This is a genomic window from Stenotrophomonas sp. NPDC078853 (genome assembly GCF_044901215.1).
Taxonomy (GTDB): domain Bacteria; phylum Pseudomonadota; class Gammaproteobacteria; order Xanthomonadales; family Xanthomonadaceae; genus Stenotrophomonas; species Stenotrophomonas lacuserhaii.
This window is the reverse complement of sequence record NZ_JBJDOQ010000009.1, coordinates 112,848-157,572: the sequence shown is the minus strand read 5'-3', so window position 1 is coordinate 157,572 and position 44,725 is coordinate 112,848. Positions and strand designations below refer to the sequence as shown.

The window sequence follows — 44,725 nt, the reverse complement described above, 5'->3', positions numbered from 1 at the left end:
CCTGGGACAGGACGGAGGCAGTGACCGCACCGCCGCTCAGGGCGTCGCCGATCTTGATGCCATCGCTGTCGCCGAGCAGCAGGATGTTGTCGAACTTTATCTCTCTGCCGACTTCGACTTCGAGCTTTTCCACGCGGAGCTTTTCGCCCTGCGCGACGCGGTATTGCTTACCGCCGGTGACCAGTACTGCGTACATGACCAGACTTCCTTTGTAGTTATTGTGGTCTATTGACTGCTGCCATCGAGGGCAGACAGGAGCGGAATTGTACCGGCACACCCGGTCCCGGTCAACCCTTCCCCACACCCCGCAAACCCAGGCGCGACAAGGCCTTCATCACCCTGTACGTCAGTCTCATGTGCTGCGACAGGCGGCTGGCATTGTCGCCCATTGCCCCCATCTGGTCTGCTCGGTAGGCTGCTTGATTGCCCTCCCCGACGCCCTTCCTGCTGGCCGGGCCCCAGCCCAAGCCCCCAACACCGGATCCCCCATGGCGATGGATTTCATCCGCATCCGCGGCGCGCGGACGCACAATCTCAAGAACATCGATCTCGATCTGCCGCGTGACAAGCTGATCGTGATCACCGGCCTGTCCGGCTCGGGCAAGTCCTCGCTGGCCTTCGACACCATCTACGCCGAGGGCCAACGCCGTTACGTGGAATCGCTGTCGGCCTATGCCCGCCAGTTCCTCAGCGTGATGGAAAAGCCGGACCTGGACCACATCGAAGGCCTGTCCCCGGCCATCTCGATCGAGCAGAAGTCGACCTCGCACAATCCGCGGTCGACCGTCGGCACCATCACTGAAATCTACGACTACCTGCGCCTGCTGTACGCGCGCGTGGGCACCCCGCGCTGCCCCGACCACGGCTATCCGCTGGAAGCGCAGACCGTCAGCCAGATGGTCGACCACGTGCTGACCCTGGACCCGGAACAGCGCTACATGCTGCTGGCACCGGTGATCCGCGACCGCAAGGGCGAACATGCGCAGGTGTTCGACCAGATGCGCGCGCAGGGTTATGTGCGCGTGCGCGTGGATGGCGTGCTGTATGAAATCGATGAGGTGCCGCCGCTGGCGCTTCGCCAGAAGCACACCATCGAAGCAGTCATCGACCGCTTCCGCCCGCGCGAGGACATCAAGCAGCGCTTGGCCGAGAGTTTCGAAACCGCGCTGAAGCTGGGCGATGGCATGGTCTCGGTGCAGTCGCTGGACAACCCGGAAACGGCGCCTGCGCTGTTCTCCTCCAAGTACTCCTGCCCGGTCTGCGATTACTCGCTGCCGGAACTGGAACCGCGCCTGTTCTCGTTCAATGCGCCGATGGGCGCCTGCCCCGGCTGCGATGGCTTGGGCATGGCTGAGTTCTTCGATCCCTCGCGCGTGGTCGTGCATCCCGAGCTGCCGCTGTCGGCCGGTGCGGTGCGCGGCTGGGACCGTCGCAATGCCTATTATTTCCAGCTGATCGCCTCGCTGGCCAAGCACTACAAGTTCGACGTGGACGCAGCCTGGAACACGCTCCCGGCGAGCGTACAGAAGGCCGTGCTGTACGGCAGCGGCGATGAAACCATCAGCTTCACCTACTTCACCGAAGCCGGTGGCCGCACCCAGCGCAAGCACCGCTTCGAAGGCATCATTCCCAACCTGGAACGCCGCTACAAGGAAACCGAATCGGCGGCGGTGCAGGAAGAACTGGGCAAGTACATCAGCGAGCAGAGCTGCCCGGAGTGCAAGGGCGCGCGCCTGAACCGTGCCGCGCGCAACGTGTTCGTGGCCGACCGTCCACTGCCGGACCTGGTGGTGATGCCGATCGACGAAGCACTGAAGTTCTTCAGCACGCTGAGCCTGCCCGGCTGGCGTGGCGAGATCGCCAGCAAGATCGTCAAGGAAATCGGCGAGCGGCTGGGCTTCCTGGTCGACGTGGGCCTGGATTACCTCAGCCTGGAGCGCAAGGCCGATACGCTGTCCGGCGGCGAAGCCCAGCGCATCCGCCTGGCATCGCAGATCGGCGCCGGCCTGGTCGGCGTGATGTACGTGCTGGATGAGCCGTCCATCGGCCTGCACCAACGCGACAACGAGCGCCTGCTTGGCACCCTCACCCGCCTGCGCGACCTCGGCAACACGGTGATCGTGGTGGAGCATGACGAAGATGCGATCCGCCTGGCCGACTACGTGCTGGATATTGGTCCGGGCGCAGGCGTGCATGGCGGTGAGATCGTCGGCCAGGGCAGCCTGCAGGACATCCTGGACGCGCCGCGTTCGCTGACCGGCCAGTACCTCTCGGGCAAGCGTGCGATCGAGATCCCGGCACGCCGGCACAAGCCGAACCCGAAGATGACCCTGCACCTGCGCGGGGCCAGCGGCAACAACCTGAAGAACGTCGACCTGGCCATTCCGGCGGGGCTGATGACCTGCATCACCGGCGTGTCCGGTTCGGGCAAGTCGACGCTGATCAACGACACGCTGTTCTCGCTGGCCGCCAACGAGATCAACGGCGCATCGCACGATATCGCCCCGTACAAGGAAATCGACGGGCTGGACCTGTTCGACAAGGTGGTGGACATCGACCAGTCGCCGATCGGTCGTACCCCGCGTTCGAACCCGGCCACCTACACCGGCCTGTTCACTCCCCTGCGCGAGCTGTACGCCCAGGTGCCCGAAGCACGTGCGCGCGGCTATTCGCCGGGCCGCTTCAGCTTCAACGTGCGCGGAGGCCGCTGCGAAGCCTGCCAGGGCGATGGCCTGATCAAGGTGGAGATGCACTTCCTGCCGGATGTGTACGTGCCCTGCGATGTCTGCCACGGCAAGCGCTACAACCGCGAAACGCTGGAGATCCTGTACAAGGGTTACAACATCAACGACGTGCTGCAGATGACCGTCGAAGATGCACTGAAGCTGTTCGAGCCGGTGCCGAGCATCGCGCGCAAGCTGGAAACGCTGGTCGACGTGGGCCTGAGCTACATCAAGCTGGGACAGAGCGCGACCACCCTGTCCGGCGGTGAAGCGCAGCGCGTGAAGCTGTCCAAGGAACTGTCGCGCCGCGATACCGGGCGCACGCTGTACATCCTGGACGAGCCGACCACCGGCCTGCATTTCCATGACATCGAAGCGCTGCTGGGCGTGCTGCACAAACTGCGCGACGAAGGCAACACGGTGGTGGTGATCGAGCACAACCTGGATGTCATCAAGACCGCCGACTGGATCGTCGACCTCGGTCCGGAAGGCGGCCATCGTGGTGGCACCATCCTGGTCACCGGCACTCCGGAAGACGTGGCGGCCTGCCCGACCTCGTACACCGGCCAGTTCCTGGCCAAGATGCTGCCCTCGGTCAGCGCGCGCCCTGACAAGCCGGCGGCGGTGGCCAACAAGCCCGATGCGCGCCCGCCGCGCAAGGTGAAGCCGGAGCCGAAGAAGAAGGCCGCCGCGGCCAAGAGCACCGCCGCCCCCAGCAAGTCCACCGCGACCAAGACCACCGCTACGCGCAAGAAGAAGGACGCCTGATGAGCACCGAGCACAAGATCCTCGCCCGCATCCCGATCAGCGTGCGCTGGCGCGACATGGACAGCATGGGCCACGTCAACAACGCCAAGTACATTTCCTATCTGGAAGAAGCGCGCGTGCGCTGGATGCTGGGCGTGGAAGGTGTGGCGATGACCGACCGCATCGCACCGGTGGTGGCGGCCACCAACGTCAATTACCGGCTGCCGATCGTGTGGCCCAACGACATCCTGGTGGAACTGTTCGTGGAACGGCTGGGCAACAGCAGCGTCACCATCGGCCACCGGATCGTCGACCAGCAGGACGAATCGCGCCTGTATTCGGACGGCAACGTAGTGGTGGTGTGGATGGACACCCAGACCGGCAGGAGCGCCCCCCTTCCCGACGCCGTACGCAACGCCTCCACCTGAGGTGACGATGGCCGCCCCTGGTGGGTGGCGACTGCCATGGTGGGTGACGACTGCCACGGTGGGTGACGACCGTTGGTCGTCACGCTTCTGTATGGGCCAGCAATCAAGAGCGTGACGACCAACGGTCGTCACCCACCGGAGCAGAAGCATCAGCGCGCGGCTTTGCGTACCTGCAGCGTCGCGGCCGCTTCACCACCGCCTTCCAGCTGCAGCACCAGCGGCACCGCCTGCCCTTCCTTCAGCGCGGCCTTGCCCTGCATCAGCATCAGGTGCTTGCCACCCGGCTTCAGCTCTACCGTCGCGCCGGCCGGCAGCACCAGATGGTGCAGGTGCTGCATGCGGCTGACGTCGCCCTGCAACGTGGTTTCATGCAGCGACACATCGCCGAACACCGCGCTGCGCGCGCCGATGATCGTCACTGCGGTGGCACAGGTGTTGTGGATCGTTCCGTAGCCGGCGGTCATCTTCATCGCCGCGCTCGGCGGCAACCGCGCCCATCCGTCTTTCAATTGCAGGCACTCCACCGGCGCGGCCAGCGCCACTCCCGATGCTGCCACTGCACACAACGCGAACAGTACGCCAACGCATGGTTTGGTTATCATCGGACCACGTTCCCTCCCGGCAAGAGATCGCAGCATGACCACGCTCATCGAGGTGTACAACCATGGACCGATCCGCGAACTGCGCTTGGCGCGGCCGCCGGTCAATGCGCTTGACACCGACCTCTGCCGGCAGTTGATCCACGCCGTCGAACAGGCCATGGCCGAAGACGTGCACGGACTGGTGCTGTCAGGCAACGAACGGGTATTCACCGGCGGCATGGACGTGCCCCACCTGCTGTCGCATGGCGACGATCAGCACGCCCTGCTGGACAGCTGGAACGCCTTCTTCGGCGCGGTACGCACGCTGGCCGAAAGCCGCATCCCGGTGGTGGCCGCACTGACCGGGCACGCCCCGGCCGGTGGCTGCGTGCTGGCGCTGTGTTGCGACTACCGGGTGATGGCGCGCAGCACCGATCCGGCGCAGCCGTTCGCCATCGGCCTGAATGAAGTGCAGGTGGGGCTGGTGGCACCGGAAGGCATCCAGCGCCTGCTGCGCCGTGCCGTGGGCATGCACCGCGCCGGGATCCTGCTGACCACCGCCGCCATGGTGCCGGCCGAGCAGGCCCTGCAGATCGGCCTGGTCGACGAGCTGGCCGACGGCGACCTGGTCGTGGCGCGCGCAGTGGCCTGGCTGCAGCGGCTGCTGAAGATGCCACGCCAGCCGATGCTGTTGACCCGCGCGATCGCCCGCCAGGACCTGCATGAAGCCCTGCACCCGGACCTGATCCGCCTGGATCGCTTCGTCGAGGCCTGGTATGCGCCGGATGCGCAGCAGGCACTGCAGGCGCTGGTGGCCCGGCTCGGCAAGGGCTGAGCACCGGGCAACCGCCGACGGCACCTGCCGGGGGCTGCTGCACGGCCGCCCGGCTATAATCACGGCCTGTCCCGACACCGGCTGTCCCCCCTTGAACGACACGCACGAACCCGTCGTCTCCGAATTGATCGACCTGCTCACCCTGGAGCGGCTGGAAGACAACCTGTTCCGTGGCCAGAGCCGCGACATCGGCACCAAGTACGTGTTCGGCGGGCAGGTGCTCGGCCAGGCGCTGGCTGCGGCCCAGGCCACGGTGGAAAACGGGCGCCACGTGCACTCGCTGCACGCTTATTTCCTGCGGGCGGGCAATATCGACCACCCCATCGTCTACGACGTGGACCGCACCCGCGATGGCGGCAGTTTCTCGGTACGCCGGGTGACCGCGATCCAGCACGGCAAGGTGATCTTCTTCTGCGCGGCCTCTTTCCAGCAGGAAGAAAGCGGCGCCGAGCACCAGCACAAGATGCCCGAAGTACCTCAGCCGGAAGACCTGGAACCCAACCGTCCGCTGCCGCAGGACGTGCTGGACCGGTTGCCGATCAAGGTGCAGCGCTGGCTGTCGCGGGGCGGCCCGTTCGAGTTCCGCCACGTCTATCCGCGCGATGAGCTCAACCCGCCCAAACGCCCGCCTTACCACCAGGTCTGGTTCCGCCTGACCGAACCGGTCGGCGATGCACCGGAACTGCACCAGGCGCTGTTGGCCTACGCCTCGGATTTCCATCTGCTGGGCACGGCGACCTTCCCGCACGGCATCAGCTACTACCAGCCGCACGTGCAGATGGCATCGCTGGACCACGCGATCTGGTTCCACCGTCCGTTCCGTGCCGACGACTGGCTGCTGTATGCGCTGGACAGCCCGAGCGCCCAGGATTCGCGTGGCCTGGCACGTGGACAGTTCTTCGACCGCCACGGTCGCCTGGTGGCCAGCACCGCGCAGGAAGGCTTGATCCGCGTGGTGCCTGACAGCGCCGCCGCTGCTGCCGTGCCGGCCAAGGACTGAGGAACGCGCCATGAGACAGATTTTCAGCAGCCAGCGCGTGGAAACCGTGGAAGGCGTGGCCGAACTGCTGCGCAGCCACGACATCGAAGTGCGCGTGACCGATGGGCGCACGTACCACACCAAGCGGCGCGGGCAGTTCAGCTATCTCGACCAGAGCAAGAACATCCGCCACCCCACGGTATGGGTGGTGCGTGCGGACGACCAGCCTCGTGCGCGCGAGATCCTGCGTGATGCGCGGCTGCTCGACACCACCCGCCGCGACCACCCGACCGCCGAGTTCGCCTTCCGCGAAACCGAGGCACCGCCCACGGGCCGCGGCTGGGCCTGGCGCATCCGCATCGCCTTGCTGGTGGTGATCGCCGGCGTGGCGTTGTTCATCGGGATGGGCCATCGCGGCGCAAAGCAGCCGGCCGCTCCTGCTCCGCAACAGCAGCCCGCCGCACCGGCCGCGCCGGTTGAGGAAGAAGAAGTCCGCGTGCGCATCCAGCCCTCCACGCCGCAACCCTGAGCCGGTACTGACGGCCGCTGGCCGTCCGGTGCCTGCGCCTGCTCCGGTGGGTGACGACCGCCTGCTCCGGTGGGTGACGACCGCCTGCCCCGGTGGGTGACGACCGTTGGTCGTCACGCTGTTGCAGTGGTCTCCAGAGCCGTGACGACCAACGGTCGTCACCCACCAGTTGGTTGCGGTCGTCGCCCACCAGTTGGTTGCGGTCGTCACGACCACCGGTCACATACTGCGCGGCGCTCCGTCTTGGGACACAATCCCCGCAGGAGCGCCGCCCATGACCGCAACAGCCGCCAGCCTCGATGACACCCTGCACCGCGAGCTGCCTGCCGCGGCCGATGGCTGCCAGCATGCATACGGGCGCATCGTGGTGGCCTGCCAGAACACGGTGACCGCCATCGCCCTGGCCATCACCCGCGACCGCCACGCCAGCGAAGACATCGCGCAGGAAGCGTTCGTGCGCGCATGGCAGCAGCTGCGCCAGCTGCGCAATCCCTCCAGCTTCATGCCGTGGCTGCGCCAGATCACCCGCAACCTGGCCCGCGACTGGCTGCGCAGCCAGCGCGGTCGGCCGCTTTCGGGCGAAGCAGCGGAGCTGGCGATCAACATGGCTGCCGATCCCGCCCCTGGCGCGGCCGACCGCCTGCTGCGCATCGAAGAAGAAGTCGCCGCCGAGGACATCATCTCCGCGCTGCCCGAAGAGAGCCGCGAAGTGCTGCTGCTGTACTACCGCGAAGGCCAGCGTTCCCAGCACGTCGCCAGCCTGCTCGGGCTCAGCGATGCGGCCGTGCGCAAGCGCCTTTCCCGCGCCCGTGGCATGGTGCGCGAAGGCCTTCTGCAGCGTTTCGGCGAGTTCGCGCGCAGCAGCGCGCCCGGTGCAGCGTTCGCCACCACGGTGGTGTCGATGCTGATGGTGGCCGCTCCGGGAACTGCCAGCGCGGCGATCGTGGCCTTGGGCACCGGCGTGGGCGTCGGCGGCAGCAAGCTCGGCCTGGGCGGTGCCAGTGCCTCGGCGGGAACGGCGATGGGGTCGCTGACCGCCGCGGCGGGCCAGTTTCCGGGCTTCGTCGACCACGTCAACGTGGGCGCGATGATCGGCGCGGTGGTCGGCGGGACGGTCTTCAGCTACCTGGGCGGCCGCTACCTGATGTCGTTCGCGGAATCGCCGCAGGAACGCGCGCGGATCCGGCGCTTCGTGCACCTCAACACCTTCACCGCGCTGGTGGTCTGCGTAACGGTACTGGTGCTGTCACTGCTGGCGCTGCCGACGTGGGTGGGCCTGTTCGCCCTGTCCGTGGGCCTGTCGCTGGTCTGCTGGCAGTGCCTGGTGCCGCTGCGGCGGATCATGCAGCCGCTGATCGACCGCGATGCCGAGCGGCGCGGCCTGCAGGGTCAACGCAACTGGAAATACGAAGCGCTGTACGGCAAGCACGGCATGATCGGCGCGGCCTTGGCGGCAATGCTCATGGTGGGCTGGCTGTTGTGGAGAAACGGCGCGCTGTAATCCAAAGCGGTGACGACCAGAGGCCGTCACCGCACTCGAAACCCGGTAGTGACGGCCGCTGGCCGTCAATCTTCCATGGGCCGCTGGCCGTCAGTCCTGCGACGGCCGCGCCGGACCCTGCGGCCCGTGGCCCCCATGGCGCGGGCCACGCATCGGGCCCTTGGCCGCATCGAACTCGGCCTTGCTCAGCTGGCCATCCTTGTTGCTGTCCGCCGCGGTGAACCAGGCATCACGATGCTGCTTCATGCGCAGCTCGCGGTCGGCCTTGTCCAGGTAGCCGTCCTTGTTGATGTCCATCTGGTCGAAGCGTCCGGCCAGCCGCGGATCGGCAGCGGCCTCCTGGCGGCTGATGCGACCGTCCTTGTTGCTGTCCAGCCGGGCCAGCTGCTCGGCATGGCCACGCCCCGGACCGCGATGCCCGTGCTTGCCGCGCGGCCGTTCTTCGCCGGACAGCTTGCCGTCCTTGTTGGTGTCCATCTGGTCGAAGCGTGCGGCCAGGCGCGGCGCGGCGGCGGCTTCAGTGCGATCGATGAAACCATCGTTGTTGGTGTCCAGCTTGACCGGGCGCTGCGGCGACCGCGGCGCGTCGGCAGCCAGAGCGATACCGGTGGCGGAGGTGCTCAGCAGCAGGGCCAGCAGCAGGGGGGTACGCAGGGTCATGGGGTCACTCCAGTAGAAGGGGACGGGGTGTTTTTCAATCACCCTCGAAGGACAACAACGCGTGGACGCGGCCACGGTTGACGTCGGCCCCGCCCGTGTTCATTTGGCAGACAGTCGCGGCCACTGCGACAGCCGGACGCTATGCTGTGGACATGGCGATACACGGCGACCGCGACGACGACCTGAGGCTGTTCCAGACCGGCGAGCACCCCTGCGGCTACTGGCCGGAGCGGACCGCGCGCGATCTGGTGCTGGACCCGCATGACCGCCGCCTGGGCGGCCTGTACCCGATGGCGCTCAGCTGGGGCTTCCGCCGCAGCGGCGACCTGGTCTACCGCCCGCATTGCGCCCAATGCCACGCCTGCGTGGCGGTGCGCATACCCGTGCAGCGCTTCGCCCCGGACCGCAGCCAGCGCCGCAGCGTGGCGCGCAACGCCGACCTGGAAGTGCGCATCACCGCCGCTGCCCCGCGTGAGGAACTGTTCGCGCTGTACCACCGTTACCTGGCCCATCGGCATGCCAACGGCGGCATGGACACCCACGGGCCGCACGAGTTCGAGCAGTTCCTGATCGGCAGCTGGTCGCGCACGCGTTTCCTGGAAATCCGCCTGCCGCCGCCGCAGGGTGGGCCAGGCGAACTGATCGGCGTGGCGGTGACCGACGTGACCGAGCAGGGCCTGTCGGCGGTCTACACCTTCTTCGATCCGGACCATGCACAGCGCGGGCTGGGCACCTTCGCCATCCTGCAGCAGGTGGCCTGGGCGCAGCGCGAATCCCTGCCCCACCTGTATCTGGGCTACTGGATCCGCGACCACCTGAAGATGGATTACAAGCGCCGGTTCCGCCCGCTGGAAGCCTACGACGGCCGCCGCTGGAACGAATTCGATGGCGAACTGGCCGGACGCTGACAAGCCGCTGACACAGGCGCCGGTGCACAATACCGGCCATGAAAATTCCAGCCTTCAGCCTCCCCGCCCTGACCGTCGCCGTGGCCCTGCTGTGCAGCGCCTGCGCCCAGACCCCCGAGCGTGCCGCCGCGATGCCTGATGCCTCCACCGCTCTGCGCCTGGCCACCTACAACACCTCCCTCTACTCCGACCAGGCCGGCGGGCTGATCGCCGAACTGGAAGGCGACAGCGCGCATGCGCGCAAGATCGCCGCGGTGCTGCAGCAGGTGCGCCCGGACCTGGTGCTGCTCAACGAATTCGACTACGACGACGCGCACCGCGCCGCTGATCTGTTCCAGCAGCGTTACCTGGCCGTGGCCCAGCCCGGTGGCGGCGAGCCGCTGAACTTCGCCTACCGCTATCTCGCCCCGGTCAACACCGGCGTGCAAAGCGGGCTGGACCTGGACAACAACGGCGAAGTAGGCGGCGAGGGCCGCGCCCGTGGCAACGACGCGTGGGGCTACGGTCTGCACCCGGGCCAGTACGGCATGCTGGTGCTGTCGCGCTATCCGATCGACGAAGCCCAGGTGCGCAGCTTCCAGCTGCTGAAGTGGAACACCCTGCCCGGCGCGATCCGCCCGATCGACCCGCGCACCGGCAAGAGCTTCTATTCCGATGCGGTGTGGTCGCAGCTGCGGTTGTCGTCCAAGTCGCACTGGGACGTGCCGGTGCGCACGCCGTCGGGGGTGGTGCACGCGCTGGTATCCCACCCTACCCCGCCGGTGTTCGACGGCCCGGAAAAGCGCAACGCCGCGCGCAACCACGACGAACTGAAGCTGTGGCAGGAGTATCTGTCAGCCGGTGAAAAGCCTTGGCTGTGCGACGACAAGCAGCGCTGTGGCGGTCTGGCGCAGGACGCCCGCTTCGTGATCCTGGGCGACCTCAACAATGACCCGGTGGATGGCGATGGCCGCCACGAAGGCATCCTGGAACTGATCGAAAACCCGCGCGTGCTGCGCCATGCCACCCCGTCCAGCATCGGCGGCGAGCAGACCGGCCTGGCCTACGCCGCCAAGGGCATCACCCGTCGCGGCGCCCCGCAGCACGCCACCGGCGATTTCGGCCCGAAATCCGGCACGATGCGGCTGGACTACGTGCTGCCCTCGGTCGGCTTCGCCTACGCCGGCGGCGGCGTGTTCTGGCCGGCCGAAGGCACGGACGAGGCGAAGATCGCCGACGGCAGCGACCACCACCTGGTCTGGGCCGACGTGAAGTAAGTCAGGGCTTCAGGGTGACGCCGATGGCGGCGGCGGCATCACGGGCGATCGCGCGGGCCTGGTCGGTGCTGTCGGCCCGCGCCAAGGTAACGCCAACGCGACGGTGGCCGTGCACGCTGGGCTTGCCGAACAGGCGCACGGCGGTGTCCGGGACCTGTAGCGCGGCGGCGACATCGGTGAAGTACGGCACGCCTTCGCCGTGGGCCAGCAGCGCGCACGATGCACTCGCTCCGCCCTGGCGGATCACCGGGATCGGCAGGCCGAGGATCGCGCGCGCATGCAGTGCGAACTCGCTCAGTTCCTGCGATACCAGGGTCACCAGGCCGGTGTCATGCGGGCGCGGCGAGACTTCGCTGAACCACACCTCGTCGCCCTTCACGAACAACTCCACGCCGAACAGTCCCCAGCCGCCGAGGTCATCGGTGATGGCCCGGGAAATCTCCTCGGCGCGCGCCAGCGCCGCGGCGGACATCGCCTGTGGCTGCCAGCTTTCGCGGTAATCGCCGTCCTTCTGCAGGTGGCCGATCGGCGCGCAGAACGACGTACCGCCCGCATGCCGCACGGTCAGCAGGGTGATTTCGTAATCGAAATCGATGAAGCCCTCGACGATGCAGCGTCCAGCACCAGCGCGTCCCCCGGTCTGCGCATACGCCCAGGCCGGGGCGATGTCAGCTTCGCTGCGCAGCGTGCTCTGGCCCTTGCCCGAAGAAGACATCACCGGCTTGACCACGCACGGCAGGCCGATCGCCTGCACGGCGGCGGTGTACTCCGCTTCGGTGTCCACGAAACGATACGGCGAGGTCGGCAGGCCCAGCGTTTCCGCCGCCAGCCGGCGGATGCCTTCGCGGTCCATGGTCAGCCGCGCAGCGCGCGCGGTGGGCACCACGCGCAGCCCCTGTTCCTGCTCCAGCTGGACCAGCGTCTCGGTGTGGATGGCCTCGATCTCCGGCACCACCAGGTGCGGTTTTTCCAACGCGATCAGCTCGCGCAGGGCCATCGCATCCAGCATGTCGATCACGTGCGCGCGGTGCGCCACCTGCATCGCCGGCGCGTCGGCGTAACGGTCGGCGGCGATCACTTCCACGCCCAGGCGCTGCAGTTCGATGGCCACTTCCTTGCCAAGTTCGCCCGATCCCAACAGCAGGACGCGGGTGGCAGAGGGGGACAACGGGGTTCCAAATGCGGACATGGCGGCGTTCCAGCGTGGAGGTGAAGGCGGGTGGGCATTCTAGCCGGTCGCCCCCTGCCTGCCGACGGACGGCACTTGCAGACTGATATCAATTTGATATCTTTCGGTCCAGACCCTCAAGGAAGTGCCGTCATGAAAGAGAAGCCGCTCCGTTCCATCAACGGCCTGGCCGTGCTGGCCGCCGTCGTCATCGTTGCTGGCATCGCCGGCACCGTGTTCCTGGCCGGCGCCAGCGGCGCCAACGGGATGCGCCCCAGCCCGATGCTGCTGCTGGGCTGCGTTCTGGTGATGCTTCTGGCCCTGCTGTCATTGGCCGGCCTGTACACCGTGCAACCCAACCAGGCCGCGGTGCTGAGCCTGTTCGGCAAGTACGTCGGCACGGTCAAGGACAACGGCCTGCGCTGGAACAACCCGTTCTTTTCCAAGCGCCGGGTCAGCCAGCGCGTGCGCAATTTCGAAAGCGGCAAGCTGAAGGTCAACGAGCTGGATGGCAGCCCGATCGAGATCGCCGCGGTGATCGTGTGGCAGGTGGTGGACGCCTCCGAGGCGGTCTACAACGTGGATGACTACGAGAGCTTCGTGCATATCCAGTCCGAGTCCGCGCTGCGTGCGATGGCCACCAGCTATCCGTATGACCAGCACGAAGAAGGCCAGCTGGCCCTGCGCAGCCATGCCAGCGAGATTTCGCTGCACCTGAGGAACGAACTGGCCGAACGCCTGGCCGATGCCGGCGTGCAGATCATCGACGCGCGCATCAGCCACCTCGCCTACGCTGCGGAAATCGCCCAGGCCATGCTGCAGCGCCAGCAGGCCAATGCGGTGATCGCCGCCCGCACGCGGATCGTCGCCGGCGCGGTGGGCATGGTGGAAATGGCGCTGGCCGAACTGCAGAAGAACGGCGTGGTGCAGCTGGACGAAGAGCGCAAGGCGCACATGGTGAGCAACCTGCTGACCGTGCTGTGTTCCGACCGCGGCACGCAGCCGGTGGTCAACGCCGGCTCCTTGTACTGAGCCGGCATGACGGTGTCCTGCCGGCCGCGGGCCGCAACCAGCCGTTGATCCAGGAGTATCCATGAGCGAGAAGAAAGCCTATCCACTGCGCATCAACGCCGATGTCCTGGCCGCGACGCAGCGCTGGGCCGACGACGAGCTGCGCAGCCTCAACGCCCAGATCGAATACATGCTGCGCGATGCATTGCGCAAGGCCGGACGGCTGCCGAAACCCACCCCCTCGCAGGAGAGCAAGGAATGAACAGGAACCTGGGCAGGCGCGCGCCGCGCATGATGGTTGCCACCACGCTTTCGCTGCTGGCCGGGATCGCCAGCGCCGCCGAACCGGCGCAGGTGGCCACGCAATTGCTGGACCACCTTCAGGCCGGCCGCGTGCAGGACACCGCCGCCATGCTGACCCCGGCGATGGCCGCTGCCGCCCCGGCTGATCGTCTGCAGGTTCTGTGGAATTCATTGGGCGAGCTGCAGCAGCGCGGCCAGCCGACGGTGAGCGAGCAGCAGGGCATGCATCTGGTGGAGGTGCCGTTGCGCTTTGCCGCCGCGGCGGTCAACGCGCAGGTCGCAGTGGATGCACAGGACCGGGTCGCCGGCCTGCTGCTGCGCCCGGCAGCGGTCGAAAAGGCGGCTCCGCCATCGGCCGATGCGAACTACCGCGAGCTGGATTTCAGCGTGCCGCAGGCACGCGGCGCGTTGCCGGGCACGCTGGCCCTGCCCAACGGCAAGGGCCCGTTCCCGGCCGTGGTGCTGGTGCACGGATCCGGCCCGCAGGATCGCGATGAAACCATCGGCGCGAACCGGCCGTTCCTGGACATCGCGCGGGGCTTGGCCGCGCATGGCATTGCCGTACTGCGTTATGACAAGCGCAGCAAGGCGCGGCCGCAGGATTTCCAGCAGCCGTTCGATGTGGACCACGAAACCACCGACGATGCAGTCGCCGCGTTGACCGCACTCGCTGCGGATCCGCGCATCGATGGCCAGCGTGTGTTCGTGCTTGGACACAGCCAAGGCGGCATGCTCGCGCCCCGCATCGCCACGCGCTGGCCGCAGGCACGCGGGGCGATCCTGTGGTCCGCACCCGCGCGCACCCTGCTGGACCTGCTGCCCGAACAGAACCGCTACCTGTTGAACCTGGATGGCAGCATCAGCGCGGCGGAACAGGCGTTCCTGGACACCCTCGATACGCAGATCGCCGCGGCGCGCAGCGCCACACCGGCCGCCGCCAGCGCGCTGCCGTTGGGGGTGCCGCAGCACTTCTGGAAGAGCATTGAAGCGGTGGACGCACGTGCCGATGCCAAGGCCCTGCGCAAGCCGCTACTGATGCTGCACGGCGGCCGCGATTTCCAGATACCCGACACCGACTGGACGCTCTGGCAGGCGGCACTGCAGGGGCGCAGCGATGTGCAGTGGAAGCGCTACCCGTCGTTGAACCATATCGGGATCGCCGGCAGCGGCCCCGGTTCGCTGAAGGAGTACACCCAGCCCGGGCAGGTCGATCCGCAGCTGATCGACGACGCCGCACGCTGGATAGAGGCGCAGCGATGAGCGGCGGCAGTGATCCCCGCCGCTTCGCGGTCAGTGATGGCTCGCCACTGCGGCTGCTGTGGATCATCGCGCCGCTGCTGCTGTTCGTCGGCCTCACCTTCTATCCGCTGCGGCAGCCTGCCGAAGCCGGCGCGATGCCGTTCGCGGTCACGCTTACCCCGCCCTACTTCACCCTGCACGGCAGCGCGGCGTGGAGCCTGGCCATCGCCGCGCTGCTGACCGTGCTGCTGTGCTGGCTGTTCTACCGGCGCCGGGTGGAGCTGGATGGCAACACGCTGAGCGTCCATTCCACGTTCTACCGAAAGCGCACCCCGGTGCAGCAGATGGACCTGCCGAACGCCGCCGTGGTCGACCTCAAACAGGACCAGCGGCATGGCCTGCGCCACAAGATCAACGCCTACGGCATGCCGGGCTTCCACTCCGGCCACTATCGCCTGCACGGCGGCGGCAAGGGTTTTGCGCTGGTGACCGACGTGCACCGCGTGCTGGTGATTCCGGTGCGCGACGGACCGACCCTGTTGCTGAGCCTGGCCGAACCGCAATCGCTGTTGGACGCGCTGCGCCGGGCCGCCACGCCTCCGGGCCGACCGCGCTAAGCTGGGCGCATGTCCAGATCCCTGCCCCTGCTGCTCAATACCGACGCCATCGAAGCGTGGCCGGCCGCGCTGCTGCGCGCCCGTGGCAACGCCGATGCTCGCCTGCTGGCACGTGCCCGTTGGGTGCTGCGACGCAAGCGCGATGGCCGCTACCTGGCTGCCATCTTCGACCACGGCGTGCACTCGCTGATTCCACACCTGCCACAGGAACCCGGTGCCGCCGAGGCACTGGACGCGCTGTCCTGGCTGAACCCGCAACGCGGCAGCGGGCCGCTGGAGCAGCGGCTGCTCTCCCCCCACGGCCTGCATGAGCGCCTGCAGCAGCTGGGACTGGACGCCGATGCGTATGCCGCCGACACCGGCCTGGCACTGGAAGCCGAGCCGGTGCTGCTGCATTTTGCCGGGCGCGACCGCTTCGGCCGGCCGCTGTGGCTGCGTCGCGGTGCAGCGCAGGCGTGGCGGCGCATGCGCCTGCAGGCGGCACGTGAAGGCATCACGCTGGACGCGATTTCCGGTTACCGCAGCCACGATTACCAGCTGGGAATCTTCGAGCGGAAGCTGGCCCGCGGGCAGCGCGTGGCGGAGATCCTGAAGGTCAATGCCGCGCCCGGTTTCAGCGAGCACCATAGCGGAATGGCGCTGGACATCGGCACGCCCGGCGATCCGCCGGCCGAGGCGTCGTTTGAAGAGACCAGAGCGTTCGCGTGGCTGCAGGAACACGCTGGGGGGCATGGGTTCCGGATGAGTTATCCGCGCGGGAATCCGCATGGGATCGTGCATGAGCCGTGGCATTGGCGTTGGTGCGGGAGCTGAAGAGCGTGACGACCAACGGTCGTCACCCACCAACGGCTAAGAGCGTGACGACTGCGGTCGTCACCCACCAAGGGCTAAGAGCGTGACTACCAACGCCCGTCACTACGGGGTTGGTCAGTCCTGGGAGCGGTTGGTCTTGATGGCCGGGCCTTCGGTGAAATCGGCGATGCGCCACAGGTACAGGCTGGCGTAGGTGCGGTAAGGCGCCCACTTTTCACCGCGCAGGGCGAGCGCCTTCGGCGTTGGCATCAGTTCGGCCTTGTCCACGCGCTGGGCGCCCTTGCGGATGCCCAGGTCATCCAGCGGCAGGATGTCCGGGCGGCCCAGCCGGAACATCAGCATCATCTCCACCGTCCAGCGGCCGATGCCACGCACCGGCACCAGCGCCTGGATGATCGCCTCGTGTTCCATCACCGCCATCCGCCGCAGGCTGGGAATATCCCCGGCCGCTTCGCGCAGCGCCAGGTCCCGCAGCGCCAGTGTCTTGTTGCCCGATACCCCGCATGCACGCAGCGCGACGTCGTCGATACGGCCCAGCGTGTCCGCATGCAGCCGGGTACTGCCGATGGCCGCCTCCACCCGCCCCACGATCGTCGAGGCGGCCTTGCCGCTGAGCTGCTGGAAAAGGATCGCCCGTGCCAGCGCATCGACGGGATCAAACGGTTTGCGCCACCCCTGCGGCGTCGGCAACGGACCGAGGCGGCGCATCCACGCCGCCAGCCGGCGGTCACGTCGGGCGAGCCAGTCGTGCGCCTGCCCCACGTCGAAACCACGCGCGAAGCGGGGCATGGCTCAGCGCCTCAGCGCATCGATGGCCACCAGCACCCAACCCAGCATCAGCGCCATGCCACCCACCGGCGCCAGCCGCGTGGACCACTGCCACAACGCATTGCCAGCCAGGCTGCCAGCGAACAGCAGCGTGCCGAACAGGATCACGTACAGCGCCAGCCGACCGAACGTGGCCGTGGCGCGCGGCCCCAACGCCGCCAGCACCGCGCCGTGGGCGAAGGCATACAGCGCGGCCATGTTGAGGTGCTGCTGGGCCAGCGGTTCGCCGCCCCCGTGCGAGGCATAGGCGGACAGGCCGATGGAAGCCGCTGCCAGCAGCGCACCGAGGCAGGCCAGCAACGAAGGCCTGCGTGCGCGTCGATCAATCGCAAACATGTCCACTCCCTCCAGTCGTGCCAAAAAAAAACGCGCCGCAAGATGCGGCGCGTTTTTTGTTTTCTACGTTACATCAGCCGTCCAGGTTTACTTGACGGCCCAGTAGATGTCATACGTGCCTTCCGGAGTGAAGGACTTCTGCACGCCACCATTCCAGGTTTCGTACGGACGGTCGATCACTTCGTTGCCGCCGGTCACCGACCATGCGCGCAGTGCATTGCGGGCAACGTCCAGGCCAGCCACGTGACCGGTGTAGGTCGCATGGGCCGAACGGTGCGGAGCAACGCGGACGTACTTCACCGGGGCGCCACCATCGATCTTGACCGCCAGCTCTTCGGCCGGCACGCCTTCGCTACCCTTCTTCTTCACCGGCTGGGCGACGTCGAAGGCGTACTTCTCGGCACCGAAATCGGTGGTGATGATGCGGAACGGGCCGACGGCTTCGAGGTCGTTGGCCTCCATCACGCGCTTGATCCATTCCTGGTTGTCAGCGATGGACTTGGTGATGGTGGCTTCGCCACGATCCACGTTGCCCGCAGTGACCACCAGCAGGTCTTCGGCCGGGACATCGACGATGCCCAGGTCGTTCAGCGGTGCTTCGGCGGTGCGGTAGTCCACGTTCGGCACGGTGGCCAGCATGTTCGCCATGCGCGACAGACCCATCTTCAGGTCGTCACCGATGTGGCGGCTGACGTACAGGCCGGCGTAACGACCGAACAGGTCGAAGCCATACTTGACGTTGTATTCCTGGGTGATCTTGACGTTGCGGCCATCCTTGCCGGTCGGCTCCAGGATGAAGGCAGTCGTCTTGTCATGACCCTTGGTGGCGTCTTCGATGGCGATGGCGACGCGCTTGTTCTGCTCGCTCTCGGTGATCTTCCAGGTGCCGTTGCCCAGGTCCTTGGACGTGTAGTCCAGGGTGGCGCCGACGCCGGCAGCCGGGCCGGAGAACTTCAGGTCGGTAGCGGGATCACGCAGCAGGAGGGGGTTCCAATCCTTGAAGCGACGCAGGCTGTTGACCGTGTCGTACACGATCGTCATCTTGCGGTTGGTCTCGATGCTTTCCGAAATATGGCGCTCGCCCGGGAGGACCACGCCAATGATGACGAACAGGCCAGCCACGATCCCCAAGGCGATCAGGAACTCGATAATACGGGTCATTCAGAAGTCTCCGGGGCCGATCCCACGGCCGGGTTGAGTGAAGCGAAGCGCCAATCCTAGCAGCTTCGTTGGCTTTGTTGATCTGGTTTGGACCACCGGTTTCCGCGTCGACAACCGATTTGTACAGACAAGGGGCCGAAGGGTAGCGCACATGGGCCACCCACCAGTAGGGGGCAGACGGAGGTTACCGGTCCATATTATCGGTAAACCCCCGCCGTTGAACGATTTTCAGACCAATTGGAGCTCGAATGCCTTGAGCACGGCACGGGTCCGGTCGCGCACGCCCAGTTTGGACAGGATATTGGACACGTGGTTCTTGATCGTGCCCTCGGCCACGCCCAGCGAATTGGCGATTTCCTTGTTGGAGAAACCACTGGCCATCAGCCGCAGGATCTCGGTTTCGCGGTCGGTCAGCGGATCCGGGCGGTCCAGGCTGACGAACTCGTTGCGCATGTGCTCCAGCCCGGACAGCAGCCGCTGGGTCACCGCCGGCTGCACCAGCGAACCGCCTTCGGACACGGTGCGGATGGCCCCCACCAGCTGGTCCAGGGTCACGTCCTTGAGCAGGTAGCCCTTGGCGCCGGCCTTCAGCCCGGCCAGCACCAGCTGGTCGTCGTCGAAGGTGGTCAGGATGATGGTCGGCGGCAGCTGCTCCAGCTTGGACAGCATCTGCAATGCCTCCAGCCCGGACATGGCGGGCATGCGCATGTCCATCAGCACCACGTCCGGCTTGACCTGCGGAATGATCTCCACGGCCTGGCGCCCATCCGCCGCCTCGGCGATCACCTCGATGCCATCGTCCAACGCCAGCAGTGAGCGGATCCCCTGCCGCACCAGGGTTTGGTCGTCGACCAGGCAGACGCGAATCATCAACGAACTCCTTCAGGTGCGGTGCTCAGCGCCAACGCCGGGACACCAGGAACCGAGGCACGCAGGCGGAAGCCCTGTCCCCGGTGGGTTTCAATCTGCAGCTCGCCACCACATTGTTGCAGGCGCTCGCGCATTCCGCGCAGGCCGTTGCCCACCATGATGCCATCAGCGCCGTTTCCATCGTCACGCGCCTCCAGGCTGACCCCGCCGGCTTCGCGGCGGACGGTGATCCACAGGTTGCGCGCGCCGGCGTGGCGCACCGCATTGGTGATGATTTCCTGGGTGCAGCGCAGCAGCACGTGGGCCCGCTCGGGGTCTTCCACGTTCAGCGGACTGGGCACGTCCAGGTGGACGTCCAGCGAGGGCACGCGCTGGGTCAACGGGCGCAGCGCCGCCGCCAGGTCGATCGCCCCGCTGTCGCGCAGCTGGCTGACCGCCTCGCGCACGTCGGTGAGCAGCAGCTTGGCCAGGGTATGCGCCTGGTGCACGTGCTCCTGGGCCCGGCCCTCGGTGATGTGGCCGGCCACTTCCAGGTTCAGGCTGAGCGCGGTCAGGTGATGGCCCAGCAGGTCGTGCAGTTCGCGGGAGATCCGCGTGCGCTCGTTGACCCGCGCACTTTCAGCAAGCAGCACGCGGGTGGCGCGCAGTTCGGTATTGAGCTGTCGCTGCTCTTCGCGGGCGTCGGTCTGCTGCCGCGCGACCAGGCTGGTCACGAAGATGAACATGGAAAAGCCGCCATACAGCAGCGACTGCATGACCGCTTCGAACAACGGAAACCTCAGCAGTACGTAGTAGACAGGGGCCACCGCCAGCTGGCTGACCAGCAGCCACAGCACCCCATAGCGGGCCGGCAGCATCCACGGAATCACCCCGGCTGCCACCATCATCAGGATGCTGCCGAGCCCTGAACCGCTGAGGAAGCTCACCCCCAGCGCGGAAATGGTCAGCAGCACCAGCATGCCGCGATCAAGCCAGCTGGCATGGCCCCCGCTGCGCAGGTCGCGGGTCAGCCGGAAGTAGGCCCCACCGAATACCAGGTAGGCGGCGAACAACAGCACCGCCCCGCCGTTGTCGCTGGCCGGCCGACGCAGGTTCTCGATCTGCGAGTAAACCAGGGGAAGACCGACCATGACCCAGGTGAACAGGCCAGCCAGACGGAGGACACGGGTATGACTGAGGGCTCCCAACATCCCTGCATCTTAGGCTGAACCTGGCCTGCGTCACTCCCACGGAAGTCATGCCCCGGTTTCCCCCGGCAGCGTCCCCCCCATGCAATAATCAGTGGGAAGGGCCCGGCAACGGGCAGCATGCACCACCCCACGGAGTCTCAATGTCGATTGTCATCCGCGACGTGCGCGAGCATGAGCTCGATTCCGTCCTGGCCTTGAACAACAACGCCGGTCTGGCGATCCTGCCGTTGGACGCGCACCGGCTGCACCTGTTCTATGAAACCGCCGAGTATTTCCGCGTCGCCGAGCGCGACGGCAACCTGGCCGGGTTCCTGATCGGGTTCGGCAGTGAAAGCCAGCACGACAGCAGCAACTTCGCCTGGTTCAAGCAGCAGCTGCCCAGCAGCTTCTTCTATATCGACCGCATCGTGGTGGCCAGCCGCCGCCGCGGTGGTGGCGTGGGCCGGGCGTTCTACGCCGACGCGCAGAGCTATGCCGAACTGCGTTATCCGCAGATGACCTGCGAGGTCTTCCAGGACCATGGCGCCGATGCGGCGCTGCTTTTCCACGGCAGTTTCGGCTTCCGCGAACTGGGCCAGAACACCATGCCGCACGTGGATGTCCGCGCCAGCATGCTGGCCAAGGAACTGTGCAGCTATGCCTGGGTAAGTGACACCTACGGCGACAAGCTGCCGGACGTGGCATGGGCGCGTGGCCGGCAACGGCCCTCCCCCGCCCAGCAGTCGACGGGTACTTGAGGTGGCGGTGAACATGGATTACGAACAGGCCGGTGAACTGAAGATCGGCCAGGTAGGTATCGCCAACCTGCGCATCCGCACGATGGATGTGGAGCGCCTGGTGCAGGAAATGAACGAGCGGGTCAACCGCGCGCCCAAGCTGTTCGGACGCGCGGCGGTGATCCTTGATTTCGGCGGCCTGAGCCGCACCCCGGACGTGGCCAGCGCCAAGGCGCTGCTGGACGGGCTGCGTGGCGCCGGCGTGCTGCCGGTGGCGCTGGCCTACGGCACCTCGGAGATCGAACTGCTGTCCCAGCAGCTGGGCCTGCCGCTGCTGGCCAAGTTCCGCGCACAGTACGAACGTGCAGACGCCGAGCCGGCCCCGCCGCGTGCAGCGCCCCCGGCGGCTCCTGCGCGCGAACCGCGCCGCGCCGCGCCCGCTGTCGCCGCACTGGCCGCCGCGCCGGCCCCGGGTGAAGCCCCCAAGCCGGGCCGCATGCAGCTGGCCAACGTGCGTTCGGGCCAGCAGCTGTACGCTGAAAACTGCGACCTCACGGTGATGGGCACGGTCGGCGCGGGCGCCGAAGTGATCGCCGATGGCAGCATCCATATTTACGGCACCCTGCGCGGACGCGCGCTGGCCGGTGCCCAGGGCAATACCGCGGCGCGTATTTTCTGCCGCGATTTCCATGCCGAACTGGTGGCCATTGCCGGCCACTACAAGGTATTGGACGATGTACCGGACAACCTGCGCGGCAAGGCCGTGCAGGTCTGGCTGGAACAGGACCAGATCAAGATCGCTGCGCTGGATTGACTTTGTCGCAGCCCCAACCAGAACAAGAGCAGGAGAAGTCCTTTGGCTGAAATCATCGTAGTCACCTCCGGCAAGGGCGGCGTCGGCAAGACCACCACCAGCGCAAGCCTTGCCTGCGGCCTGGCACGTCGTGGCAAGAAGGTGGCGGTGATCGACTTCGACGTCGGCCTGCGCAACCTCGACCTCATCATGGGCTGCGAGCGCCGCGTGGTGTACGACTTCGTCAACGTCGTGCACGGCGAAGCCACCCTCAAGCAGGCCCTGATCAAGGACAAGCGCTTTGACAACCTGTACGTGCTGGCTGCCTCGCAGACCCGCGACAAGGATGCGCTGACCCAGGAAGGCGTGGGCAAGGTCCTGAAGGACCTGGCCGCCGATGGCTTTGAATATGTCATCTGCGATTCGCCGGCCGGCATTGAAAAGGGCGCGTTCCTGGCCATGTATTTCGCCGACCGCGCCGTGGTGGTGGTGAACCCGGAAGTGTCTTCGGTGCGCGACTCCGACCGCATCATCGGCCTGCTGGATTCGAAGACCCACAAGGCCGAGAACGGCCATGACGTGCCGGCCTTCCTGCTGCTGACCCGCTACACCCCGGTGCGCGTGGAAGCCGGCGAGATGCTGAGCATCACCGACGTGGAAGAAGTGCTGGGCCTGAAGGCCATCGGCGTGATCCCCGAATCCGGCGATGTGCTCAATGCCTCCAACAAGGGCGAACCGGTCATCCTGGACGGCGAGTCACCGGCCGGCCAGGCCTATGACGATGCCGTCGCGCGCATCATGGGCGAAGACCGCCCGATGCGCTTCACCGCCGTGGAGAAGAAGGGCTTCTTCAGCAAGCTGTTCGGAGGGTAAGCATGGGCCTGTTCGATTTCCTGAAAGCCAAGAAGACCACCGCCGAGACAGCGAAGAACCGCCTGCAGATCATCATCGCGCAGGAGCGCAGCCATCGCGGCGGTCCCGATTACCTGCCGCTGATGCAGCGCGAGCTGCTGGAAGTGATCCGCAAGTACGTCAACATCGATGTCGATGCGGTCAAGGTCGACCTGGTCAAGGACGGGCAGCACGACGTGCTGGATATCTCCGTCGCCTTGCCGGAAGGGCCTGAAAAGCCCTGATCCCCTGCCCTGCCCGCGCCAGCCGCGGGCGGGGTTTCTGCTCGATGCCATGAACGAACCCGCCCCCGAACCATCGGTCACCCGCGTTGGCGACATCGCCTTCGACGATGCCGCGCGCCTGCTGTCCGGGCATGGCCTGCACCTGCACCACGTGGCCGCCGGGGCGCCGATTCCCGGCAGTTACTGGGGCGAGCCCGAAGCGGGCATCATCGCCAGCGATGTCTACGTACGCGATGACACACCCGTGCATTCGATGCTGCACGAAGCCTGCCACCTGATCGTGCTGCCGCCGGAGCGGCGTGCGCTGGTGCATACCGACGCCACCGATTCGGTGCCCGAAGAAGATGCGACCTGTTACCTGCAGATCGTGCTGGCGGCGGAGCTGCCGGGGGTGGGCAGCGCGCAGCTGATGGCGGACATGGATGCGTGGGGGTACACGTACCGGTTGGGCTCCACGCAGGCGTGGTTCGAGCACGACGCGGAAGACGCGCGCGCGTGGTTGGTCGAGCGGGGGTTGTTGGTCGGCTGAGCTGTGCTTCGAGTTACGTGGGCTGCGAGCGCGCGGGCGGGCCAGCTTGCACGGGACGCGCCGCAAGTACGTCCGTGTAGGCTACGTCGCCGCATCCCTGCGGCTCAGTGTCCCGTGCAACCTGCCCCACCCGCGCCTGCCAGCTCAGCGCGACCGTTGGGGGAAAAGAAGAGCAAGAGCGGTAGCGCCGAGCCATGCTCGGCGGCTCTTTGCTGACGGCCACGGATGGGCTCCGCCGAGCACGGCTCGGCGCTACCTGCTTCTGCTTTTTTCTTTTCCCCTCCCCGGCGCGATGCCGGCGGGGAGGTGGCGGTGGGGGCAGGCAGGACTGTTGGAGCCCATGGATGGGCGTAAACAAGCCTACATGGACGTACTTGCGGCGGGTCCTGCCTGCCCCCACCGCCCACCTCCCACTACAACAGACAAAAAACTACTGCCCCGCCAACGCCCGCAACGTGATTCCCACCACGTACGCCAGGTACGTGCCGGTCGCATACCCCATCGTGCCCAGCAGCACGCCCACCGGCGCCAGCGCTGGATGGAACGCCGCAGCCACCACCGGCGCCGATGCCGGCCCGCCGATGTTGCTCTGCGAACCGATGGCGAAGTAGAAGAACGGCACGTGCAGCAGCTTGGCCAGCAGCCACAACAGCACGATGTGCACCGCGATCCAGATCAAGCCCAGCGCGAACAACCACGGACGATCCAGCAGCGCCACCAGATCCATCTGCATGCCGATGCAGGCAATCAGGAAGTACAGCAACAGCGAGCCCACCCGCGAGGCGCCCACGCCCTCCAGCGTGCGCGCGCGGGTGAAACTCAGGCCCAGGCCCAGCGTGGTCGACAACACCACCACCCACACGAACGGCGCGTCCAAGCTGAACTGCGCGGCCCAGCTGACATGCAGCTTGAACCACGCCGCCAGCGGAGCACCGATGGCGTGCGCCAGGCCGACACCGCCGAAGGCCACCGCCACGATCGACATCAGATCGGTCAGGGTGGGAATGCGCTCGTGCTCGGCCTGGAACCGCGCGATCCGCTCCTTCAACGCATCGATCGCGGAGGTATCGGCGCCGCTGCGTGCATCGATCTTCGCCGAGCGACCGGCGAGGAAGATCAGCACCGCCATCCACACATAGCCCACGCCCACGTCCACCACCGCGAACTGGCCGAAGGTGGTCGCATCGACGTCGAACACTTCGCGCATCGCCAGCATGTTGGCACCGCCGCCGATCCAGCTGCCGGCCAGCGCCGCCATGCCGGCCCAGGTGTCGCCGGCCACGGTTTCCGGATGCAGCGCGCGCATCAGCAGGAACGCCACCACCGCACCGAGCATGATGCTGGCCGAAGCACCCAGGTACATCAGCACCAGCTTCGGGCCCAGCCGCAGGATCGCCTTGATGTCCACCGCCAGGGTCAGCAGTACCAGTGCCGCCGGCAGCAGCACGTCACGCGCGATCGGGTTGTACAGCCGGGTGTTCTGGCCATCGATCAACCCGACCGTGTTGTAGATGCCGGGCAACAGGTAGCACAGCAGCAGCGCCGGCACGAATGCATAGAAGCGCTTCCACGGCCCCTGCTGGCGCGACGCGGTCCAGAACACGGCACCGAGGGTGGCGGCGATCAGGCCGAAGACGACGATGTCGTTCTGGATCAAGGGAGTCGAGACCATGCCAACCCAGGGGTAGCGCCGCGCCATGCCCGGCGAGCGCAGCGGTGTAAAAATGACGCCGAGCAGGGCGCGGCGCTACGGAAACCAAAAGCGCCGCCCCGGGGGCGGCGCTTCAACGCGGCTTACTGGCCGATGTGCTGCTTCAACCAGGCGTTCACCGTGTCATGCCACAGCACGCTGTTGGCCGGCTTCAGCACCCAGTGGTTCTCATCCGGGAAGTACAGGAATTTGGAGTCGATGCCCTGCCGCTGCGCGGCGGTGAACGCCGCCAGGCCCTGCTCGACCGGGATGCGGTAATCGAGCTGGCCGTGGATGATCAGGATCGGCTTCTTCCAGTCCGCGACATGGTTGACCGGGTTGAACTTCTCATAGTTGGCCGGCTTGGCGAACGGCGTACCGCCCTGCTCCCACTCGGTGAACCACAGCTCTTCGGTGGCATAGCCCATCATGCGCTGGTCGAACACACCATCGTGGTTGACCAGGCACTTGAACGGGCTGTTCCAGTTGCCGGCGATCCAGTTGACCATGAAGCCGCCGTAGCTGGCGCCGAGCGCGCAGGCCTTGTCGCCGTCCAGGAACGCATACTGCTTCAGCGCCGCATCCCAGCCCTTCTGCAGGTCTTCCAGCGGACGGTCGCCCCAGTGCTGGCTGATCGCATCGGTGAACGCCTGGCCGTAGCCGGTGGAACCGTGGAAGTCGATCATCACCACCGCGTAGCCCTGGCCGGTATAGGTCTGCGGATTCCAGCGGTAGCTCCAGCCATTGCCGAAGCTGCCCTGCGGGCCACCGTGGATCAGGAACGCCACCGGGTACTGCCTGCCTTCCTGATAGTCGTGCGGCTTGACCACGTAGCCATGCACGGTGTCGTTGTTCCAGCCCTTGAACTCGAACTGTTCGTAGTCACCGAAGGACACGTCCTTCAGCACGTCACCGGCTGCGGGGGTCAGCGCGCGCAGCTCGCCGATCGGCTGGCCGGCGGCCGGCAGCATGCCGACCAGCACCTGGTCGTTGCTCTTCAGGCTGTTGCGGGTGATGGCCACGCTGTTGCCGGCCACGTCCACGGCGGTCACGCTGCCATCGCCGATCAGCTTGTCGACCTTGCCACTGGCCACGTCCACGGCGAACAACGGATGTTCGCCCAGCTCATCGGCGGTGGTGTAGATCGTGCTGCCATCGGCGGACAGCACGATGCCGCCGGCCGAACGATCCCAGTCCGCAGCGATCTCGCGGGTCTTGCCGCTGGCCAGGTCCATCGCCATCAAACCGAAGCGGTCCGCTTCGAAGCCCGGGCGCTTCATCGCGCGGTAGAACAGGGTCTTGCCGTCGGCGCTGAACACCGGGCCGGCATCCCAGGCCGGGTTGGTGGCGGTCAGGTTGACCGGTGCCTGCTTGCCTGCCGCATCGAACCGGTACAGGTCGAAGTTGGTGGACCACGGTTCTTCGCGGCCGGCCACGCGAATGCTGGCGACTACGCTGCTGCCATCCGGCGACCAGGCGAAATCATCATTGCCACCGAACGGCTTGGACGGCGCGTCGCCGGCCAGGGTGGCGCTGAGCGCGGAGGCGCCCTTCACCCCGGCGGCCTTGCCGGTCGGCAGCGGCGCCACGAACAGGGTGTTGCGGCGGCCATCGTTCCAGGTGTCCCAGTGGCGCACGAACATCGAATCGAACACCTGGCCGCTGGCCTTGGTGCCCTTGATCGCAGCCAGCTTCTTTTCGGTGCAGGCCAGGTCCGAACCGCAGTCCTGGAAGACGCCGGCGCTGAACAGCACGCGGTCGTCCTGCGGAGACACGTGGTAACTGTCCACGTCCACCGGGAAATCGGTCAGCTGGCGCGGCGTGGTGCCGTCCATGCCCTGCGCGTACAGCTGCTGGCTGCCGTTCCTGGCGCTGAGGAAGTACACGGTGCGGCCATCGGCCGACAACGAAGGGGAGTTGACGTTCCAGCCGCTCGGGGTCAGCTGCCTGGGCGGTGCGGCATCGCGGGTGCGCAGGTTGCGCACGAACAGCGCATTGCTGGCCTTCTGTTCGTTGTCCACGCTGCGCTTGGCGAACACCACGCTGCCGCCATCGGCGGTCAGCACCGGCGAGGAAACGCGGTCCAACGCGATCAGGTCGCGGACATCGAGGCCGCGGGCAGCAGCCACGGACGGCAGCGCCGCGAGCAGGCTCAACGGCAACAAGGCATGACGCAGTTTCATCGGGTACTCCGCGGGACGGCAAAACGTCGATGGTAGGCCCCGGCACGGCAGCGTGCCAAGGCCATCGGTCATGCCGGCGGACCGGAAAACGCCGGGCCCGGCCCGGCGCTTCCCTGCTTCCCGCCATGCTGATCAGCCGGCGTTGGCCTTCTTGCCAGTGCGGTAGATCAGCCAGCCGACCAGGAACAGCACGGCCAGGCCGATCCACTGCGCGGCCGGCAGCGTGAACGGCACCGCCAGCACGTCGGCGCGGCCGCTGACCACGATCGGCACCGCAATGGCGATACCCATCAGGGCTTCGCCGGTGATCAGGCCGGCGGCGAACAGCACGCCCGGCTTGTGCACGCGGTCGCGGCCTTCTTCGTCATCGGCACGCACCTTGTGGAAGCGCTCCACCAGGTAGGAAATCAGGCCACCGAGGAAGATCGGCACCATCAGTTCCAGGGGCAGGTAGATGCCGATCGCGGCAGCCAGCACCGGCACGCGGAAGCGCTTGCCGGTCTTCTTCAGCCACTCATCCAGGGTGATGATGGCCGCACCGACCACCGCACCCATCATGATGAAGTTCCATGGCAATTCGCCGCCGAACAGGCCGCGCGCCACCGACGCCATCAGGTTGGCCTGCGGGGCCGCCAGTGCGTTCGGGTGTTCCGGGGTCGGTGCGCCGATGCCGTAGGCGGTGGCCAGCAGGTTCAGCACCGGGGCCATGATCAGCGCGCAGGAAAACGCGCCGATGCCCAGCATCAGCTGCTGCTTCCACGGCGTGGCGCCGACGATGTAACCGGCTTTCAGGTCCTGCAGGTTGTCACCGCCGACCGCCGCCGCGCAGCACACCACCGCACCGATCATGATCGCCGCCACCGCGCCCAGCGGCGCACCGAAGGCGCCCACCGGGGTCAGGCCATCCTTGCCCAGCAGCAGCACCAGCACCGCCGAAGCGAACAGGATGGTGGAGATGGTGATGCCCGAAACCGGGTTGTTGGACGAGCCGATCAGGCCGGCCAGGTAGGCCGACACGGAAACGAACAGGAAGCCGGCGACGATCATGATGATGGTCATCGGGATCGACACGTGCCACTGGCCGACGATGGCCTGGTACAGCGCCAGCAGCGGCAGGGTGAAGGCCACCAGGGCCACCAGCATCCACTTCATCGGCAGGTCCCGCTCGGTTTCGGCCAGCGCCGGGCCGGTGCTCTTGCGGGCTGCGGCGAAGCCACTCTTGACCCCGCTCAGCAGCGACTTGCGCAGCGAGAACAGGGTCCAGATGCCGCCGATCAGCATCGCGCCGACGCCGAGGTAGCGCATCTTCGCGCCCCAGATGGCGAACGCCGCATCGGTGGACGAGGCGGTGGCGATGGACGCGGCCAGCGCCGGGTCGGTCTGCAGGAAGAACGCCTGGTAGACCGGGATGGCGATGTGCCAGGTGAGGATCGAGCCGGACACCACCACGATGCCGACATTCAGGCCGACGATGTAGCCCACGCCGAGCAGCGCCGGCGACAGGTTGGTGCCGATGAAGGCGGTGATCTTCGAACTGCCCAGGTAGGCCGAGGTGGCCCAGGCATCGGGGATCAAGCGCATGCCGCTGGCCGCGGCGACCTTGACCACCGCGCCGATCACCGCGGACAGGCCGAGGATCTTCAGGCCCGGACCGGGATTCTCGCCGGCCTTGAGCACTTCGGCTGCCGCCTTGCCTTCCGGGAACGGAAGCGGATCTTCAACGATCATCGAGCGCCGCAGCGGCACCGAGAACAGCACGCCCAGCAGGCCACCGAGGCCGGCGATGCCCAGCACCCACCAGTACTTGAAGTCCGGCCAGTAGCCCATGATCACCAGCGCGGGGATGGTGAAGATCACACCGGCGGCGATCGACGAGCCGGCCGAGGCACCGGTCTGGACGATGTTGTTCTCCAGGATGGTGCCACCGCCCAGCAGGCGCAGCACGCCCATGGAGATGACGGCCGCGGGGATCGCGGTGGCGATGGTCAGGCCTGCGAACAGGCCCAGGTAGGCGTTGGCGGCCGACAGCACCACGGCCAACACGATGGCAAGCACCACCGCGCGGAACGTGAGCTGCTTGGGCGCAGCGACGTTGTTCATTGAAGCCCCTGATACGAAAAAATCCCTGCAACGCTAGCGTCCGGCCTGCGGCAAGTCCAGCACGCCAGCACCTTGCCCTCGCGCGGGCCGAGGCTGAAATGATATGTTATATCCTTTCCAGACCTCTTCCAGCGCGCCCGCATGCCCCCTTTTGTCTCCACCCGGCTGGCCTCCATCGACCAGCTGCGCGGCACCGTGATGCTGCTGATGCTGCTCGACCACGTCCGCGAAACGTTCTTCATGCAGCATCAGGTCAGCGACCCGATGGACGTGACCACGGTGTCCCCTGCCCTGTTCGCCTGCCGCCTGTTGGCCCACCTGTGTGCCCCGGTATTCGTGCTGCTGACCGGCCTGTCGGCCTGGTTGTACGGCCAGCGCCAGGCTGACCCGCGCCGCGCCATCGCCGGCTTCCTGTTCAAGCGTGGCCTGTTCCTGGTGGTGCTGGAGCTGACCCTGGTCAACTTCGCGTGGACCTTCCAGTGGCCGCCGGACACGATCTACCTGCAGGTGATCTGGGTGATCGGCCTGAGCATGATCGCGCTGGCTGGACTGGCCTGGCTGCCGCGCAGCGTGCTGTTGCCGCTGGCGCTGCTGCTGGTGGCCGGGCACAACCTGCTCGATGGCGTGCACGTGCAAGGCAACGGCGTGCTGGCCACGCTGTGGAAAGTGCTGCACCAGCGCGACTGGATCGTGTTCGGCGATGCGCTGCGCCTGCGCACCTCCTACCCCCTGCTGCCGTGGATCGGAGTGATCGTGCTGGGCTACCTGATGGGCCCGTGGTTTGCGACCACGCGCCCGCCGGCACAGCGCCAGCGCTGGCTGCTGTGGGCCGGCTGGGGCGCGCTGGCGGCGTTCATGCTGCTGCGGGCGCTGAATGTCTACGGCGATGCGCCGTGGCAGTTGCAGCCCACCACGCTGCAGACGCTGATGGGCATTTTCAACGTCACCAAGTACCCGCCTTCGCTGCTGTTCCTCCTGGCCACCCTCGGCGTGGGCCTGCTGCTGCTGCGCCTGTACGAAGTGCCTGCCGTGGCCGCCGCGCTGCAGCCGCTGGCCCGGATCGGTGCGGCGCCGATGTTCTTCTACCTGCTGCACCTGTATGTGCTGAAGCTGATGTACCTGGCCGCGCTGGCGCTGTGGGGGCCGACCAACGGCGCGCTGTTCGCGGTGGAATCGGTGGCCGCGCTGCTGTTGATCAGCATCGCCCTGGCGCTGCTGCTGTACCTGCCGACCCGGGCCTTCGCCGCGCTCAAGGCACGCCGTCGGGATATCGCCTGGCTGCGCTATCTGTAAGGACGGCTGGCACTTTTCGCGCATCCACTGAGTTCTGACCGCATAATCGCCGGCTTCATTGTCTGCCCCCGAACCGATGACCGCCATCGCTGCCAATGACGACTTCCTGGGCCACCCCAAGGGCGTCTACGTCTGCTTCTTCACCGAAATGTGGGAGCGCTTCTCCTTCTACGGGATGAAGGCGCTGCTGCTGCTGTACCTCACCAAGTACCACCTGTTCGGCGACAAGGCCGGGCTGGACCTGCTCGGTGCCTACGGCGGGCTGGTGTACTGCATCCCGGTGTTCGGCGGGATGCTGGCCGACCGCTGGCTGGGGATGCGCCGGGCGGTGCTGTTCGGCGGCGTGCTGCTGGTGCTCGGCCACCTCGGCATGGCCTTCGAAGGGCACGCGGCCTATCTGGAAAACGGACAGGTGGTGCGCGATACCGGTGCGTTGACGATCACATACCTGTCGCTGGCGCTGATCATCATGGGGGTGGGCTTCCTGAAGCCGAACATCTCCACCATCGTCGGCAAGCTGTACGCCGAAGACGATCCGCGCCGCGATTCGGGTTTCTCGCTGTTCTACGCCGGCATCAACCTGGGCGCCCTGTTCGCTTCGCTGGTGTGCGGCTTCCTCGGTGAAGCCTACGGCTGGAAGTACGGCTTCGGCGCGGCCGGCATCGGCATGCTGGTCGGGCTGGGCATGTTCCTGTGGGGGCAGAAGTACCTGCACGGGCACGCCGAACCGCGTGATCCGGCTTCGCTGCGCGAACGCGTGCTGGGCCTGCCGCGGGAATGGCTGATCTACGCCGGCGCGGTGCTGGCGGTGCTGCCGGTGGCCTGGCTGATGTGGGCCGCCGGCAACGGCGCCTTCGCACTCGGCGGTGAAATCAGCCTCGCGCTGATGCTGATGCTGGTGGTGCTGGGAGGCGTGCTGCTGTGGTTTGCCTGGTTCACCGGCACCCGCTGCACGCCGGTGCAGCGCCAGCAGATGATCGCGCTGATGGCGCTGATCCTGATGGCGCTGGTGTTCTTCACCCTGTACGAGCAGAGCTACGGCTCATGGGTCACCTTCACCGATCGCCTGCTGACCAAGGACATCGTGCCCGCGCTGGTGATCCGCGACGGCACCCCGTTGCCGTGGTCGATCCTGTCGTTGCTGCTGGCGCCGCTGGGCTTCGTGGTGAGCGCGCGGCTGTCCGACCGCTCGCCCGGCTCGGCGTGGCCACGCCGCATGTTCATCGCCATCGTGCTGGTGATGCTGGTGCTGCTGGTCCGCGATTGCCTGGTCATCCCGCAGACCGCCGGCTCGCTCACCTACCTGGGCGGCTTGTTCCTGGTGGTGCTGGCGCCGTTGTTCGCGCTGCTGTGGGCGTGGCTGGACCGACGCCGTGCCGAACCGGGCAAGGCGATGAAATCGTCGATCGGTTTGGTGCTGGGCGCACTGTCGTTCGTGCCGCTGGCGCTGGCCGCGCAGCAGGTCGGCGCCACCGGCCAGATGGCCAGTGTGTGGTGGCTGGTGCTGGCCTACTTCCTGCTGGCCAGTGGCGAGATGTGCCTGTCCCCGGTGGGTCTGTCGGCGGTCACCCAGTTGGCGGTGCCGCGCGTGGTCAGCCTGATGATGGGCACCTGGTTCCTGGCCACAGCGTTCTCTGAAACGCTGGCCGCGCTTTTCGGCAAGCTGGCCGCCATCGAAGTGCCCGAAGGCGAAACGCTGGACCTGGTGAGCGCCTCGGCCAGCTACGCCCACCTGTTCTGGCTGCTGATGTGGATCGGTCTGGGCTGCGCCGTGCTTGCCTTCGCCACCGCCCCCCTGCTTCGCCGCATGATGCACGGAGTGAAGTAAGAAAAAATGGGGACGGAGGGAATTAATCGAGATTAATTCCCTCCGTCCCCTTTTTCACGGTGCGGCCGGCTTCGGCGCGGCGGCCTTGTCGCCGCCGAGGTTCTGCGACAGGAACGCCAGCAGCTTGCCGTAGTATTCGCGGCGGTTGGCATCGACGTAGAAGCCATGCCCTTCGCGCGGGTAATACAGGCTCTCCACCGGTACGCCGGCCTTTTTCAGTGCCGCTTCCATGCGTTCGGTGTGCTGCACCGGGGCACGCTGGTCTTCGCGACCGGCCGCCAGGAACACCGGCACCTTGATCTGCGCGGCCAGGTTGACCGGCGATACATCGGACACCTTGTCGGCCGGGCCGATCCATTCGCGCAGGTAGGTCTCCCCGGACATCCGTTGCTGGATGTCGCCACGGCTGTGCATCATCGGCAGGTCATAGACCCCCACGTACCCGGCGGCGCAGCGGTACAGGCCAGGTTCCTTCGCCGCGCCCATCAACGCTGCATAGGCGCCGTAGCTGGCGCCGTAGACGCAGATCTTCGCCTTGTTGGCGACGCCTTCGCTGATCGCCCAGCGGGTTGCATCGGTCAGGTCGTCCTGCATCGCCATGCCCCACTGCTGGGCGCCGGCCTGTTCGAACGCACGGCCGTAATTGCCGGAACCGCGGAAGTTCATCTGCAGCACGGCATACCCGGCACTGGCCAGCATCTGCGCCTGGCTGTCGTAGGTCCCATCTTCGAAGATGCCGAACGGCCCGCCGTGGGGCAGCACCACCATCGGCAGGTTCTTCGCCTCACGCCCGTGCGGGGTGGTCAGGAAGCCGTGCAGCGGCAAACCGTCACGTGCCTTGACGGTGATCGCGCGGATCGGCGCGGTCTGTGCCGGGTCGATCCAGGTGCTGCGGCTGACCACGTGCTGGGCCGCCTTCGCCTTCTGGTCGTAGATGAAGAAATCACCGGGATTGCGGCCGGAGAACGTCTCCACCAGGACCTTGTTGCTGTCGCGCGTGCTGGACGTGATGAAGACCGCGTCCCCGCCGAAGGCCGATTCCAGGCTGCGGTACAGCTTGGCGTCGGCAGAGGCCTCGTCGAAGAAGCGGGTGCGCGGCGTATCGCCGAGGAACAGCGCGCCCACCGGCACCGCGGTGCCCGGCCGGTAGATCAACCGCGCCGGGTCGACCATCGGGTCGCGCAGCAGGTCCTTGCGCTCGCCGCTGGCCGGATTCCAGCTGACGATCTTGTCCGGTCCCGCAGGCTGTTCCACGTTGAGGTAGGCCAACGCACCGTCGGCGGAGAAACCGATCGCGCGCTCGATCCGCTTGGATACCGCCTCGTCGTTGACCAGCTTCCAGTTTTCATTGTTGCGGTCGCGGTAGAACAGCTTGTTGACGTTGTCCGAACCGGCACCCAGCGCGAAGCGCGCATTGCCTTCGGCATCGGTGGTGAAGTCGGCACGCTGCACCGGCGAGCGGGTCACCGGGATGCGGCGCCCACTGGTCACGTCCATCCGCTCCAGGCGCGTGTACGGGTCGCCGTTGAACGAAGTCACCGCGATCAACACGTGCTTGTCATCGTTGGGCAGGTCATCGCTGAGGAACGCCGCGACGGCCTCGGCCTTCTTGCCGGAAATGCGCGTGCCGGTGTTGCCGCCGGTCACCCGGTAGCCGACCAGCAGCTCACCGCTGGTGGTGTTGGCACGCAGGGAATACAGCTCACCGGTGCGCTGCGGCTCGTCCAGCGAACCGAACTTCTGGCCCAGTTCGATCAACACCCGGTCATCGCTGACCCAGTCGAAACGCGCGGCATGGTTGTTCTCCGGCGGCACGAAGCGCCCCACGATCTGGCTGTCGGCCACGCGCAGGATGGCGACGGCGGTCGACTTCTCCAGCGGAATGGTTGCCGCGTAGTAGTCGCCGTTCGGCGACAGTTTTAGATCGGTGAAGCTGTCGCGCTTGAGGAACGTGTCCAGGTCCACGTCTGCTGCCGTTGCCATCATCGGCAGGGCCATCGCGGCGATCATCGCCGCCCGTATCGTCTTGCGCATCCTTATCCCGCCCCCTGCGGACACCATGTCCGCGACCGGGCGATTGTAAACAGGAGGTGAACGAATTGGGAATCAGGAAAACCTGAAAAAAAGGCGGCACCGTTTCCGACGCCGCCCTGTACACCCCACCTTGGAGAGTGGAATCAGTTCACGCCACGCACCGCCAGGGTCAGCGCGAGGATGCTCAGGATCACCGCGATGGTGCCGTCCAGCACCCGCCACGTGCCTGGCTTGTTGAACAGCGGCGCCAGCAGGCGGGCGCCAAGGCCCTGCGCGGTCAGCCACAGGCAGCTGGCGGTGACCACGCCGGCCGCGTAAGCCATGCGGTCGTTGCCGAAGTTTTCAGCGATGGAGCCGATCACCATCATGTCCAGCCAGAAGTGCGGGTTGATCAGCGAAAAGCCGACCGCGGCCATCAGCACGGCACGGCGGCTGCCGTCATCGCTTTCGGCCTCGCCCATGCCACCGCCGCCGGCGATCGCGCGCCGCGCCGACTTCAGCGCGTACCACGCCAGGAACGCCACGCCGGTCCACAGCACGGCGCTGGTCAGCCACGGCGCGGCCTGGATGAGGGTGCGCAGCCCGGCCACGCTGGCGAAGATGAACACCGCATCGATCGCCGCGCAGGTCGCCACGACCGGCACGATGTGCTTGCGCAGGATGCCTTGGCGCAGGATGAAGGCGCTCTGCGCGCCGACCACGGCGAACAGGCCGATGCCGGTGGCGGCACCACTGAACCAGGCCGCAAGGCCGGTGCCGGCGGAAATGATCGAGAACATGGGAACACCTCGTGGAGCAGGGGGCGGTGCCTCGCGAAGGCGGACAGCACCGGGTACGGGGTGTATTGTCGCGTTGCACCAATCTCAAGAAAAGCTAAACTTCCTTAAGCCTCTTTAGCGGAACTTAATCGCCATGCGCGTCGACCATGCCCAGCTCCGCGCCCTCGCTGCGGTCATCCGCGAAGGCAGCTTCGAGCGCGCCGCGCAGGCGCTCAATGTCACCGCATCGGCCGTGTCCCAGCGGGTCAAAGCACTGGAAGACCGCGTCGGCCGGCTGCTGGTGAAGCGTGGCGCACCGGCTACCGCGACCGCCGAAGGCCAGGTGCTGGTGCAGCTGGCCGAGCAGACCGCCCTGCTGGAACACGATGCACTGCACCGCATGGGGCTGGCCGACGAGGACCTGCCGCAGGCCAGCATTCCGGTGGCGGTCAACCATGACAGCCTGGAAACCTGGTTCCCGCAGGCCGCCCAGCAGTTCGCCCAGGTCACCGGCACCACCCTGGACCTGCGCGTGGAAGACCAGGACCACACCGTCGAACTGCTGCGCCAGGGCACGGTGCTGGGCGCGGTGACCACGCTGGACGAGCCGGTGCAGGGCTGCCAGATCCATGCCTTGGGCAGCATCCGCTACGCGGCCACCTGTACCCCGGAATTCCGCGACCGCCATTTCGGCAAAGGGGTGAGCGCGCAGGCGCTGGCCCAGGCGCCGGTGCTGGTATTCAACCGCAAGGACGACATGCAGGCGCGTTTTGCCCGCCGCATGGCCGGGGTGGAAGTACCCAACACGGCGCCTACCTGGTGGATTCCCTCCACCCGCGCCTTCGTGCAGGCCAACCTCGGCGGGCTCGGCTGGACCATGAACCCGCTGCCGCTGGTCAAGCGCCACCTGGACGCCGGGCGCCTGGTCTACGTGCGCCAGCGCGCCTGGGAAGACGTGCCTTTGTACTGGCAGCACTGGAAGGGCGATGTGCAGACCATGGCCCTGCTGACGCGGGCGGTGCTGGGGGCTTCGACCGCGCTGATCCGCCGCAAGCGATGAACCATCAAGGCCCCTCGGCGAGGGACGTCTAACAGTGCGGCTCCCACGGAATGCTGCGTCGCACCAAATCAGGACCACAACCGGGTAAAATAAGCCCACTGGACGCCGTGACCGGCCTCATCCGACGCAGTTCACGCGCTGGTTGACGTGTTTTCACACTGCCTATGTGGCTGGCACGCATCCTGATTCCCTCCCCAAACGAATCACTCCCATGAAGAAATTTGGCAAGGCTTTAGTCGCCCTGCTCGTGCTGCTGTTGGTGTCGTCGGTACTGTTCCTGTACTGGCCGCTCACCACACGCTCGGTGCCGGCGGCAAGCAACGAAAAACCCGTCGATGTGGTGCTGGTCGGCGCTGGCATCATGAGCGTCACCCTGGCCACCTACCTGCAGGAACTGCAGCCGGACTGGAACATCCAGATCTACGAGCGGCTCGACGGCGTGGCCAAGGAGAGCTCGGACGGCTGGAACAATGCCGGCACCGGGCACTCGGCATTCGCCGAGTTGAACTACACGCCTGAGCTGCCCGATGGCAGCATCGAGACCAAGCGCGCGGTCGGCATCGCCGAACAGTTCGAGATCTCGCGCCAGTTCTGGTCGCACCAGGTGCGCCAGGGCCGCCTGAGCCAGCCGAGCGATTTCATCAACGCCACCCCGCACATGAGCTTCGTGTGGGGCGATGAAAACATCAATTTCCTGCGCAAGCGCCAGCAGGCAATGGTGAAGAATCCGCTGTTCTACGGCATGCAGTACTCCGAAGATCCCGCGCAGATCAAGGCATGGGCCCCGCTGCTGATGGAAGGTCGCGACCCGAACCAGAAGGTTGCCGCGACCTGGATGCCGCTGGGCACCGACGTCAACTTCGGCGTGATCACCCGCCAGCTCACCGACGGGCTCAAGCGCAACCCGAACTTCGGCCTGCACCTGGGTCATGAAGTGAGTGCGCTGCGCCAGAACGACGACAAGACCTGGAACGTGACCTTCAAGGACCTCAAGTCCGGCAACGAGAGCACCACCCACGCGCGCTTCGTCTTCATCGGTGCCGGTGGCGCCGCGCTGAAGCTGTTGCAGCTGTCGGGCATCCCGGAGTCGAAGAACTACGGCGGTTTCCCGGTCGGTGGCCAGTTCCTTGCCTTCAAGAACCCGGCAATCGCCTCGCGCCACGGGGTCAAGGCCTACGGCATGGCCGAAACCGGTTCGCCGCCGATGTCGGTGCCGCACCTGGATTCGCGCAAACTGGATGGCAAGCCGGTGGTTCTGTTCGGACCGTTCGCGTTGTACAGCACCAAGTTCCTCAAGCACGGCTCGTGGTTCGACCTGTATTCGTCGGTCACCCACAACAACGTGGCGCCGATGCTGAACGTGGGCGCGGACAACCTGGACCTGGTGAAGTACCTGATGAGCCAGGCCCAGTTGAACGACGATGACCGCCAGGCCGAGCTGGTCAAGTACTACCCCAACGCCAAGCGCGAGGACTGGACCCTGGTCACCGCCGGACAGCGCGTGCAGATCATCAAGAACGACCCGGAAAAGGGCCCGCTGCTGCAGTTCGGCACCGAGATCGTGACCGACAGGGACCACACCCTGGCCGCCCTGCTGGGCGCGTCGCCGGGTGCCTCGACCTCGCCACCGATCATGCTCGACCTGATGGCCAAGGCCTTCCCGGAAGAGATGAAGGCCGGCTGGGAAGCCCGCCTGCGCGAGATCGTGCCGTCCTACGGCCGCAAGCTCAACGAGAGCCCGGCGCTGACCAACGAAATCCGCACGCTCACCAGCCAGACGCTGAAGCTGCCGTTCCTGGACGTGCCGGCCGACGTGTCCCAGCCTCCCGCCATTCCGGCGACCGTGGCGCGCCCGGCTGAAACGCCGTTGCCGCCGCAGGAAAAGCGCAACAGGAACGAGGAAATGCAGGCGTTGTAAGCCTGCGCCCCGCTTCCGGCAACACACCAACGGCCGCCTTCGGGTGGCCGTTTCTGTATCTGTCTCGAGTGTCTGGACGATGCGAATTGTAAAGGTTTTGATAATCATTTACATTTACGGGATCTGATCCAGCTGCCGACGGCGCCGTTCGCCGGCGTTGCCCTGCCTGACTCACACGCCCACATCGAAGCCGCCATGACTGCCATTCCCTCCTTCCGCCACGCACCGTTGACTGTTGCCATGCTGGCCGCGCTGTCCACCGCGCCGGCCCTGGCCGATACCCTTGCCGATGCCAGCGCCGCCCCGGATGCCAAGACCCTCGACGAAGTCAGCGTGCGCGGCAGCCGCGCCGTTGCGTCCAGCACCACGCGCCTGCCGATCACCCTGCAGGAGACGCCGCAGTCCAGCACCGTGATCGGCCTGGAGCGCCTGCAGGACGAATCGCTGTTCAGCATCAACGACGTGATGCGCAACGTCACCGGCGTCAACGTCTCCTTCTACGATACCCAGCGCCCGCTGTACTACGCGCGCGGGTTCGCCATCACCGATTTCCAGGTGGACGGCCTGCCGACCTACAGCGGCTCGACCAACCAGGAATACGACACCGCCTTCTATGACCGCATCGAAGTGATCCGCGGTGCCAATGGCCTGCTCAGCGGCGCCGGCGTGCCGTCGGCCACGGTCAACCTGCTGCGCAAGCGCCCGGGCAAGGACTTCGACGCATCCTTCGCGATCAGTGCCGGCAGCTGGGACTTCCGCCGCATGCAGGCCGACGTCAACGCGCCGCTGACCGCCGATGGCCGCTTCCGCAGCCGCGTGGTCGCCGCCTGGCAGGACAAGGACTACTACTACGACCGCTACAGCGAGGACAAGATGTCGGGCATGGCGGTACTGGAAGGCGACCTGACCGACTCCACCACCGTGACGGTCGGCTTCCAGACCCAAGACAACAACCCCACCGCCACCACCTGGGGCACGGTGCCGTTCTTCAACAGCGACGGCAGCTTCGCGCACCTGCCGCGCAGCACCAACCTGGCCCCGGACTGGGCCAGGTGGCAGCGCCAGACCAGCACCGCGTTCGCCAACCTGGAACAGCGTTTCGGCGAAAACTGGCTGCTGAGGGTCAATACCGCCTACACCCGCGGCAACGTGCATAACGTGCGCGTGTACGGCAGCGGGTATCCGGATGCGACCACCGGTGCAGGCATCTACCTGCTCGGTGCGGCGGGCGAGACAGACGACACCCGGAAGGGCGTGGACGTGTATCTGTCGGGCACCTTCGGGCTGTTCGGCCGCGAGCACGACGTGGTGTTCGGTGGCAGCTTCTCCGACCTGCAGTCGACCGCCTGGACCATGACCCCCACCGGCGGCTGGCGCTACGACATCCCCAACATCCACGCCTGGGATGGCAATGCGCCGGAGCTGGTGGTCAACCGCACCGGCGCGCACCGCGATGCGCGCACGACGCAGCGCGGCGTGTACGCATCCACCCGCCTGCGCCTGGCAGAACCGCTTTCGCTGATCGCCGGCGCGCGCCTGAGTTCGTGGGAGACCCGCACCCGCGCCTACAACACCGCCAACACCTACACCGCCACCAGCGGCGCCTACAAGGTGGATGACGAAGTCACCCCGTACGTGGGCCTGGTGTATGACATCACCCCGAATGTTTCCGGGTATGCCAGTTACACCGAGATCTTCAATCCGCAGAACTACAAGGACCGCAATGAGAACCTGCTGGCCCCGGTGGAAGGGTCCAATGTCGAGGCAGGCATCAAGTCGCAGTGGCTGGACGGCCGCTTCACCGCCAATGCAGCGGTGTTCGAAGCGAAGCAGGACAACTACGCCGTGCGCGATGCCAGCGTGCCGGACGGTTCGCTCAGCGATGGCAGCTCGGCCTACATCGGCATCAACGGCACCAAGGCGCGCGGTTGGGAACTGGACCTCAACGGCGAGATCCTGCCGGGCTGGACGGTCAATGCCGGCTTCACCCACGTCAAGGTGACCCGCGCGGCCACCGACCTGCTGTATGCGAACCTGCCCGAAGACTTCCTGCAGCTCAACACCAGCGTGCGCCTGCGTGGCGCCTGGGAACGGCTGACCCTGGGCGGTGGCGTGCAGTGGCAGAGCAAGGTGCAGGGCTTCAACGTGCCCTACCCGCCGGGCGGCACGGTGACGGTGAACCAGCCGGCGTATGCGCTGGTGCAGTTCAACGCCAGCTACCGCATCAGCGACAGCTGGAGCGCGACGCTGAGCGTACGCAACGCATTGGACAAGACCTACTGGGCCAACCTGGACTACAACAACTACGGTGAGCCACGCTTCGTGGCCTTCAGCCTGCGCTGGAAGTACTGAGGCCAACTGCCCTCGGTGGGTGACGACCGTCCCTGGTGGGTGACGACCGTTGGTCGTCAGCCCCTCCCGCTGCGCTCGCCGAGCGTGGCTCGGCGCTACCGATGGGCATTGCCGCCCCCTCGGTGGGTGACGACCGTGTCTGGTAGGTGACGACCGTTGGTCGTCACGCTCTTCGGCCAGGAAATGACGACCACTGGTCGTCAGCCCCCTCTCGCCGGGCCCGCCTGTCATCATGTCCGGACACTTGAGACACTACGCTACGGGCAGCCGCTGAGCGCGCCCCGCACCACCCCGGACAGAAGAAGAAAAACAACATGATGCACAACGTTATTTTCGATACCGACCCGGGCGTCGACGACGCCCTGGCGCTGCTGTACCTGCACAAGCATCCGCAGGTGAACCTGCTGGCCGTCACCACCGTGTTCGGCAATGCCGCCGTCGAATCGACCACCCACAACGCGCTGTTCCTGAAGCAGGCCTGGGGCCTGGACGCACCCGTGGCGCGCGGCGCCGCCGGCCCGCTGCAGCCCGATGCCCAGCCCGAAGCCTGGCCGGTGCACATCCACGGTGACAACGGCCTGGGCAACCACCCGGTGCCGGCGCAGCTGGAGGTGGCCGCCGATCCGCGCAGCGCGCACCAGCTGATCATCGACCTGGTCCGTTCGCAGCCCGGCCAGGTCACCCTGGTCGCGGTAGGCCGCATGACCAACCTGGCACTGGCCCTGCGCGAAGCGCCGGATATCGCCTCGCTGGTGCGCGGCGTGGTGATCATGGGAGGCGCCTTCCATGTCAACGGCAACATCACCCCGGCCGCCGAGGCCAACATCTGGGGCGACGCTGAAGCCGCCGACATCGTGTTCACCGCCAGCTGGCCGGTAACCGCCATCGGCCTGGACGTCACCACCCAGGTGGAAATGGATCGCCACGGACTGGATGCACTGGCCCACGCCGGTGGCGCCGATGCGGACCTGGTGCGCGCGCTGTCACAGGACTACGTGGACTTCTACCTGCAGGCTGGCCACAAGGGCATGGTGGTGCACGACTGCTGTGCCTGCATCGCGCTGACGCGGCCGGAACTGTTCGAATTCGAGCATGCCAGCGTGCGCGTGGCCACCGACGGCCTGGCACGCGGGATGACCATCCCCAAGCCGGCCGGCATGGCCTTCGGTCCCAGTGTGTGGGACGGCCAGGCGATGCAGTCGATCGCGATCGGCGTGGATGCCAGCGCCGTGCTGGCCGACATCGAAAGAACCCTGTCGCTGTAACGGTAGGGACGACCGCTGGTCGTCCTTTGGTGGTGGGTGACGGCCGCTGGCCGTCCTCTGGTGGTGGGTGACGACCGTTGGTCGTCACGGCCGTCCGCTGCGCTCGGCGCTACCGCAGCGGGCGGGTCTCCGGCAGGCGCCACAGCACCGGCAGCACCAGCACCGCGACGATGGCGATCATCGCACCGGGCGCAGCGTTCCACCCGCTGCGCTCCACCCACCACTGCGCCAGCCACGGCGTGGCACCACCGAATACCGCCGTGGCCATGGTCACGCCGAGCGCCAGCCCGCTCAGCCGACCTTCGCCGGGGAACTGTTCGGCCGTGGCCGAGGCCGCCACGGCACTGATGCCACCGGCCACGCAGGCCAGGACGACCGCTGCAACGACCACTCCCAGCGCCGATGCCTGCGCCATCCAGGCGAACATCGACAGCGGCAACAGCGCCGACAGCAGGGTCAGTCCCAGCAGCAGCGGCCGTCGTCCGAACCGGTCCGACAGCAGCCCGAACAGCGGCGTGGCCAGGATCACCGCCACCGCGGCGATGGTCGACAGCCACAACGCCTCGCCCTCCCCGCGCCCATTGGCATGCAGGAATGCCGGCACATAGGTGATGCCCACGTAGTACGTGATCGAGCCCAGCGCGGAGATTGCGAAGGTGCGCGCCACTGCCCCCGGATGAGTGCGCAGGATCTGCCGTATCGGCGCACTGGGCACGCTGCCTTCGCGTTGCTGGCGTTCGAACTCAGGCGATTCGTGCATGCCCGAGCGCGCGAGCAGGATCAGCAGCGCCAGCGCGGCGCCGACGAAGAACGGGATCCGCCAGCCCCAGGTATCCAGCTCCGCCGGCGGCAGCAGCGCCACGGTCAGCGCCGACAACGCAACCGCCAGCAGCGCCCCCACCTCGCTTGCCGCGGACGCCAGCGAGGTCACCAGGCCGCGGCGGCGCGGCGGCGCGCTTTCCAGCAGGTAGGCGACCACGCCGGTGTATTCGCCGCCCACTGAAAACGCCATCACGCAGCGCAGTGCCAACAACAGCACGCCGGCGCTCGCACCGATCTGGGCATGGGTGGGCAGCAGCGCCGTGGCCAGCATCGCCGCGGCCATCAATGCCATCGAAGCGAGCAGCATCCAGCGTCGACCCAGGCGGTCGCCCAGGTGGCCGAAGCACAGCGCGCCCAGCGGACGCATCAGGTAGGACACCGCAAAGCCGGCAAGCGTGGCCAACAGGGCGGTCTCGCCGCCGCCGAAGAACACCCGTGACAGCACGGTGGCGAAGTAGAGGTAGAGGGTGAAGTCGTACCACTCCACGACGGTGGACAACGCCGCCACCCACATGGAGCGGCGGTGCATCGTACCAACCGCGCTTCCTGCCCGATGCTGCATCCGACCGCCTCCGTTCAATGAGCGGCCACCCTAGCGCAGCACGGGTGAAGGAGACCCCATACGACAGTGGCCTGCAGCATTCCACCGCAGGTGGCGCCCGCTGCACGGCGTTGCAGGTAGGCTGCAGTCCTCGAGGAAAGGGACACCGCCCGTGCCCGGACATAATGCCGCTTACGACACACTCTTCGCTCCGGGCCGACTCACACTGGGCCTGATGACGCCCTTGGGCAGCGAGGCCGGTGCGCAGCCCGATCCCGGCCAGGCGACCGCGCTGGCACGCCTGGCCGAAGTACAGGGCTTCGCCCCGCTGTGGGCGCGTGATGTCCCGCTGATGGTGCCGCAGCGGTCACCTGCGGACACTACCGCGCCGCAGGCCAGTGCCGTCGATGATCCTTTCGTCTGGCTCACCCTGCTCGCCGGCGCCACCTCGCGCATCGCCATCGGACTGGCCGCGGCGGTGCTGCCGCTGCGCCACCCGCTGCACATCGCCAAGGCCGCCCTGAGCCTGGAGCGCGTATCGAATGGGCGCTTCGTGCTGGGCCTGGGCTCGGGCGACCGGCCCGAAGAGTTCGCCGCCTTCGGTGCCGTGCTGGAGCAGCGCGCGCAGATGTTCCGCGAACGCTGGCCGTTGCTGCGCGCGGCACTTTCGCCGGATGCGCAGGAGCGTGCGCTGATGCTGCAGCAGGTCGGCTATCCGGTACTGCCCGCGCCGGCCGCACGCATTCCGATGCTGGTGGTGGGATCGGCCCGGCAGTCGCTGCAGTGGATCGCCGAGCATGCCGACGGCTGGGCCACCTACCATCGCGAAGAAGCCACGCAGGAAGGTCGGATCGGACTGTGGCAGCACGCCCTGCGGCAGAAGCTCGGCAGTGCACGCAAGCCCTTCGTGCAGTCCGCGCAGCTGCAGCTGCTGGAAGATCCTGCAGCGCCGGCTACGCCACTGGAGCTGGGCCTGCGTGGCGGCAGCGCTGCCGTCCGGGACTACCTGCAGCGCATGCACGTT

Annotated in this window: 40 protein-coding genes (1 of these 40 running past the window's edge); 25 read left to right on the top strand and 15 right to left on the bottom strand. The window is 66.8% G+C overall.

Annotated elements, in window-relative coordinates:
* Positions 1-196 (bottom strand): 50S ribosomal protein L21 (gene rplU / locus ACI2JH_RS11405; protein ID WP_404736235.1); only part of this gene is annotated, 196 nt, incomplete at its 3' end.
* Between the two features lie 292 nt (positions 197-488).
* On the opposite strand from rplU, the gene uvrA reads away from it, so the two are divergent.
* Both uvrA and ACI2JH_RS11395 read left to right on the top strand, forming a co-directional pair.
* Entirely contained in the window at positions 489-3,491 is a 3,003-nt protein-coding gene (gene uvrA / locus ACI2JH_RS11400) for an excinuclease ABC subunit UvrA (protein ID WP_182655902.1), read from the top strand.
* Entirely contained in the window at positions 3,491-3,898 is a 408-nt protein-coding gene (locus ACI2JH_RS11395; protein ID WP_343244158.1) for a thioesterase family protein, read from the top strand. The genes uvrA and ACI2JH_RS11395 overlap by 1 nt, the downstream gene beginning before the upstream one ends.
* A 149-nt stretch (positions 3,899-4,047) precedes the next feature.
* Here the strand turns inward: ACI2JH_RS11395 and ACI2JH_RS11390 are convergent, their stop codons facing one another.
* Positions 4,048-4,500 carry a copper chaperone PCu(A)C gene (locus tag ACI2JH_RS11390; RefSeq protein ID WP_404736234.1) on the bottom strand — a complete coding sequence of 151 codons (453 nt, stop codon included), beginning with the start codon at positions 4,498-4,500 and terminating at the stop codon, positions 4,048-4,050.
* A gap of 34 nt (positions 4,501-4,534) precedes the next feature.
* Here ACI2JH_RS11390 and ACI2JH_RS11385 point away from each other — a divergent pair, with 34 nt between their 5' ends.
* From ACI2JH_RS11385 to ACI2JH_RS11370, 4 genes are all read left to right on the top strand, one after another.
* A complete protein-coding gene (locus ACI2JH_RS11385; protein ID WP_101100208.1) occupies positions 4,535-5,314 on the top strand; it encodes an enoyl-CoA hydratase/isomerase family protein in 780 nt (259 codons plus the stop codon).
* Between the two features lie 91 nt (positions 5,315-5,405).
* Entirely contained in the window at positions 5,406-6,314 is a 909-nt protein-coding gene (gene tesB, locus ACI2JH_RS11380; protein WP_042615152.1) for an acyl-CoA thioesterase II, read from the top strand.
* A gap of 10 nt (positions 6,315-6,324) precedes the next feature.
* Positions 6,325-6,822 carry a pathogenicity-like protein gene (locus ACI2JH_RS11375; RefSeq protein WP_404736233.1) on the top strand — a complete coding sequence of 166 codons (498 nt, stop codon included), beginning with the start codon at positions 6,325-6,327 and terminating at the stop codon, positions 6,820-6,822.
* A gap of 274 nt (positions 6,823-7,096) precedes the next feature.
* Positions 7,097-8,323: an RNA polymerase sigma factor gene (locus tag ACI2JH_RS11370; RefSeq protein ID WP_404736232.1), complete on the top strand. Its 1,227-nt coding sequence runs from the start codon at positions 7,097-7,099 to the stop codon at positions 8,321-8,323.
* 90 nt (positions 8,324-8,413) lie between these two features.
* On the opposite strand, the gene ACI2JH_RS11365 is transcribed toward ACI2JH_RS11370, so the two are convergent.
* Positions 8,414-8,983, bottom strand: a complete 570-nt coding sequence (locus ACI2JH_RS11365) for a hypothetical protein (protein WP_404736231.1) — start codon at positions 8,981-8,983, stop codon at positions 8,414-8,416.
* A 152-nt stretch (positions 8,984-9,135) separates the two neighbouring features.
* Here ACI2JH_RS11365 and ACI2JH_RS11360 point away from each other — a divergent pair, with 152 nt between their 5' ends.
* Together ACI2JH_RS11360 and ACI2JH_RS11355 are read left to right on the top strand one after the other, a co-directional pair.
* Complete coding sequence (locus ACI2JH_RS11360; protein WP_404736230.1) at positions 9,136-9,891, top strand: arginyltransferase; 756 nt, start codon at positions 9,136-9,138, stop codon at positions 9,889-9,891.
* A 38-nt stretch (positions 9,892-9,929) separates the two neighbouring features.
* Positions 9,930-11,147 carry an endonuclease/exonuclease/phosphatase family protein gene (locus ACI2JH_RS11355; protein WP_404736229.1) on the top strand — a complete coding sequence of 406 codons (1,218 nt, stop codon included), beginning with the start codon at positions 9,930-9,932 and terminating at the stop codon, positions 11,145-11,147.
* Between the two features lies 1 nt (position 11,148).
* Here ACI2JH_RS11355 and purT read toward each other — a convergent pair whose 3' ends face one another.
* Positions 11,149-12,336, bottom strand: a complete 1,188-nt coding sequence (gene purT, locus ACI2JH_RS11350) for a formate-dependent phosphoribosylglycinamide formyltransferase (RefSeq protein WP_182655897.1) — start codon at positions 12,334-12,336, stop codon at positions 11,149-11,151.
* A 246-nt stretch (positions 12,337-12,582) separates the two neighbouring features.
* On the opposite strand from purT, the gene ACI2JH_RS11345 reads away from it, so the two are divergent.
* From ACI2JH_RS11345 to ACI2JH_RS11325, 5 genes are all read left to right on the top strand, one after another.
* Complete coding sequence (locus ACI2JH_RS11345) at positions 12,583-13,347, top strand: SPFH domain-containing protein (RefSeq protein ID WP_372487509.1); 765 nt, start codon at positions 12,583-12,585, stop codon at positions 13,345-13,347.
* A gap of 61 nt (positions 13,348-13,408) precedes the next feature.
* Positions 13,409-13,588, top strand: a complete 180-nt coding sequence (locus ACI2JH_RS11340; RefSeq protein ID WP_057508857.1) for a hypothetical protein — start codon at positions 13,409-13,411, stop codon at positions 13,586-13,588.
* On the top strand, positions 13,585-14,889 hold the full coding sequence (locus ACI2JH_RS11335) for an alpha/beta hydrolase family protein (RefSeq protein ID WP_404736228.1): 1,305 nt from the start codon (positions 13,585-13,587) through the stop codon (positions 14,887-14,889). Before ACI2JH_RS11340 ends, ACI2JH_RS11335 begins: the two co-directional genes overlap by 4 nt.
* Positions 14,886-15,485: a PH domain-containing protein gene (locus ACI2JH_RS11330; RefSeq protein WP_101100199.1), complete on the top strand. Its 600-nt coding sequence runs from the start codon at positions 14,886-14,888 to the stop codon at positions 15,483-15,485. Before ACI2JH_RS11335 ends, ACI2JH_RS11330 begins: the two co-directional genes overlap by 4 nt.
* A 9-nt stretch (positions 15,486-15,494) precedes the next feature.
* Positions 15,495-16,298, top strand: a complete 804-nt coding sequence (locus tag ACI2JH_RS11325; protein WP_404736227.1) for a D-alanyl-D-alanine carboxypeptidase family protein — start codon at positions 15,495-15,497, stop codon at positions 16,296-16,298.
* Between the two features lie 114 nt (positions 16,299-16,412).
* On the opposite strand, the gene ACI2JH_RS11320 is transcribed toward ACI2JH_RS11325, so the two are convergent.
* The 5 genes from ACI2JH_RS11320 to ACI2JH_RS11300 all read right to left on the bottom strand — a co-directional run bounded on the left by ACI2JH_RS11320 (position 16,413) and on the right by ACI2JH_RS11300 (position 20,683).
* Entirely contained in the window at positions 16,413-17,087 is a 675-nt protein-coding gene (locus ACI2JH_RS11320; protein ID WP_404736226.1) for a DNA-3-methyladenine glycosylase family protein, read from the bottom strand.
* 3 nt (positions 17,088-17,090) lie between these two features.
* Positions 17,091-17,462 carry a DUF423 domain-containing protein gene (locus ACI2JH_RS11315; RefSeq protein ID WP_404736225.1) on the bottom strand — a complete coding sequence of 124 codons (372 nt, stop codon included), beginning with the start codon at positions 17,460-17,462 and terminating at the stop codon, positions 17,091-17,093.
* Positions 17,463-17,549: 87 nt separating this feature from the next.
* Complete coding sequence (locus tag ACI2JH_RS11310) at positions 17,550-18,623, bottom strand: polyketide cyclase (RefSeq protein ID WP_404736224.1); 1,074 nt, start codon at positions 18,621-18,623, stop codon at positions 17,550-17,552.
* A gap of 228 nt (positions 18,624-18,851) precedes the next feature.
* On the bottom strand, positions 18,852-19,493 hold the full coding sequence (locus ACI2JH_RS11305; protein ID WP_042615166.1) for a response regulator transcription factor: 642 nt from the start codon (positions 19,491-19,493) through the stop codon (positions 18,852-18,854).
* Positions 19,493-20,683, bottom strand: coding sequence for a sensor histidine kinase (locus ACI2JH_RS11300; RefSeq protein WP_042615167.1), 1,191 nt, complete (start codon positions 20,681-20,683; stop codon positions 19,493-19,495). The genes ACI2JH_RS11305 and ACI2JH_RS11300 overlap by 1 nt, the downstream gene beginning before the upstream one ends.
* Positions 20,684-20,823: 140 nt before the next feature.
* Between ACI2JH_RS11300 and ACI2JH_RS11295 the strand changes: the two genes are divergently transcribed.
* The 5 genes from ACI2JH_RS11295 to ACI2JH_RS11275 are packed head-to-tail and all read left to right on the top strand — an operon-like array spanning position 20,824 to position 23,857.
* Positions 20,824-21,420, top strand: a complete 597-nt coding sequence (locus ACI2JH_RS11295; RefSeq protein WP_101100194.1) for a GNAT family N-acetyltransferase — start codon at positions 20,824-20,826, stop codon at positions 21,418-21,420.
* 13 nt (positions 21,421-21,433) lie between these two features.
* Entirely contained in the window at positions 21,434-22,213 is a 780-nt protein-coding gene (minC, locus tag ACI2JH_RS11290) for a septum site-determining protein MinC (protein ID WP_349999163.1), read from the top strand.
* Positions 22,214-22,255: 42 nt separating this feature from the next.
* Positions 22,256-23,065 (top strand): septum site-determining protein MinD, encoded by an 810-nt coding sequence (minD, locus tag ACI2JH_RS11285; RefSeq protein ID WP_042615169.1) that lies wholly within the window; start codon positions 22,256-22,258, stop codon positions 23,063-23,065.
* Positions 23,066-23,067: 2 nt separating this feature from the next.
* Positions 23,068-23,328, top strand: a complete 261-nt coding sequence (gene minE / locus ACI2JH_RS11280; RefSeq protein WP_042615170.1) for a cell division topological specificity factor MinE — start codon at positions 23,068-23,070, stop codon at positions 23,326-23,328.
* 49 nt (positions 23,329-23,377) lie between these two features.
* Positions 23,378-23,857: a hypothetical protein gene (locus ACI2JH_RS11275; RefSeq protein WP_101100193.1), complete on the top strand. Its 480-nt coding sequence runs from the start codon at positions 23,378-23,380 to the stop codon at positions 23,855-23,857.
* A 430-nt stretch (positions 23,858-24,287) separates the two neighbouring features.
* Here the strand turns inward: ACI2JH_RS11275 and ACI2JH_RS11270 are convergent, their stop codons facing one another.
* The 3 genes from ACI2JH_RS11270 to ACI2JH_RS11260 form a co-directional block, all read right to left on the bottom strand.
* Entirely contained in the window at positions 24,288-25,529 is a 1,242-nt protein-coding gene (locus ACI2JH_RS11270) for a DUF819 domain-containing protein (protein WP_101098277.1), read from the bottom strand.
* Between the two features lie 122 nt (positions 25,530-25,651).
* On the bottom strand, positions 25,652-27,730 hold the full coding sequence (locus ACI2JH_RS11265) for a S9 family peptidase (protein ID WP_349999162.1): 2,079 nt from the start codon (positions 27,728-27,730) through the stop codon (positions 25,652-25,654).
* 132 nt (positions 27,731-27,862) lie between these two features.
* On the bottom strand, positions 27,863-29,830 hold the full coding sequence (locus tag ACI2JH_RS11260; RefSeq protein WP_404736223.1) for an OPT family oligopeptide transporter: 1,968 nt from the start codon (positions 29,828-29,830) through the stop codon (positions 27,863-27,865).
* 141 nt (positions 29,831-29,971) lie between these two features.
* Here ACI2JH_RS11260 and ACI2JH_RS11255 point away from each other — a divergent pair, with 141 nt between their 5' ends.
* Complete coding sequence (locus tag ACI2JH_RS11255; protein WP_404736222.1) at positions 29,972-31,123, top strand: DUF1624 domain-containing protein; 1,152 nt, start codon at positions 29,972-29,974, stop codon at positions 31,121-31,123.
* A gap of 76 nt (positions 31,124-31,199) precedes the next feature.
* Complete coding sequence (locus ACI2JH_RS11250) at positions 31,200-32,951, top strand: oligopeptide:H+ symporter (protein WP_349999161.1); 1,752 nt, start codon at positions 31,200-31,202, stop codon at positions 32,949-32,951.
* Positions 32,952-33,005: 54 nt separating this feature from the next.
* Here the strand turns inward: ACI2JH_RS11250 and ACI2JH_RS11245 are convergent, their stop codons facing one another.
* Together ACI2JH_RS11245 and ACI2JH_RS11240 are read right to left on the bottom strand one after the other, a co-directional pair.
* Positions 33,006-34,985, bottom strand: a complete 1,980-nt coding sequence (locus ACI2JH_RS11245) for an alpha/beta hydrolase family protein (RefSeq protein ID WP_404736221.1) — start codon at positions 34,983-34,985, stop codon at positions 33,006-33,008.
* Between the two features lie 143 nt (positions 34,986-35,128).
* Complete coding sequence (locus ACI2JH_RS11240) at positions 35,129-35,764, bottom strand: LysE/ArgO family amino acid transporter (RefSeq protein ID WP_101098271.1); 636 nt, start codon at positions 35,762-35,764, stop codon at positions 35,129-35,131.
* A gap of 133 nt (positions 35,765-35,897) precedes the next feature.
* Between ACI2JH_RS11240 and ACI2JH_RS11235 the strand changes: the two genes are divergently transcribed.
* The 4 genes from ACI2JH_RS11235 to ACI2JH_RS11220 all read left to right on the top strand — a co-directional run bounded on the left by ACI2JH_RS11235 (position 35,898) and on the right by ACI2JH_RS11220 (position 42,338).
* Entirely contained in the window at positions 35,898-36,803 is a 906-nt protein-coding gene (locus ACI2JH_RS11235) for a LysR family transcriptional regulator ArgP (protein WP_182655885.1), read from the top strand.
* Between the two features lie 211 nt (positions 36,804-37,014).
* Positions 37,015-38,721 (top strand): malate dehydrogenase (quinone), encoded by a 1,707-nt coding sequence (gene mqo / locus ACI2JH_RS11230; protein WP_404736220.1) that lies wholly within the window; start codon positions 37,015-37,017, stop codon positions 38,719-38,721.
* Between the two features lie 195 nt (positions 38,722-38,916).
* Positions 38,917-41,073: a TonB-dependent siderophore receptor gene (locus ACI2JH_RS11225; protein WP_404736219.1), complete on the top strand. Its 2,157-nt coding sequence runs from the start codon at positions 38,917-38,919 to the stop codon at positions 41,071-41,073.
* Between the two features lie 317 nt (positions 41,074-41,390).
* Positions 41,391-42,338: a nucleoside hydrolase gene (locus tag ACI2JH_RS11220; RefSeq protein WP_404736238.1), complete on the top strand. Its 948-nt coding sequence runs from the start codon at positions 41,391-41,393 to the stop codon at positions 42,336-42,338.
* Between the two features lie 109 nt (positions 42,339-42,447).
* Here ACI2JH_RS11220 and ACI2JH_RS11215 read toward each other — a convergent pair whose 3' ends face one another.
* Complete coding sequence (locus ACI2JH_RS11215; protein WP_404736218.1) at positions 42,448-43,689, bottom strand: MFS transporter; 1,242 nt, start codon at positions 43,687-43,689, stop codon at positions 42,448-42,450.
* Positions 43,690-43,873: 184 nt separating this feature from the next.
* Between ACI2JH_RS11215 and ACI2JH_RS11210 the strand changes: the two genes are divergently transcribed.
* Positions 43,874-44,725: the 5' portion of a TIGR03571 family LLM class oxidoreductase gene (locus ACI2JH_RS11210; protein ID WP_404736217.1), read on the top strand. 114 nt of this gene lie beyond the right edge of the window; 852 of the gene's 966 nt are visible here — the first part of the coding sequence; it begins with the start codon at positions 43,874-43,876; its stop codon lies beyond the right edge, outside the window.

Bases quoted from the DNA above. Each gene is read 5' to 3' on its own strand.
- ACI2JH_RS11245 (WP_404736221.1), bottom strand. From the start codon at position 34,985: ATGCGCAAGACGATACGGGCGGCGATGATCGCCGCGATGGCCCTGCCG.
- ACI2JH_RS11335 (WP_404736228.1), top strand. From the start codon at position 13,585: ATGAACAGGAACCTGGGCAGGCGCGCGCCGCGCATGATGGTTGCCACC.
- ACI2JH_RS11340 (WP_057508857.1), top strand. From the start codon at position 13,409: ATGAGCGAGAAGAAAGCCTATCCACTGCGCATCAACGCCGATGTCCTG.
- ACI2JH_RS11385 (WP_101100208.1), top strand. From the start codon at position 4,535: ATGACCACGCTCATCGAGGTGTACAACCATGGACCGATCCGCGAACTG.
- ACI2JH_RS11270 (WP_101098277.1), bottom strand. From the start codon at position 25,529: ATGGTCTCGACTCCCTTGATCCAGAACGACATCGTCGTCTTCGGCCTG.
- ACI2JH_RS11305 (WP_042615166.1), bottom strand. From the start codon at position 19,493: ATGATTCGCGTCTGCCTGGTCGACGACCAAACCCTGGTGCGGCAGGGG.
- mqo (WP_404736220.1), top strand. From the start codon at position 37,015: ATGAAGAAATTTGGCAAGGCTTTAGTCGCCCTGCTCGTGCTGCTGTTG.
- ACI2JH_RS11240 (WP_101098271.1), bottom strand. From the start codon at position 35,764: ATGTTCTCGATCATTTCCGCCGGCACCGGCCTTGCGGCCTGGTTCAGT.
- ACI2JH_RS11375 (WP_404736233.1), top strand. From the start codon at position 6,325: ATGAGACAGATTTTCAGCAGCCAGCGCGTGGAAACCGTGGAAGGCGTG.
- ACI2JH_RS11315 (WP_404736225.1), bottom strand. From the start codon at position 17,462: ATGTTTGCGATTGATCGACGCGCACGCAGGCCTTCGTTGCTGGCCTGC.
- ACI2JH_RS11345 (WP_372487509.1), top strand. From the start codon at position 12,583: ATGCGCCCCAGCCCGATGCTGCTGCTGGGCTGCGTTCTGGTGATGCTT.
- ACI2JH_RS11220 (WP_404736238.1), top strand. From the start codon at position 41,391: ATGCACAACGTTATTTTCGATACCGACCCGGGCGTCGACGACGCCCTG.
- ACI2JH_RS11390 (WP_404736234.1), bottom strand. From the start codon at position 4,500: ATGATAACCAAACCATGCGTTGGCGTACTGTTCGCGTTGTGTGCAGTG.
- ACI2JH_RS11320 (WP_404736226.1), bottom strand. From the start codon at position 17,087: ATGCCCCGCTTCGCGCGTGGTTTCGACGTGGGGCAGGCGCACGACTGG.
- ACI2JH_RS11250 (WP_349999161.1), top strand. From the start codon at position 31,200: ATGACCGCCATCGCTGCCAATGACGACTTCCTGGGCCACCCCAAGGGC.
- ACI2JH_RS11225 (WP_404736219.1), top strand. From the start codon at position 38,917: ATGACTGCCATTCCCTCCTTCCGCCACGCACCGTTGACTGTTGCCATG.
- minC (WP_349999163.1), top strand. From the start codon at position 21,434: ATGGATTACGAACAGGCCGGTGAACTGAAGATCGGCCAGGTAGGTATC.
- purT (WP_182655897.1), bottom strand. From the start codon at position 12,336: ATGTCCGCATTTGGAACCCCGTTGTCCCCCTCTGCCACCCGCGTCCTG.
- ACI2JH_RS11310 (WP_404736224.1), bottom strand. From the start codon at position 18,623: ATGACCCGTATTATCGAGTTCCTGATCGCCTTGGGGATCGTGGCTGGC.
- uvrA (WP_182655902.1), top strand. From the start codon at position 489: ATGGCGATGGATTTCATCCGCATCCGCGGCGCGCGGACGCACAATCTC.
- ACI2JH_RS11265 (WP_349999162.1), bottom strand. From the start codon at position 27,730: ATGAAACTGCGTCATGCCTTGTTGCCGTTGAGCCTGCTCGCGGCGCTG.
- ACI2JH_RS11355 (WP_404736229.1), top strand. From the start codon at position 9,930: ATGAAAATTCCAGCCTTCAGCCTCCCCGCCCTGACCGTCGCCGTGGCC.
- minE (WP_042615170.1), top strand. From the start codon at position 23,068: ATGGGCCTGTTCGATTTCCTGAAAGCCAAGAAGACCACCGCCGAGACA.
- ACI2JH_RS11365 (WP_404736231.1), bottom strand. From the start codon at position 8,983: ATGACCCTGCGTACCCCCCTGCTGCTGGCCCTGCTGCTGAGCACCTCC.
- ACI2JH_RS11255 (WP_404736222.1), top strand. From the start codon at position 29,972: ATGCCCCCTTTTGTCTCCACCCGGCTGGCCTCCATCGACCAGCTGCGC.
- ACI2JH_RS11330 (WP_101100199.1), top strand. From the start codon at position 14,886: ATGAGCGGCGGCAGTGATCCCCGCCGCTTCGCGGTCAGTGATGGCTCG.
- ACI2JH_RS11370 (WP_404736232.1), top strand. From the start codon at position 7,097: ATGACCGCAACAGCCGCCAGCCTCGATGACACCCTGCACCGCGAGCTG.
- ACI2JH_RS11395 (WP_343244158.1), top strand. From the start codon at position 3,491: ATGAGCACCGAGCACAAGATCCTCGCCCGCATCCCGATCAGCGTGCGC.
- ACI2JH_RS11300 (WP_042615167.1), bottom strand. From the start codon at position 20,683: ATGTTGGGAGCCCTCAGTCATACCCGTGTCCTCCGTCTGGCTGGCCTG.
- ACI2JH_RS11295 (WP_101100194.1), top strand. From the start codon at position 20,824: ATGTCGATTGTCATCCGCGACGTGCGCGAGCATGAGCTCGATTCCGTC.
- ACI2JH_RS11360 (WP_404736230.1), top strand. From the start codon at position 9,136: ATGGCGATACACGGCGACCGCGACGACGACCTGAGGCTGTTCCAGACC.
- ACI2JH_RS11275 (WP_101100193.1), top strand. From the start codon at position 23,378: ATGAACGAACCCGCCCCCGAACCATCGGTCACCCGCGTTGGCGACATC.
- ACI2JH_RS11215 (WP_404736218.1), bottom strand. From the start codon at position 43,689: ATGCACCGCCGCTCCATGTGGGTGGCGGCGTTGTCCACCGTCGTGGAG.
- ACI2JH_RS11235 (WP_182655885.1), top strand. From the start codon at position 35,898: ATGCGCGTCGACCATGCCCAGCTCCGCGCCCTCGCTGCGGTCATCCGC.
- ACI2JH_RS11260 (WP_404736223.1), bottom strand. From the start codon at position 29,830: ATGAACAACGTCGCTGCGCCCAAGCAGCTCACGTTCCGCGCGGTGGTG.
- ACI2JH_RS11325 (WP_404736227.1), top strand. From the start codon at position 15,495: ATGTCCAGATCCCTGCCCCTGCTGCTCAATACCGACGCCATCGAAGCG.